At 45.5% G+C, this 57,671-nt stretch carries 51 protein-coding genes and 2 pseudogenes (2 of these 53 cut by a window edge); 26 read left to right on the plus strand and 27 right to left on the minus strand.

The window, feature by feature from the left end:
• The 12 genes from L9P36_RS15765 to L9P36_RS15820 form a co-directional block, all read right to left on the minus strand.
• Positions 1-144, minus strand: the 5' portion of a protein-coding gene (locus L9P36_RS15765) for a hypothetical protein (RefSeq protein ID WP_237468584.1). The gene continues 51 nt to the left of window position 1, outside the view; the window shows 144 of its 195 coding nt (coding positions 1-144); its start codon is at positions 142-144; its stop codon lies beyond the left edge, outside the window.
• A 164-nt stretch (positions 145-308) separates the two neighbouring features.
• Positions 309-863, minus strand: a complete 555-nt coding sequence (locus tag L9P36_RS15770) for a GNAT family N-acetyltransferase (RefSeq protein WP_237468585.1) — start codon at positions 861-863, stop codon at positions 309-311.
• A 50-nt stretch (positions 864-913) separates the two neighbouring features.
• Positions 914-1,414, minus strand: a complete 501-nt coding sequence (locus L9P36_RS15775; RefSeq protein WP_237468586.1) for a hypothetical protein — start codon at positions 1,412-1,414, stop codon at positions 914-916.
• A gap of 56 nt (positions 1,415-1,470) precedes the next feature.
• A complete protein-coding gene (locus L9P36_RS15780) occupies positions 1,471-2,412 on the minus strand; it encodes a LysR family transcriptional regulator (protein WP_237468587.1) in 942 nt (313 codons plus the stop codon).
• Positions 2,413-2,572: 160 nt separating this feature from the next.
• Positions 2,573-2,962 (minus strand): MliC family protein, encoded by a 390-nt coding sequence (locus tag L9P36_RS15785; protein ID WP_237468588.1) that lies wholly within the window; start codon positions 2,960-2,962, stop codon positions 2,573-2,575.
• 157 nt (positions 2,963-3,119) lie between these two features.
• Positions 3,120-4,703: a methyl-accepting chemotaxis protein gene (locus tag L9P36_RS15790; protein WP_237468589.1), complete on the minus strand. Its 1,584-nt coding sequence runs from the start codon at positions 4,701-4,703 to the stop codon at positions 3,120-3,122.
• Between the two features lie 433 nt (positions 4,704-5,136).
• Entirely contained in the window at positions 5,137-5,400 is a 264-nt protein-coding gene (locus L9P36_RS15795) for a hypothetical protein (protein WP_237468590.1), read from the minus strand.
• A gap of 35 nt (positions 5,401-5,435) precedes the next feature.
• Entirely contained in the window at positions 5,436-6,029 is a 594-nt protein-coding gene (locus L9P36_RS15800; RefSeq protein ID WP_237468591.1) for a nucleoside deaminase, read from the minus strand.
• Between the two features lie 224 nt (positions 6,030-6,253).
• Entirely contained in the window at positions 6,254-6,754 is a 501-nt protein-coding gene (locus tag L9P36_RS16415; protein ID WP_290368714.1) for a prepilin-type N-terminal cleavage/methylation domain-containing protein, read from the minus strand.
• Between the two features lie 258 nt (positions 6,755-7,012).
• Positions 7,013-7,486 (minus strand): hypothetical protein, encoded by a 474-nt coding sequence (locus L9P36_RS15810; RefSeq protein WP_237468592.1) that lies wholly within the window; start codon positions 7,484-7,486, stop codon positions 7,013-7,015.
• Positions 7,486-8,454 (minus strand): ABC transporter ATP-binding protein, encoded by a 969-nt coding sequence (locus L9P36_RS15815; protein WP_237468593.1) that lies wholly within the window; start codon positions 8,452-8,454, stop codon positions 7,486-7,488. The genes L9P36_RS15810 and L9P36_RS15815 overlap by 1 nt, the downstream gene beginning before the upstream one ends.
• On the minus strand, positions 8,451-9,290 hold the full coding sequence (locus L9P36_RS15820; protein WP_435532788.1) for an ABC transporter ATP-binding protein: 840 nt from the start codon (positions 9,288-9,290) through the stop codon (positions 8,451-8,453). Before L9P36_RS15820 ends, L9P36_RS15815 begins: the two co-directional genes overlap by 4 nt.
• Before the next feature lie 227 nt (positions 9,291-9,517).
• Here L9P36_RS15820 and L9P36_RS15825 point away from each other — a divergent pair, with 227 nt between their 5' ends.
• The gene (locus L9P36_RS15825; RefSeq protein WP_237468595.1) at positions 9,518-10,540 is read left to right on the plus strand and encodes a hypothetical protein; all 1,023 of its coding nucleotides are present in this window, start codon (positions 9,518-9,520) and stop codon (positions 10,538-10,540) included.
• A 52-nt stretch (positions 10,541-10,592) separates the two neighbouring features.
• Here L9P36_RS15825 and L9P36_RS15830 read toward each other — a convergent pair whose 3' ends face one another.
• The 5 genes from L9P36_RS15830 to L9P36_RS15850 form a co-directional block, all read right to left on the minus strand.
• The gene (locus L9P36_RS15830) at positions 10,593-11,480 is read right to left on the minus strand and encodes a DUF5718 family protein (RefSeq protein ID WP_237468596.1); all 888 of its coding nucleotides are present in this window, start codon (positions 11,478-11,480) and stop codon (positions 10,593-10,595) included.
• 288 nt (positions 11,481-11,768) lie between these two features.
• A complete protein-coding gene (locus tag L9P36_RS15835; RefSeq protein WP_237468597.1) occupies positions 11,769-12,743 on the minus strand; it encodes a TerC family protein in 975 nt (324 codons plus the stop codon).
• A gap of 324 nt (positions 12,744-13,067) precedes the next feature.
• Positions 13,068-14,324 carry a PTS ascorbate transporter subunit IIC gene (gene ulaA / locus L9P36_RS15840; protein ID WP_237468681.1) on the minus strand — a complete coding sequence of 419 codons (1,257 nt, stop codon included), beginning with the start codon at positions 14,322-14,324 and terminating at the stop codon, positions 13,068-13,070.
• A 15-nt stretch (positions 14,325-14,339) separates the two neighbouring features.
• Positions 14,340-14,627 (minus strand): PTS sugar transporter subunit IIB, encoded by a 288-nt coding sequence (locus L9P36_RS15845; protein WP_237468598.1) that lies wholly within the window; start codon positions 14,625-14,627, stop codon positions 14,340-14,342.
• A gap of 89 nt (positions 14,628-14,716) precedes the next feature.
• Positions 14,717-15,163 (minus strand): PTS sugar transporter subunit IIA, encoded by a 447-nt coding sequence (locus L9P36_RS15850; protein ID WP_237468599.1) that lies wholly within the window; start codon positions 15,161-15,163, stop codon positions 14,717-14,719.
• A 222-nt stretch (positions 15,164-15,385) separates the two neighbouring features.
• Here L9P36_RS15850 and L9P36_RS15855 point away from each other — a divergent pair, with 222 nt between their 5' ends.
• Positions 15,386-16,429, plus strand: a complete 1,044-nt coding sequence (locus tag L9P36_RS15855; protein ID WP_237468600.1) for a LacI family DNA-binding transcriptional regulator — start codon at positions 15,386-15,388, stop codon at positions 16,427-16,429.
• A gap of 189 nt (positions 16,430-16,618) precedes the next feature.
• Positions 16,619-16,972, plus strand: a complete 354-nt coding sequence (locus tag L9P36_RS15860; RefSeq protein ID WP_237468601.1) for a tRNA-binding protein — start codon at positions 16,619-16,621, stop codon at positions 16,970-16,972.
• Positions 16,973-17,119: 147 nt separating this feature from the next.
• Here L9P36_RS15860 and pncB read toward each other — a convergent pair.
• Positions 17,120-18,352 (minus strand): annotated as a pseudogene (pncB, locus tag L9P36_RS15865) (nicotinate phosphoribosyltransferase); the annotation flags it as partial.
• Here pncB and L9P36_RS15870 point away from each other — a divergent pair.
• Genes L9P36_RS15870 through L9P36_RS15880 form a run of 3 tightly spaced genes read left to right on the plus strand, consistent with a single transcriptional unit; the run spans position 18,351 to position 20,092 of the window.
• Positions 18,351-18,671 (plus strand): hypothetical protein, encoded by a 321-nt coding sequence (locus L9P36_RS15870; protein WP_237468602.1) that lies wholly within the window; start codon positions 18,351-18,353, stop codon positions 18,669-18,671. The pseudogene pncB and the gene L9P36_RS15870 overlap by 2 nt on opposite strands.
• Before the next feature lie 26 nt (positions 18,672-18,697).
• On the plus strand, positions 18,698-19,414 hold the full coding sequence (locus L9P36_RS15875; protein WP_237468682.1) for an NUDIX hydrolase: 717 nt from the start codon (positions 18,698-18,700) through the stop codon (positions 19,412-19,414).
• A 9-nt stretch (positions 19,415-19,423) separates the two neighbouring features.
• Positions 19,424-20,092 (plus strand): isochorismatase family protein, encoded by a 669-nt coding sequence (locus tag L9P36_RS15880; protein ID WP_237468603.1) that lies wholly within the window; start codon positions 19,424-19,426, stop codon positions 20,090-20,092.
• 91 nt (positions 20,093-20,183) lie between these two features.
• Here L9P36_RS15880 and L9P36_RS15885 read toward each other — a convergent pair whose 3' ends face one another.
• The 6 genes from L9P36_RS15885 to L9P36_RS15910 are packed head-to-tail and all read right to left on the minus strand — an operon-like array spanning position 20,184 to position 25,739.
• Positions 20,184-20,594: a SufE family protein gene (locus L9P36_RS15885; protein ID WP_237468604.1), complete on the minus strand. Its 411-nt coding sequence runs from the start codon at positions 20,592-20,594 to the stop codon at positions 20,184-20,186.
• Positions 20,591-21,832 (minus strand): aminotransferase class V-fold PLP-dependent enzyme, encoded by a 1,242-nt coding sequence (locus L9P36_RS15890; RefSeq protein WP_237468683.1) that lies wholly within the window; start codon positions 21,830-21,832, stop codon positions 20,591-20,593. Before L9P36_RS15890 ends, L9P36_RS15885 begins: the two co-directional genes overlap by 4 nt.
• Positions 21,833-21,875: 43 nt before the next feature.
• Positions 21,876-23,156 (minus strand): Fe-S cluster assembly protein SufD, encoded by a 1,281-nt coding sequence (sufD, locus tag L9P36_RS15895; RefSeq protein ID WP_237468605.1) that lies wholly within the window; start codon positions 23,154-23,156, stop codon positions 21,876-21,878.
• Positions 23,131-23,877, minus strand: coding sequence for a Fe-S cluster assembly ATPase SufC (sufC, locus tag L9P36_RS15900; RefSeq protein WP_237468606.1), 747 nt, complete (start codon positions 23,875-23,877; stop codon positions 23,131-23,133). Before sufC ends, sufD begins: the two co-directional genes overlap by 26 nt.
• An 18-nt stretch (positions 23,878-23,895) precedes the next feature.
• On the minus strand, positions 23,896-25,365 hold the full coding sequence (gene sufB, locus L9P36_RS15905) for a Fe-S cluster assembly protein SufB (RefSeq protein ID WP_237468607.1): 1,470 nt from the start codon (positions 25,363-25,365) through the stop codon (positions 23,896-23,898).
• A gap of 2 nt (positions 25,366-25,367) precedes the next feature.
• Complete coding sequence (locus L9P36_RS15910; protein ID WP_237468608.1) at positions 25,368-25,739, minus strand: iron-sulfur cluster assembly accessory protein; 372 nt, start codon at positions 25,737-25,739, stop codon at positions 25,368-25,370.
• A gap of 165 nt (positions 25,740-25,904) precedes the next feature.
• On the opposite strand from L9P36_RS15910, the gene nrdH reads away from it, so the two are divergent.
• The 16 genes and pseudogenes from nrdH (at position 25,905) to L9P36_RS16425 (ending at position 48,642) form a co-directional block, all read left to right on the plus strand.
• Positions 25,905-26,129 (plus strand): glutaredoxin-like protein NrdH, encoded by a 225-nt coding sequence (gene nrdH, locus L9P36_RS15915; protein ID WP_237468609.1) that lies wholly within the window; start codon positions 25,905-25,907, stop codon positions 26,127-26,129.
• Positions 26,126-26,536 (plus strand): class Ib ribonucleoside-diphosphate reductase assembly flavoprotein NrdI, encoded by a 411-nt coding sequence (gene nrdI / locus L9P36_RS15920; protein ID WP_237468610.1) that lies wholly within the window; start codon positions 26,126-26,128, stop codon positions 26,534-26,536. The genes nrdH and nrdI overlap by 4 nt, the downstream gene beginning before the upstream one ends.
• The gene (gene nrdE, locus L9P36_RS15925) at positions 26,529-28,646 is read left to right on the plus strand and encodes a class 1b ribonucleoside-diphosphate reductase subunit alpha (RefSeq protein ID WP_237468611.1); all 2,118 of its coding nucleotides are present in this window, start codon (positions 26,529-26,531) and stop codon (positions 28,644-28,646) included. The genes nrdI and nrdE overlap by 8 nt, the downstream gene beginning before the upstream one ends.
• 60 nt (positions 28,647-28,706) lie before the next feature.
• Positions 28,707-29,660 carry a class 1b ribonucleoside-diphosphate reductase subunit beta gene (nrdF, locus tag L9P36_RS15930; RefSeq protein ID WP_237468684.1) on the plus strand — a complete coding sequence of 318 codons (954 nt, stop codon included), beginning with the start codon at positions 28,707-28,709 and terminating at the stop codon, positions 29,658-29,660.
• Between the two features lie 317 nt (positions 29,661-29,977).
• A complete protein-coding gene (locus tag L9P36_RS15935; RefSeq protein WP_435532792.1) occupies positions 29,978-31,099 on the plus strand; it encodes a substrate-binding periplasmic protein in 1,122 nt (373 codons plus the stop codon).
• Positions 31,100-31,346: 247 nt separating this feature from the next.
• Positions 31,347-32,255: a WYL domain-containing protein gene (locus tag L9P36_RS15940; RefSeq protein ID WP_237468613.1), complete on the plus strand. Its 909-nt coding sequence runs from the start codon at positions 31,347-31,349 to the stop codon at positions 32,253-32,255.
• Positions 32,256-32,264: 9 nt separating this feature from the next.
• The gene (locus L9P36_RS15945; RefSeq protein WP_237468614.1) at positions 32,265-32,864 is read left to right on the plus strand and encodes a DUF1819 family protein; all 600 of its coding nucleotides are present in this window, start codon (positions 32,265-32,267) and stop codon (positions 32,862-32,864) included.
• Positions 32,864-33,427, plus strand: coding sequence for a DUF1788 domain-containing protein (locus L9P36_RS15950; RefSeq protein WP_047110487.1), 564 nt, complete (start codon positions 32,864-32,866; stop codon positions 33,425-33,427). The genes L9P36_RS15945 and L9P36_RS15950 overlap by 1 nt, the downstream gene beginning before the upstream one ends.
• A 100-nt stretch (positions 33,428-33,527) precedes the next feature.
• On the plus strand, positions 33,528-37,223 hold the full coding sequence (gene brxC / locus L9P36_RS15955; RefSeq protein ID WP_237468615.1) for a BREX system P-loop protein BrxC: 3,696 nt from the start codon (positions 33,528-33,530) through the stop codon (positions 37,221-37,223).
• A 62-nt stretch (positions 37,224-37,285) separates the two neighbouring features.
• Positions 37,286-40,966 (plus strand): BREX-1 system adenine-specific DNA-methyltransferase PglX, encoded by a 3,681-nt coding sequence (gene pglX / locus L9P36_RS15960; RefSeq protein WP_237468616.1) that lies wholly within the window; start codon positions 37,286-37,288, stop codon positions 40,964-40,966.
• A 172-nt stretch (positions 40,967-41,138) separates the two neighbouring features.
• Positions 41,139-41,720, plus strand: a pseudogene (locus L9P36_RS16445) (DUF262 domain-containing protein); the annotation flags it as partial.
• Positions 41,721-41,840: 120 nt separating this feature from the next.
• Positions 41,841-42,632, plus strand: a complete 792-nt coding sequence (locus tag L9P36_RS16450; protein ID WP_435532793.1) for an HNH endonuclease family protein — start codon at positions 41,841-41,843, stop codon at positions 42,630-42,632.
• A complete protein-coding gene (locus L9P36_RS15970; RefSeq protein ID WP_237468617.1) occupies positions 42,596-43,144 on the plus strand; it encodes a DUF5655 domain-containing protein in 549 nt (182 codons plus the stop codon). The genes L9P36_RS16450 and L9P36_RS15970 overlap by 37 nt, the downstream gene beginning before the upstream one ends.
• Before the next feature lie 149 nt (positions 43,145-43,293).
• Complete coding sequence (gene pglZ / locus L9P36_RS15975) at positions 43,294-46,011, plus strand: BREX-1 system phosphatase PglZ type A (protein ID WP_237468618.1); 2,718 nt, start codon at positions 43,294-43,296, stop codon at positions 46,009-46,011.
• 12 nt (positions 46,012-46,023) lie between these two features.
• Positions 46,024-48,090: a protease Lon-related BREX system protein BrxL gene (gene brxL, locus L9P36_RS15980; RefSeq protein ID WP_237468619.1), complete on the plus strand. Its 2,067-nt coding sequence runs from the start codon at positions 46,024-46,026 to the stop codon at positions 48,088-48,090.
• A gap of 384 nt (positions 48,091-48,474) precedes the next feature.
• Complete coding sequence (locus L9P36_RS16425) at positions 48,475-48,642, plus strand: transposase (protein WP_354004735.1); 168 nt, start codon at positions 48,475-48,477, stop codon at positions 48,640-48,642.
• Between the two features lie 533 nt (positions 48,643-49,175).
• On the opposite strand, the gene L9P36_RS15985 is transcribed toward L9P36_RS16425, so the two are convergent.
• A complete protein-coding gene (locus L9P36_RS15985) occupies positions 49,176-50,369 on the minus strand; it encodes an acetate/propionate family kinase (RefSeq protein WP_237468620.1) in 1,194 nt (397 codons plus the stop codon).
• A gap of 438 nt (positions 50,370-50,807) precedes the next feature.
• Between L9P36_RS15985 and L9P36_RS15990 the strand changes: the two genes are divergently transcribed.
• Together L9P36_RS15990 and L9P36_RS15995 are read left to right on the plus strand one after the other, a co-directional pair.
• Entirely contained in the window at positions 50,808-51,758 is a 951-nt protein-coding gene (locus L9P36_RS15990; protein WP_237468621.1) for a ChbG/HpnK family deacetylase, read from the plus strand.
• 215 nt (positions 51,759-51,973) lie between these two features.
• Entirely contained in the window at positions 51,974-53,938 is a 1,965-nt protein-coding gene (locus L9P36_RS15995; RefSeq protein ID WP_237468622.1) for a BCCT family transporter, read from the plus strand.
• Between the two features lie 142 nt (positions 53,939-54,080).
• On the opposite strand, the gene L9P36_RS16000 is transcribed toward L9P36_RS15995, so the two are convergent.
• Together L9P36_RS16000 and L9P36_RS16005 are read right to left on the minus strand one after the other, a co-directional pair.
• Positions 54,081-54,734 carry a hypothetical protein gene (locus tag L9P36_RS16000; protein WP_237468623.1) on the minus strand — a complete coding sequence of 218 codons (654 nt, stop codon included), beginning with the start codon at positions 54,732-54,734 and terminating at the stop codon, positions 54,081-54,083.
• Positions 54,735-54,813: 79 nt separating this feature from the next.
• Positions 54,814-55,473: an N-acyl amino acid synthase FeeM domain-containing protein gene (locus L9P36_RS16005; RefSeq protein WP_237468624.1), complete on the minus strand. Its 660-nt coding sequence runs from the start codon at positions 55,471-55,473 to the stop codon at positions 54,814-54,816.
• Positions 55,474-55,702: 229 nt separating this feature from the next.
• Between L9P36_RS16005 and L9P36_RS16010 the strand changes: the two genes are divergently transcribed.
• Both L9P36_RS16010 and L9P36_RS16015 read left to right on the plus strand, forming a co-directional pair.
• Positions 55,703-57,265 carry an FAD-binding oxidoreductase gene (locus L9P36_RS16010; RefSeq protein WP_237468625.1) on the plus strand — a complete coding sequence of 521 codons (1,563 nt, stop codon included), beginning with the start codon at positions 55,703-55,705 and terminating at the stop codon, positions 57,263-57,265.
• A gap of 164 nt (positions 57,266-57,429) precedes the next feature.
• A protein-coding gene (locus L9P36_RS16015; RefSeq protein WP_237468626.1) for a tetratricopeptide repeat protein crosses the window boundary here: on the plus strand, positions 57,430-57,671 show its start. Its footprint extends 775 nt past the window's final position; the window shows 242 of its 1,017 coding nt (coding positions 1-242); it begins with the start codon at positions 57,430-57,432; its stop codon lies beyond the right edge, outside the window.

Below are 57,671 nucleotides of genomic sequence, written 5' to 3' on the forward strand. Positions count from 1 at the left end.
GGCTTTTTTGATACGCGCCATCATCCATACCAAAATCAAGGCACCAGCCAATAAGGTCAAAAGGGCAGGATCAATATTCGCAAACCAGTCCGCAATATCTGTCCAAAGCGCATTTGCTTCCGATTCAAGCTTTTCTATTTCCATTCTCATTTCTCATGGGTAACGCTTAGCTTCATTACACCCTAAGCCATCACCTTATGACTATGATCAGGACGACAAACAAGCTAAGCAGTCACATTATTTTCCTGAGATTTGCAACAAAGCTAACAAAAGCGTGACGAATGAAAACTGCGCTGCACTATAAGCCCTTAGCCCATCACGATATTGGGCTTTTGCTCGATATGAAAACTCTCGGCTGTGTGCTGGTAATAGCAGCACAGGGGCTGACCCGGATCATTTTCGAGCATCGCTTCTCGGCAATAGCGCATCCCCAGTTTTTGCATCACGCGACCTGAAGCCACATTTTCCTTTAAATGGCACGCCGTGATATGGCCAATGCTCAAGCGCGTAAAGGCATAATAAAGCAATGCCTGCGCGGCTTCTGTGCAAAAACCTTCGCCCCAAAAAGGGCTGCCAATCCAATAGCCGAGCTCCGGCCATGTTTGTTGCAATCCCTCAAGGCCAATGGCACCAATGAGAATACCAGTTTGCAAATGCGTAATGGCATAGACGCAGGAGTTATTCGCATGCTGCTGCATAGAATCAAGCCAATTTTCCGCATCCGATGTTGCATAGGGGTGCGGAATATTACGCGTCATTTGGCTCACCTGTGGATCGTCTGCCAGGCGGACGATATCGAAAATATCGGTCTCAGCAAAAGGTCTTAAACACAGTCGCTGGGTGTGTATATGTGGGCGATTCATGGCGCGGACTCCTACCTTAGTTGTTGTTCTAATTATTTTTTATTGAAGTTCTATGAGTTATTTTCGTGCTTGTTTGGCTCGGTTTGTTCTATCGTTGTTTGCCCTGCTGTTGCTTGCTCGGTAGTCATTTGCGCTGACCTTTGTTCTATGGCGCTTTGCGCAGACACATCATCCGCCGCATCGCTCTGGTTCGTCACAGGTCCCCAGCCATTGCGTTTTTCACGGGTCCACTCACTTAGCATCAAAAAAGCAAAAAATACTGCCGCCACAGCAAACCAGTAGAAAAACATTTGAATGGCTGGCATCAAATCACCCCATTGGGTGATATCGATGGCGTGATACCAAAACAACCCAGTGGAGATCAAAGGTACCAGCATTAAGCTGATGTAGCTTGCTAACATGCCCAAAAAGCAGAGATATAACAGCCAAGCCCAGCCACGCTTGGCCGGATCATAGCCAATAAAGCCCATGCAAAATTGCAACGACAGAATCAACATGCCCAATTGAAATATCGACCAAAGCATTGCCGCGCCAACTGCAAGCCATTGCATAACAATCATCCATGAAATTAAATTTAATCTAAAATATCATCAACTTATGTGATATTTCAATCTAATCCCATCTCATTAATTCGTCGTGCAATCAAGCGGCTACATTCCTCTTTAAGCAAGGTACGTAGCCATTCTTGCGCAGGAGAGTGCTCGCTACGAGGATGCCAAATCATGGAATAATCAAAGGAGGTAAATTTGAACGGCAACGCTTTAACCACCAGATCGTAACGCTCCGCGACAAGATAGGCTAAATCTGCCGGCACCGTGATAATCAAAGGCAGCGTATCGACAATCGCCAAAGCCGCTTCTAAATGATAAGCACGCAACACCATTTTTCTTGGCGGCATATCCACCAGCGCTTGTTCAATCAATGCGCGCACCCCATCACTGATGGCGATCATCGCATGGGGGTAATGCAGGTAATCATCGAGGCTAATGTCACTGCCTGCCAATGGATGATGTTTAGAGAGCATGCAAAGCACCCCCACCCGCCCTAGCACCTCACTGCGCAGCGGCTCCACCGCGCCAATGGGGCGACAAATGGCTAAATCCGCACCATCGTAAATGAGCTGCTCGGTTAATCGGCCATATTGCAGCGGCAAAAAATCCAAACTGACCTGCGGCGCTTCTTGGTAAATTCGAGGCAGCGCAAAGGGCAAAATGGTTTGCATCGCATAATCTGTGGTCGCGATGGTAAAGGTTTGGTTGCAGCGTGTGGGATCAAATTCAGTGGGCGACAGTAACTGTCGCATCGCATCTAAGGGGGCAGAAAAAGATTGATTGAGCTCAAGCGCACGATCGGTTGGGATCAACCGCTGGCCTTGACGAGTAAAGAGCGGATCATCAAGTAAATCACGCAATCGCCCCAATACACGGCTCATGGCGGACTGACTTAAATTCAGACGCGTCGCAGCTTTACTGACGCTCTGTTCTTCCATCAGCACGCGCAGTGCAACCAATAAATTTAGATCGCGGCGGTAAATATCTTCTAATTCCATAATGGCCCCTTGCCTCTCGCCTGATCAGTGTACTTCACCCACCCGCTTGAAATCTCGATTTTACGCAGCACGCTTTATTGATTTCACAAAAAAGCGCCACATGGGCGCTTTTCTCATCTTGTTGGCTAATATCTTGTCATATCACCAGCATAGAAACCAATTAAAGAGCAGATTCAACCATCACACATTGGCGATATTGTGGCTGCCACTTGCCTTGATCGTTTAGGGTATCCACAAAGCCTTCTTTCCCCTTGCTCTGCCAGCTCAAAGAGATACCATCACTAAAACGCACACCCGAGCCAGACACAGCCTGAGGTAAGGTGTAGATTTGGCCATCAGGCAACATCACTTTGGCAAAGCTTAAGCTGCCATCAGACAAACCATAATATTTCACGGTGACCTGCGCATTGCCTTCACACTGATACACCACAGACTCGCCACCCGTGACGCTCAGCGGCGTATCGACAGTTGGCTCAAGTGGCTTCGCCGCGCAAGCCGACAAAGTTAGGGCGGCCGCAATACCGAGCATTGGAATCAATCGACGTTTCACAGTTATCTCTCTTTTTATCCTCGTATGCTTTGATTGTGCGCGCAATCGGCGTAATTGCAAACACCCATAGGCGATTGAAAGGATGCCACGCTGGCAAGTGCGCATGGCATCGATTCATTGACACTCACAATCAGGTGATACTACGAACAGTCTCAAACTATCCCACTTTAAAGAAGGCAAGCATCTGCTGCTGAGATTCTGACAAGCGCGATAAGTCATCGGAGGCTTGTGAGATTTGTCCCGAACTTTCCACGTTTTGATTCACTAAATTGGAAGTGCTTACTAAGTGATGAGAGATATCCGCACTGGTTGCCGCCTGCTCTTCGGAGGCTGACGCTACCATGGTATTTTGGTCAGAAATTTGCACCACGGCCTGCTGAATCACATCAAAAGAGGTTTTGAGCATCTGTTGGCACTGGGTATTTTGTTCAATCAGATTGATATTGCTTTGCATCGCGCTCTCAGCAACCTCAGATTGGTGCTGCAAATTCTGAATAATCTTGCCGATATCCACGGTCGCCGCTTGCGTTTTAGCCGCCAAGTTACGCACCTCATCAGCCACCACAGCAAATCCTCGGCCTTGTTCACCGGCGCGCGCCGCTTCAATGGCAGCATTGAGCGCTAGTAAGTTGGTTTGCTCTGAAACATCATTGATCAGCTGAATCACAGTACTGATCTCTTCGACATGACGACGCAGCGCTGTCATGATTGCGCCCGTTTCTTCAATCGAGTGCGTCATCTGGTCTGAAAGCTGATCCGATTGCGCCAACGTCTCATTGCCTTGCTGCACGTTTTCAATGGCATTTTGCGCCGCAGTTTCCGCTAAATCGGCGTTATGGCTAACCTCACTGGCCGTTGAGGCCATTTGCTGAGACGCAGCGGCAATTTGCTCAACGCGACTGAGCTCCTCTTGCGCATTTTGCATCGATTGAGTAGTGATCACGGCAAGCTCAATAGCCGCAGCAGAAACGCTACTGCTCATGGTGGTGAGCTCTCGCATGGTTTGACTGAGCTTTTCTGCCGATTGATTAAATTGCTGCGCCAATGTGCCAAGCTCATTACGACCTAAATCAGGCAAGCGCGTTTCTAAATCACCCTGAGACAAACAGGCAATCCCGTGCTGCACCTGTGAGAGCCCTTGAATCAAATGGCGAATAATCCAAAAAGCGATGCCAACCAGAAGCAGTGCCGTCAGCGCAGTTGCGATCAAGCCACCTTGCAAAGATTGACTCAGCGCTTGCTCACTTTGGCTAATACGCAGCGACGCCAACTCTTGCGCATGCGTCGCCAAGGCGGTAATGCTTTTAATCAGATGAACGCCATTATCAGAGTTCACCTGCATCCATTGTTCGCGCTGGGCAAGGGTGATTTTACCCTGATCGTATTGGTCAAAAATCTGCGGAGCAGCCTGAATGGTTTGGTAGTAGTTGTCACTTTGCTTTTGCACTTCACGAATCAGTTCAGGCTTTGGAAAATCAGCAAAGTCTTCTCTTAATTGCTGCTGCACGCCTTGATGCCAAGCTTTCAGCTTTTCAGCATAGGCTTGACGCTCGGATGTTGAATACACCGAGCGGAAATAATCCACACGAATTTGCCAAAGCTGATCATTCATCTGCGCACTTTGCATTGAATAATCATAATCTGCGCGCACTTTATAATTCAGGTCACCTTGCGTGACTTGTAAATAACTTAAAAGAATAACCACTAACGCCGTAAATCCAACAATAGAAATTGCAGCCATGCAAAATAATTGAGTTTTTACGGAGATGTTTCTGATTGTAATCATATGCCTCTCGCTCATTATTGTATTGTTATATTGATTAAGCTAATTGAGCGCGCATAAACATAATGGGAGACAAATCTCAGTTTCTATTTCACTGGTAACAAATTTGTAAATTGTGTGACCATGCATTATGAGCATCAATGCTGAACATACAATCGATGACAAGATGTTGCACATATTGCATTTTTCTTGTGACCCACACTGATTTCAATGCATAAAAAATCAGATACGCAATACAATTAATGCAAGGAAAATAGGTGCTAGAAGGAAGGGGCGCGGTTACATCAAAATAAACGAGAAATAAAAATGCGAGAAAACCGATATTTTTCTATATGAACTGCTCTAATTTATTTTTTAGTTGATATGTTTTTAGTCCGCTTATTTATTTCTTTTATGATGGCATCCATTTCATAATCATCAGATACAGGGAAAAGAAAAAAGACAGAATCAAGGTCACTTGCCACATGCCGTCATTATAAAACTGGGCTTGATTATCTGACCAAACACGTAAAGCCAGATTCGATAACTCACGAATTGCGCCAAAAACAATGACGGTACAAAGATAATATTTCATAAAGTCGAACAACAATCGCCCCAGCCATTTCAGTCTGTTCAGGCTTTTTGATTTTATCTGCGACCATCTCTCAACTGCCATGGATTATCCGCCTTGTTCTTGAATTTACAGTTTACCTAGTGATTTTCAGATTGAACGGCCGCTACACCACGCCAATCTTCTAAATCCAATTGCGGCGAAGCATGCCGATAGGTTTGATATTGCGCTATACCCAGCTTGTCTTCAAGAATATCTACGCGTACACCTTTCTCGCGCAGCATCGCTTCGTTGCCACTGGCATTGGTGATATCACCAACCACTACACGAGAAAATCCGCGCATATAAATGAGCGTGGCGCACACATCACAGGGACTCAAACTGGTATACAGGGTGGTTTGGCTAAAATCGATACGTCCCGCATCACGGATCGCAGCGGTTTCACCGTGGTTATAGGGGTGATTCTCTTGCACTAAGGTGTTATGCCCTTTGCCCACAATGCGTTTGCTGTGGTTATCAACTATCACAGCCCCAATGGGACAGCCGCCTTCCTCATGACTTTTTTTCGCAAGTAACACTGCAATACGCATAAAATCGGCATCGTTTAACGTCGCATATAAGCCTTTATCAATCAAACTGGAGAGGCTGGCCGTCGGCATATGTGCGATAGCATTGAGCAATGCGTCTGTAATCGGTGTTTGCGCTGAGCATAAGGCGGGAAATTCGTGGGACATAGTCGGGGCCATGATATTGATGATGAACTCAACATAGCTAGCCCCTATATTCACGGCAAGCCAGCATGCATCGATTTTCATCGATCGTCACAATTCATGCTGAAATCAGTGAAAGTGATAGACAATAAAAAACAGGACAACCGCTCAAGTATGAGCGCACTAAGTAAACAATCATTAAGCGACCAATCACTGAGCTTATCGCATTGTCCTATTGAGACGTGCCATTATGGCGTGATACGCACTTCGCCCGTGTTTGAGTTGTAATAAATTTGGTACTGCGGCAAAGTCACATAGGTATAGCGGCAATCATTTTGTCTTAAATATTCCGCGCGATAGCTTGCTTTTAAATCCTTTGCCACAGGCACATCCAGTGAGTCCAACACGGCGCGCCAAACATCTAAGCAATCATCTTGGCTATTGAGGGTTAAACTGACGCCGCGTGTATCCGCCGGATAGCCGTGTTCATTAACACTGAGATCGCCGCCTGCCAGCGGATCAGAGATGGGAATAAGGTTTTTCACCGCTTGACCATTACCGCGCATCTGCCAAATAAGGTGCACATGCTGAACCCCTGTTTTAAATGAAGCCGCTGTAGAATAAAACACCGAGGCTTTAGCTTCATCTTGCAAGCTGAGAAATTTAGCAGAGGCTGCGACCGCCAATATCGCTAAAATCACAATGACAACCACCAGCTCAACCAGCGTAAATCCGCGTTGCTTGCTCATGCGCTCTCCTTTTACCTCATTCATTACATCAAACATCCCTTATTCGATGCTATGCATCCTAACAAAACTAAGTGCATATAGGCACCCTTATCCTAACCGAACTCATCCTTACGTGGCTGATCACAAAGCATCGGTGTTCTCTATCATCTCGCCACAAAAAAGCCCAGCAGTGCTGGGCTTATCATTGGGGACTTGGGTCATCTTTGTTCAGCGATTATCGGTGATTGCTCAGCCTATGCTCAGCAGAGCCAATCAACATCAACACATCCACTTCGGCGCTTGATGTGTGTCCATCTTTAGGGTTACTGGATGATGCTGCTTCATAAAGCTGACATGCAAATCGAGCAGCTGCTCGCTTTGCTTTTGCCAATGCTGATCAGGTTGGCGCTGGCAATACTCCATCACTGCGACTATCAACATATCGAGTTTTTTGATGATCCAACGGCGCATATCCAAATCAAGATCAGTTTGACAAAGCAGACCTTGCAGCTTGCTATAGGCGAGTTGAAGATAACTAAACCCGCGCTCCACTTGACCATAAGCTTGATATTGCCGCATCAACGCCAAATTAGCCTCTAGCCAGTAGGCTAAGGACTCGCGGGCGCTGTCGTACTCAAAATCATCAAAGGCATCAACCGGCAGTTGGTTAACTAAATCCGCTAGTTGTTCAATAGCTTGCTTATCTAAGCCTCGCCATGCTTTCATCGCTTCTAGCCAAGTGTCTCGCTGCATTATGCTACTTCCATCTCCAGTTCAACGGCTTCACCATCCCAATGACGCACAAAGTGGTTTGCTTCACCCACTTGCGTATAGATCTGCTGCTTGATGGCGCTCAGGGCACGAATTTTATCGGCCTTCTCTGAGTATAGAGGCTCTGCATCCATCAGCTTGCTAAATGGTAAGTCAGGATCAGGCACTGCGGAGATCAGCAGCTTGGTGTAAGGATGCTGTGGATTGGTCAAAATCTCGCTGGTATCGCCCCACTCGACAATTTGACCGCGATACATCACTGCAGTTTCTTCGGCAATATAGTGCGCTGTCGCCAAATCATGGGTGATATATAAAAAGCCAATACCCATTTCTGACTTCATGCGCTGCATGAGATTCAATACCCCTAAGCGAATGGACACGTCGAGCATTGAGGTGGGTTCGTCAGCGAGAATGATTTTTGCGCCAACACCCAAGGCGCGCGCCAAATTCACCCGTTGACGCTGACCACCAGAAAGTTGGTGCGGATATTTGTTGAGATCGGAGGCTGGCAACTCAACCTTGGCCAGTAACTCAACCAATTTTTCCTCAATCTCGGCCTTATTATTGCCAATCTGATTGTGAATACGAAGCGGACGCGTCAGATGATGGCGAATGGTATGGGTCGGATTGAGCGAGCCAAAGGGGTCTTGAAACACCATTTGTACCTGACCTCGATATTCTCGCACATCTTTAGCGCGCTCAATTTCATCAATGTTTTTACCATGAAAGAGCACCTGACCTGTGGTCGCTGGATGCACCTTAGTGATCACCCGTGCAATGGTACTCTTACCACAACCCGACTCGCCCACAAGGGCTAGGGTACGCCCAGCATATAGATCGAAACTCACGTCATCTAATGCGCGAAATTTATCGACGCTACTAAAACCGCCACCAATGGTGAACTCTTTCACCACGTTTTGGACTGAAATTACGGGTGTTTCCTGACTCATGCTTGAACCTCCTCTTTCGCTTTATGGTGGCGAGCTTCATGAATATTCGGGAAGGATGCCCAAAGTTGCTGGGTGTATTCATGCTGTGGATTATTGCGAATGGCTTTTGAAGGACCTACTTCCACAATTTTGCCATGACGCATAATGGCAATGCGGTCACAAAGCTGAGTCATCAGTGCCAAATCATGGGTGATAAAGAGTACGGAGAAATCGAACTCTTTACGCAACTCAAAAATCTGCTGCAAAATTTCACGCTGCACCACCACATCCAGCGCGGTTGTGGGCTCATCCATAATGATCAAGTCTGGATTTAAGCTCAGTGCAATGGCGATCACCAAACGCTGACGCATCCCACCAGAAAATTGGTGTGGGTATTCATTTAAGCGGTCGCGCGGAATATTGACCAAATCGAGCAATTTTTCAGCGCGATCAACAGCGCGATCATCTTTCCAACCCAAATGGTGGCGCATCACATCACAAAATTGTTCTCGAATGGTCAATACCGGATTCAATGAGTTCATGGCGCTTTGGAACACCATGGCAATCTCTTTCCAACGAATGGCACGCATACCATCATCGGTCAGTTTTAATAGATCCCTGTCTTTAAACATAATTTGACCACCAGCAATCATTGCGGGCGGCTTATGCAAGCGGTTAATCGCAAAGGCGATGGTACTTTTACCGCAACCTGACTCACCGGCGAGACCAAATATTTCGCCTTTACCAATATCAAAGCTCACTGAATTGACCGCGCGAAAATCACCATCATCAATGATGTAATCGACACACAGGTCACGAATCTGAACCAAAGGATCAGAATGAAATGCATGTTCCATGCTTCTCTCCCATAAAAATATCTGAATGATTATGATTATCATTGGCGTTCTTTTGTAGCGAGAAAAAAGGAATTGGTGATCTTGGTCAAAATGTCAGCGCTAAATTCTCAGCAATAACGCATAAAAAGCACACTTTGACCTTCTGCGACATTTTCCATCAATAAAATCAACGGACTTCACTACACTGGAACAAGGGATTGGTGGACAGGAAGTCACAAATGAGAAGGATGGCAGCGCACTCGGTTCGCGAGTGGATAACCTTACTTTGCTCGCTCATCACGACTTACTTACTCATGGCTTCGCCACTTTTGGCCGATAATGCGATTGAACAAGCCGCTAAAAATCGCTATGAGCATCACCCGCCGCCACAGAAAATGACATTTGAGTCAGCCCCCAAGGAGCACTCGTCAAGCTTGCAACCGACCAGCGAAGGCAGCCAAATTTGGCAAGGGATCACCAGTTCTTTTGCCTTTGCGCCATTCAATGGCGAGCAAGACCATTGGCTTTCAGGATTTTCTGGCAATCTCGCGCTCAACTATCCATTAAGTGCGAGTTTGCTACCCACCCATCCCAATCAAGTAGCGCTCAGTGAGCGCGATACTAATGAAACCCTGACGCTCTCCATGAAATACCAATTTGCAGGCAACTGGTTTGTGGCGGGCACGCTTTATCACTATCTCAAAGGTGAGGCGCAGCAAGATTGGAATCCCGATTTTACCTATCTCTTTGGCTACGATGATTGGCGTCCCTACACCTTGAGTTTGGTCTATGCCAACTATGGTGGGAACCGCTTTCAAGCCACGGATGATTTGCCCGTCACCCGCTTTGATCAGGGCACTTGGTCCTTGGGCTGGAAATTTCCCATTGTTGAACCAGTGATCGATTGGTTAAAAGTCACCGATGAAAGCGCCATGGGCTGTCAAATCAACTACAACTACACCCGCAACTACTTTGACTTAGCCAGCCTCACAGAGAAACTCAATCATCAGACTGTGAGCCTTGGCTGTAAGTATGTGATCACTGGTAATTGGTATATGAACGCCACTGCGTTTTATTATTTGGACAAAACCCAACAGCAACCATGGAACCCAGATTTCACCTATGGTTTTGGTTATTTTGACTGGCGTCCAGGCACTTGGACGCTGCAATACAACAACTATTCTGGCAATCGCTGGAATGGCGAGCCAGCGGAGGACACTGGCGAATTTAAACATGGCAGCATCATGCTGGCGTACTCTTTTGCTTTTTAGCAGGCAATAAAAAAGCGCAATGAAGCGCTTTTTTTATTGCTTTAAATCAAGCTCAAAGAATGGCATCTTTTTCTTTGGTTTCTTGCGCTGCAACATCATGAAAGGCAGCCACTATGGGCTGAATCAACGCAGAAATCCCTTCCTCGGCAAACTCTAAACTCGCGGCCATTTGCGCAATCTCTTGCGCTTGATACAAGCGACCATCATAGACCACCACCACAGCGGTATCGCCAGGACGTAAAAAATGCTGCTCGCCATAGGGCGTATAGCGCGTTGCACCAATGCTGATGAGCGCTTGTGTTGGACGCTGGCTAGATGCAATCAGCGATGCCAAGTCATGCATCGGCCCTTGATCGGGCTGGGTATTCAGGCGCGTTACCATCCAATCCAGTAGCTTTTGATAGTTGTAGCTGTAATCGGCAACCGCCGAATCGATGCCATAGGCGTGACACTGTCCATCACGATGATGAAAACAAGCGATACGATAGTGATCGATATTGCCCGCTTTCGAGAATGAGTCTAGGGCAATAGTGGTATCCGATACCCCTTTTGAGCAGCGCCCCCAGTTCTTTTTATCGGCAATTTTATGAGCATTGGGACGGCGAATGGAGCAATCATTATAGGCAGCAAAGGCTTGCGGCTTAAGCGCACTGATAGCACCTTGGCTGTCATAGGTAATCTCGACATATAACCCAATTTCAGGCTCAATTTGTAGCTGATCGCTACTGTCTTGCGGATAGAGAATCCCGTTATGGGTGAGTGGGAAAGTCGCCAAGAACGAGTCATGTGGCGCTGGTAAATAAACTGGGAACATCGCTTTGGGCGCGTGGCTTTCCGCCACTTGTACCGATGCAAAATCAGCGGCTTCGCCGGCTTGCTCAAGGTGACCTGCAAAATTGCCGGCAACGCCGAAAACCATCATGGATTGAAGGGATTGCATTGTAATGTCCTTATTCGCTGGAATGCCCAACAAACTAGTACAGCGAATGGCGGATGGCAATATCTAGATCATACCACCAGTGCAGGTTGTCGATTTTTCATGCGCGTTTTTCATGCGAATATTTGTCTATCGCTATGCCATTAGCGCATTCATACAAATGCCAATACCAATACAAAGACGAATACAAACTGCTGAATCAGCAAAATTACGGTACAAAAAAAAGCGCAGCCTAAGCTGCGCTTTTCGATTCAATCATTGTAAACAAGCAAATGACTTGTGCTTATCAGGTTATGCTTGTTTCTCTTCTTGCACTTTAGCATTTTTCTCTTGCTTACGGGTCACCCAAAGCGAAGCACTGATGGCCACGGTAATGGTCACCACAATCACAGCCAAAGAGACCAGTGTAGGGATCGCATAGGCGGTGTGTGACATCAGCATCTTGATACCGATAAAGGTCAAGATAAACGCCAATGCTGGGCGCAAGTAACAGAAGCGATCCAACATCCCTTCAAGCACGAAGTACAAAGAGCGCAAGCCAAGCAATGCAAACACGTTTGCAGTCAATACCAAGTAAGGTTCGCGGGTCACTGCGAAAATTGCAGGAATAGAGTCCAGCGCAAACATCACGTCAGTAAAGGCGATCACCACCACCACAACAAGCAGCGGGGTTGCGAACAATTTATGATCGCGACGTACAACAAGCTTGTGACCGTCATAATCTGGTAGCACAGGCATAATCTTGCGTACCAAACGCTCAGGCAAGGATGGGCCATCATTGTGCTCATCTTCTTCCTCTTCACGCCACAATTTGTAGCCGGTGTAGATCAAGAAGCCACCAAACACGTACAAAATCCAGTGGAAAGTTTCGAGCAATTCAGCACCGACGCCAATCATAATGGCACGTAGAATCAAGGCACCCAAAATACCCCAAGTCAGTACGCGTGGACGCAACTCACTTGGCACTGCAAATTGGGTAAAGAGCAATGCAAAGACAAAGAGGTTATCAACACTCAAGGATTTTTCGAGCAAATAACCGGTTAAAAAGGCAGTGCCTGCTTCTTTGGCATGATAGGTGCTGTCTGGAGCCACTTGGTCCCAGTAAGCATAAATCACGAAGTTAAATGCAATTGCCAAAGCAAACCAGAAGACACTCCAGATCGCTGCTTTTTTAATGGTAATTTGACCGCCACGGGTCTGGAATAGATCAAGCCCTATCATGAGTAGGGTCATGACGGCTAAAGCTTCATAGCCGAAAAGAGACATAGGGTCACTCCGTCAAACAAAGGCGGAGGAAGGTGGAAACCATGCCTTGCTACCTCCGCATAGAACAACACCAACGCAGGTTAAGGCGCTGGTTTCTTTGCGTTGGTCTCGTCAAAGCATAGTGCTCTCTAATTACCGGAAGTGTGCGCACTTCGTGATGACGACAATTAGACCGATGGTGACTACTCCCCAATCGCGGCCATCATACGCTGGCACTTAAATCCTGACAAACATTATTTTCATTTCTATTAATTGATTGATAAGAAACAAAAAAGGCCTCTAAAGAGGCCTTGAATTAGTAAGGTAGGGAGAAACAAGTGAAAATTAGCGAACAATCAGACCAAGAAGGATACCAACTGCGCCGAAATCTGCGTCGCTAAAGGTGGTATTGGCAAAGCCAAGGTCACCCAAAACTGGCAGTAGGAACACAGGCAAGAAGGTAATCAGCAAGCCTTGAGCAAATGCACCCAAGATTGCACCACGGCGGCCACCAGTGGCATTACCAAACACACCTGCTGCTGCACCCACGAAGAAGTGTGGTACAACGCCTGGAATAATGATGGTTAGACCCATCAAATATTGCAGAACCATACCCACCAAACCAGCAGAGAAGCTTGCTAGGAAGCCAACCAATACTGCGTTTGGCGCATATGGGAATACAACTGGACAATCAAGCGCTGGTTTCGCGTTTGGAACAAGCTTGTCTGAAATCCCTTTAAATGCAGGCACGATTTCAGCAATAACCATACGCACACCTTGCAAAATCACGTACACACCACCAGCAAAGGTAATGGACTGCATCAATGCAAACATGAACCAGTGTTGGCCACCTGTTACTGTCAACAAGAACTCTTTGTTGGCAAACAGGCAAGTCACCATGAAGATAATACCCATGGTAAAGGAGATAGCCACTGGCGTATCACGCAAGAATAGAAGGCTCTTAGGCACATTCATCTCTTCAGTTGAATGCTCTTTGTTACCAAATTTGCTACCGATAAAACCAGCCAGCACATAAGACAGTGTTGAGAAGTGACCCAAGGCTACATCATCAGAGCCCGTCACTTTCTTCATATATGGGTGAACAATGGCAGGGAAGAACACCATCATGCTACCCACAACCAGCGAGCCAATTGCAATCAGCTTCACGCCGCTCATGCCCGCACTTGCCAAGATTGCAGCAACCATCATGGACATAAATAGGGTGTGGTGACCAGTGAGGAAGATAAATTTCCAAGGGGTCAAACGTGCAATCAAAATGTTCACAAGCATGGCAAAGAACATGATCATCGCCATCTCTTTACCAAAAGATTTCTGCGCGATTGACACAATGGCTTCGTTGTTTGGCACTACGCCAGTAATACCAAAAGCGTTTTGGAAGATCTCAGCAAATGAACCCAAAGAGTTCACCACCAAGCCCGCACCTGCGCCTAGGATGATAAAACCAAGAATGGTTTTTACCGTGCCTTTAATACATTCAGTGGCAGGCTTCTTTTGCGCCACCAAACCAATCAGTGCAATCAGGCCGACCAATACGGAAGGCTCTGACAACACGTCGTTCATTAGAAAGTTAAAAAATCCCATCATGATGGCGGCCCCTTATAGTGCACCAAGCTCTTGTAGTGCGACGGATAGACGCTCTTTCATCGCATTTTTATCAACCATATTGTCAAGGCTGACGATGCGTTGGCTGACACCCAGAGATTTCAACTGATCTGTAATATCGTTGGTACCGATGAAGATGTCACAATCTGTGCCTTTCGCTGAACCCAAATCGATATGATCCACCGAGGCATCCACTGCCAAATCTTTGATGATTGATTTGATGCTCATCTCCATCATCAAGCTTGTACCCAAACCGTGACCGCAAACTACCATGATTTTCATAATGCGTACCTTCTGTGTTCGTTTTCGTGTGTTGAAATATGTATTGGTATTGTGTTGTAGTTTTAATTCGTTGATTTCAAATGAAATCGCTACGGATATTGCGAGATAATTGCCATCACCTGTTCAACGGTTTTGGCTTGCATTAGCTGCGCAACATGTTCTTCATTCATAAACAGCTCAGCTAACTGAGCGATGGCGCCCACATGACTATTGCTATCGGTTGCCGCCAGAGTCACCAACAGATGCACCGGATCATTTTCATCGGCATCAAAGTTCACGCCCTCTTCAATCACGGTCAATGCCAGTGATAGACGGTTCACACCATTTTCAGGACGTGCATGCGGCATCGCCATCCCAGGGCCAATTACATAGTAAGGACCCATGGCTTCATGCGATGCATAAATGGCATCCACATAACTTGGTTCAATGCTGCCGTTGGCAATCAATGCTGCGCATGATTTTTGAATGGCATCACGCCAATCATCGGCACTTTTGTGAATAGAAATAACGTCTGGCGTTAATAGCGTGCTTAGCATGTTTCACGTCTCTGTCGTAGAAAGTGACGCAAATGTATCGCCCTTTGTTACAACAAAAAACGATCGAGCTCACATTTGATAGCGCTACCTGATAGCGCTATCATTAAATCGTGATAGCGCTATCATTTTTAGTCCTTCGCGCCAATTTAACGGCGCTGAGCACCCATAAATTCCGTACACTCAGAGCAACCCATGATCACATCACCTCGCACGAAGGACCCCATGAGCCACGAACCAACACGCAAACGAAAAGGCACAGGCAAAGTGACATTGGCTGACGTGGCCAAATATGCGGGCGTAGGATCAATGACGGTGTCGCGCGCGCTACGCACGCCCGATGCGGTATCAGAAAAACTCAGAGAAAAGATTGAAGAAGCGGTTCGCACCTTGGGTTATATCCCCAATAAAGCCGCTGGCGCTTTAGCATCAGGACAAAGCGATACAGTAATCGCCCTTCTGCCAAGTGGTATGGAATTTATCGCCGCCGCCTTTTTACCCAGCTTTCAGCGCTATTTGAACAAAGCCGGTTATCAGCTCATTTTGGGATATTTCGATGGCGAGCCCGGACAAGAGCACACCCTACTCAGCGCACTGATGGCGCACCATCCAGCAGCTGTCTTACTCTATGGCTGTCAGCAATCAATGCAAACCCACCAACTGCTGAGTAATGCCCAGGTGCCGGTACTTAAATTGGGCGAATACAATGTGGATACGCGCTATCCCACCATTGGCGTGGATCATTTCGCCATTGGCAAAGGTGCAACCACCCATTTGATTGAGCACGGTTATGATCAAATTGGCTTTATTGGCGCTGGTAGCCAACTGTCTATGTTGCAGCAGCAGCTTCAAGGCTGGCAATCTGCACTATTGAAGCACTATTACACACCAGATCACAGCCATACCACCCATGAGCGCCCCAGCGCTGAATTTGGTCGTGAAGGTTTAGCCAAGCTTTTACTCCGTCAGGCCAGTTTAAATGCGCTGGTTTGCAGCCACGCTGAGATTGCGCTAGGCGTTCTTTTTGAATGCCAACGCCGCGTCCTTAAAGTGCCAGAACAAATGGCGATTATCTGTTTAGAAGATGCCCCTATTTTGGCGCACACCTATCCACCGATTGCCAGTGCAATCATTGATTATCACGCCATGGGAAAATCAGCTGCCAAACTACTGTGTCAGCATCTCAATCAACAAACCGAGGCCATGACCAGCCACGAAATTCATTTTTCAATTAAAGGCAGGGCCAGCAGTCACGCGCGTGTCTTCTAATATCATCACCACTGACGCTTAAAAGGGTCATCTGTAAGCAATAACAAACGACCATGCCAATGTCGATACACCGCGCGTAAGCGACGCCGCATTCGCAATCGGCTATCATGTCGCCTATCAATCCACCGCGTAATAGCTGCCTTAACTAAGGCACGTACTATGTGCGCCATCGCCAATCAAGAGACATAGATGAAACACGCCCCAATTAAAGATCCCATTAGCTTTGATGATTTTGCCAAAATCGATATTCGAGTCGGTTTGATTGTTGAAGTCAGTGAGGTTGCCAAATCTGACAAGCTGATGAAACTCACCGTGGATTTTGGCGATCATCAGCGCACCATTTTGGCGGGGATCAAACAAGAGCGCGAGAACCCCAAAGAGATTGAGGGCAAACAAGCCCTATTTGTGGTCAATTTACCAGATCGCAAAATGGCCGGTGAGATTTCACAGGGCATGCTGTTTGATATCGGTTATGAAGACAAACTGCAACCTTGCCTTGCATGTCCAGAAACACCGATGCCAAACGGTGCCCGCGCTGGATAACTGCCAAAGCAGTTGGCATTCAGCGCAGAACAATACACAAATAAGCGCGCTGAAAATAAATAGCTGTTTCGCAGCACCCCAGTATCAAAAAAGCCAGCATTCGCTGGCTTTTCATTTCAATCTGAGTTCGCTGTTTGCTTACGCGGCAATACCAAAACGCTGTTTAATATTGGCTAAAAAGCTACCATCTTCACACATGGCTTTTTGTGGCTCATCGCTGATCTTAGCCACAGGTAGACCATTACATTCAGCCATTTTCACCACGATAGATAACGGCTTATAGGCTTCACCTTGAGCGTTATACCACTCACCCATATCGCTGGTAAGGAAGGTACCAATACCAAAGCTGACTTGAATACGACCGGCAAAGTGCTCACAGATTTCTAAGGCGCGCTCAAAATCTAAAGCATCAGTAAAGACCAATACTTTTTCAAGTGGGTCGACGCCCATCTGCTGGTAATGCGCAATCATCTGCTCCCCCCAAGTGATCGGACAGCCTGAGTCATGACGCACACCGTCGTAAGCTTTCGATAGGCGCTGATCAAAATCATGCAAGAAGGCGTCGATGCCAATGGTATCGGTCAGTGCAATGCCCAAAGCGCCACCAAAATATTGGTGCCACTGCTCCAGCGCAACACGCTGCGAGTCGCGAACATTGACAAAAGCTTGGTGCGCCATAAACCACTCATGGGCCACAGTACCGATGGGCGTCAGATTCATTTCACGAGCGAGATGGTAATTACTGGTGCCAAGCAATAAATCAGGAATTTGGTGATTGAGATAATCCAACACGTCACGGTGTACACTGGCGCTAAAACGGCGGCGGGTACCCATTTCAGAAAAACGGAAATTGGTGATCCCACGTTCAGCCAATTGGCCTTTTAACCAACTCACCTTATTGGCCAATACTTGGCGAAAATGTTCAACCGGTAGATCAGCCCAGCGGCGACGGTTGCGTACCTCAGAGATAATGCTCATCACCAAGGTTTCATAAAGGATGACATCTTTCCAGCTACCGCGAATAGACACTTTCAGCTGACGCTGACCTTTGCTGTTTTGACCGATCCCAATTTGCACTTGGCGCTGTGGATCCAATTTGAAATAGCGCAGGCTATTAAGAAATGAGCGAGAAAGATAGGGCGCAACCTTTTCGAGGTAGTGCAACTGATCATCTGAAAAATGATAGAAGGCCAACTTATCCACTTCTTGACGGACTTCAGTAAGCAAATCACTCAAGTCTTCATCCGCACGTACAATCAACTCATAGCGAACCATGGCGTCTGGATACAGACTGTGCGCCGCATTCATCATGTTGATTTTATATACATCCAGATCCATCAAGTTCTGAATGATGGTGTCGTCAAAAAGTGCTGTGTTCATGCATCTTCCTTCTAGTTATCTGGTCATTTTAATCGCCCCAGACATCAGGTTAGTAACATTTTGTTTGTTACTTGAGGCAAAACAATATCCAAGCACGACCAGTTTGTCAACTTTTGTTCCTTACCCTCACCCGCTGGCAGCCTTTTTTCTTTGTACAAATGCTGGTGGATGTTTCTTTCATCTTTCAACCCTTTATCCTCGATATCTCTTCATTGTTCATGCGAAAGTATCCATTAAACTTTCGCTCAATGGGATGAAATTAGTTACAAACAAGTTGTTTATAACCCTTGACCTTTTAGCCGATGCGGTTATGGTATAGGCAGGATTTTGAAGAAGAGTAAAACCATGATTGTCACCATCGACATGATTTGCCTTCGCCTCGGCAAGCAAGGACTGGAAGTGCTATTGATGAAGCGCTCCAACCCAGACCGCCCACAATGCGGTATGTGGGCGATCCCTGGCGGCTTCGTATTTGATCAAGATATGACTGCCTTTGGTGGTGATACTGCCGACCAAGATTTTGACGGTGCACGCCGCCGAATTTGCCGACAAAAAATACACACCTACCCCCATTACATCAGTGAGCCCATGGTTGATGGGAATCCCAAACGCGACCCCAAGGGTTGGAGTGTCACCATTGCTCACTATGCCCTGCTCAACCAAGCGAACGTTGAGCAAGTGCATGATGCTGGGGTCAGTGATGACAAACTCACTTGGTTTGCGCTCGCCAATATTCTGCGTGGAGAGCAGCCGCTGGCCTTTGACCACCAAGCCCTCATTGAACTGGCGTGGAAAAAACTGCGCGCTGCCGTGGAGTACACCTCTGTGGTGCTATTTGCGCTGGAAAAGGAATTTTTGATCGCCGATATCATCGATGCCTACGCGAAATTTGGTGTGGAGGTAAATCGTATGAGTATCAAACGCCGCCTGATTGATACCGGCGTGATCGTCAGTGCCAATAAGATGGCCTCCAGTAACAAAGGCAAAGGCGGCAAGCCCGCTCAGGTCTATACTCTGGGCGAAAAAACGGTAACCTATTTTCAAACCTGCCTGCGCGGCTAAGGAATGCTCATGACAGCGCTGAATATCATGCCCATCGCCATTGATCCCAACCACACGGCCAGTCTCGATATCGACCCCCAGCAGGGCTTTAGCGAACTGTGCCCACTTGAGCTGCCTGTGCAAGGCGCGTTAGAGATTGTGCCTGAGCTTTTAGCTAATCATCGCCATGGCAAAATTAAGCTGGTTTCACGGGATATGCACCCACCGGGCGCAGCTTGGGAAGCGCAATCATCGGAGCAAGTCCTCACCCCTGTGGGGCTGCCGGAAGTGGATGTGAAATGGCCCGTACACTGCGTTATCGGCACCCAAGGCGCGCAGCTACTGCCGGGATTACCTGCCGTGCTCGATTATGATTTTCAGATCAACAAAGGTTTGGATGGCAACGCGCACCCTTATGGCGCGCTTTATCATGATCAAGCGGATACGCGCTCTACGGGCGCCATTGAATACTTGCGTGCGCAGCAGATTGATACCGTAATCATCGGCGGTCTCGCCTTTGATTTTTGCGTGAAAAAATCCGTGGAGCAGCTCATCGCAGCCAATTTTCGCGTGATTTTAAACCTCGCTGCGACTCGCGCCGTCTTTCCTGAAAACAATGACGCCCTGATCACCGAGTTCAAAAACATCGGCGTTGTGGTCATTGAAAACCACCAAGCACTGATGTCACATCTGGCTTAATTCGAGCACATAACAGCCGCATACGCGCAATACAAAGCAATAAAACAAAAGCCCGCGAGGAGCTTTTTGTCTAGGTTCATAGCACCAATGATTAAGCTTGAGTCATCTTCGCCAGCTGCTGATGCAGCGCCTCAATCACCGCATATAAACCTTGCGTTCTGCTTGGACTTAGATGCTGCGCAAGACCCAATGAAGATAACCATTGCGCCATGGGCCATTGCATTGCTTGCGCTGGCGTTTGTCCGTCATAGGCAATGATCACAAGCGCGAGTAGACCTCTGACAATGGCTGCATCACTGGTCGCGCGCACAGCCACTTGCCCCTGCGCGTTTAGCTGACAATCAAGCCACACTTGGCTTTGACAGCCATCAATGCGTTTGTTTTGCGTACAATCCGTGGCATCCATAGTTGCAAATCGCTGACCCAGCTCTATCAGATATTGATATCGCTCTTGCCAGTCCATACAGCGAGAAAAATTAGTTGTGATCTTTTCTGGCGTCATTGACATACTCCCAGTAGCTGACACACCTGTTTAAGATGCGTGACAAAGCCTTGCAGATCCGCGCGATCGTTATAAAGCCCAACAGAAACGCGACACATGGCATGCTGATCGAATGTCTCAACCAATGGCTGAGCGCAGTGGTGACCCGTTCGAATAGCCACACCGAATTGATCGAGAAACATGCCCACATCGTAAGCGTGCTGACCTCGCACATTAAATGCCAATATGCTGCTCGCTTGCGGGCTATAGATCTCTATCTCCGGCATCTGTGCTAACTGCTGGCGAAGCTGCGCCATCCAGTAAGCTTCATAGGCTGCGATGCGCTGAAGACCAATGCCTTGAACATATTCAATGGCACTGCCAAGCCCCATGATCCCAGCGATATGAGGGGTACCCGCTTCAAAACACCACGGTGCTTGTGCATAGGTGGTACCCTGCGGCAAGGTCACTTGGCCAATCATCGCGCCGCCACCTTGCCATGGTCGCATGCGCGATTGCATCTCACTTTTGGCATAGAGCACACCAATGCCCGTTGGACCGTAAAGTTTATGGCCTGAAAATACATAGAAATCACAGCCAAGCTGCTCGACATTCACCGCTTGGTGAGCCACAGCTTGCGCGCCATCCACCAACACCACCGCCCCTTGTTGATGCGCTAAATCACAGGCCTCAGTCACAGGTGTATGAGCTCCCAATAGATTGGACACCTGAGTCATGGCAAGCAATATGGTTTTATCATTGAGCAGGGGTTTAAGATCGGAGATGGCCAGTTCGCCCATTGTATTGACCGGCCAAATTCGCAGGGTTAAATCCAGTTGCTGAGCAAGCATTTGCCAAGGCACCAAATTGGCGTGGTGTTCCATCTCGGTGATGATGATTTCATCTCCAGCTTTGGCTTGTTCAGGCAAAAAGCTGTGCGCTACTAAATTGATCGCTTCCGTCGCACCTTTGGTAAAGATGATCTCTCGCTCACTTTGCGCACCAATAAACTGTGCAACCTGAGCGCGTACTGCTTCCATGCGCTCAGTCGCTACGGCACTCAAATGGTGAATGCCGCGGTGCACCGCGGCATATTCGTGCTGATAGAAGTGCTGCATACGCTCAATCACAACCGCTGGGGTTTGCGCTGACGCTGCAGTATCAAGATAGATCAGCGGCTGATCATGCACCTGCTGAGCAAGGACAGGAAACTGCTGTCGCCATGGATTTTCATCAAACGCTTGTTCGATGGGGGTCATCTCAAGCGCCCCATCTTTGCTGCTATTCGCCACAGCACTCATTTCAAGCATCACCACCTCCCAGCAGCTCCGTGACGCGCGCCAGCACATGCTCACGGACCTTGTCATGGTTCATGCTGAGTACCACATCAGCAGCAAATGCATGGATCAGCATTTGCTCTGCCTGACGGCGCTCAATGCCACGTGCTTGCAGATAAAACAGCTGCTCTGGATCAATTTCCCCTGTGGTTGCGCCATGGCTACATTTCACATCATCGGCGTAAATCTCAAGCTTCGGCTGGCATAAAATACGCGCATCTTCGCTCAGCAAAAGATTGTGATTGTCCATTTGACCATTGGTCTTAAGCGCATCAGGGCTCACCCAAATCATGCCATCAAAAACACTTTGACTTTGACCTTGACCAATTAGCTTATGCAGCTGCTCGCTCTCACAATGCGCCGCTTGATGCTCAAGCAAGGTTCGCGTTTCAATACGCTGAGTGCCAATCGGCAAGGCCAATGTATTCATCGACGCATTGCCATTTTCACCTGCAAGGCGACTGCTGGTTTGGTGGCGAATCAGCTTGCCAGAAAGCAAAAATAGATGACTTTTCGCAGATGCCGATGCCGCGAGTTGAATATCATTGTGCGCAAAATGCTGCTGATTTTCGCCAGCTTCTACCAACTTAATATGATCGCAATGACTGCCCTTGGCTAAATCCATGGTCAAACGCGACACACTCGCGCCACCACTGCCATTAAGGGACAAATGATGCTCAATCACCGTGGCCTTTGCCCCCGCATGCAAACATACATGGTGTCGATAGGCACACATTTCACCGCAATTGCCTGAGTTGATATGAATAAGGTAAATCGGCTTATCCAATGTTTTCTCGGATGGCAGCTGAATATAAGCGCCCGCCGTCGCGACGGCGTCCACCAATAGACTCAGTGCATCCTCTGAAATGGCATCACGCAAGCTCTGCCCTTGCAGATCATCCAGCTCATTTAGCACGGTTACCTTGGCATGTGAAATCCAATCCGATAAACGCACTTGATACTGGCCATCGAAAAAGACCAATCGATAACCATCAACGGGTAAGTTCAACTGCGCAAATAAATCATGGTTTAAGGTTTGCGACACGCATGGATGAATAGGCGAGACAAGCAGATCGCTTAGCGAGGTGTGTTGCCATTGCGGCGCTCGTCGCTCGGGCAGCCCCTGCTCAAATAACTTTTGCGCTGCCGCTTGCTGCCATACGTATGATGCAGACTGAGCCACCAGCTGTTCGAGCGATGCTAGCGGCTGCATTTGCGCTTTATTGCTGCTCAGTGATCCAGCCATAGCCTTTCTCCTCTAGAGTTTTCGCCAGAGTATGATCGCCAGATTTGACAATTTTCCCCTGTGATAACACATGGATAAAATCAGGTTTTACATAATCTAAAATGCGCTGGTAATGGGTCACCAAAATAAAGGAACGCTTGCCATCTCGCAGTGCATTAATCCCTTCGGAAACAGCTTTTAAGGCGTCAATATCTAGCCCTGAGTCCGTTTCATCCAAAATGCACAGACGTGGGCTTAACACCGCCATTTGTAAGATGTCGTTGCGCTTTTTCTCACCGCCAGAAAAACCTTCATTCACGGCGCGCTGCATCAAATCTTCTGGCATTTTCAGCAGTGCCATTTTTTCAGCAAGCAGGTCGTCAAAATCAAATCGGTCAATGGGCGCTTGCCCTTGGTAATCGCGAATCCCATTGAGCGCAGTGTGTAAAAACAATTTATTACTGACACCTGGAATTTCGACAGGATATTGAAAGGCTAAAAAGACCCCCTCGCCAGCACGCTCTTGCGCATCAAGGTCAGTTAAATCCTGCTCATAGAAACGAATCTCGCCCTGTTCGATCTGATATTCCTCGCGACCTGCGAGCGTGGCAGAAAGGGTACTTTTACCTGAGCCGTTGGGACCCATAATGGCATGGACTTCGCCTGGTTTTACCGTCAGGTTAATCCCTTTTAAAATGGCATTGTCTTCAACAGAGACATGTAAATCGATAATCTCTAGCATTGTTTTACCTCGCAATGGCTAGCCCACGCTGTGCTCTAAGCTGATGGACAGAAGTTTTTGTGCTTCAACTGCAAATTCCAGTGGAAGCTCGGAAAAGACGTCTTTGCAAAATCCATTGACAATCATAGAGATAGCATCGTCCTCGCTGATGCCACGTTGCACACAATAGAAGAGTTGTTCTTCACCGATTCGCGAGGTCGTGGCCTCATGCTCGACCTGCGCGCTTGCGTTTCGAACATCAATGGTTGGGAATGTGTGCGCGCCGCATTCACTGCCGATGAGCATGGAGTCACATTGCGTGAAATTACGGGCGCCAATGGCTTGTGGAAGCACCTTGACCATACCGCGATAACTGTTTTCGCTGCGGCCAGCGGAGATCCCTTTAGAAATGATGGTTGAACGGGTATTTTTGCCGATATGAATCATCTTGGTACCCGTGTCGGCTTGCTGTGTGCCACTGGTCAATGCGACAGAGAAAAACTCACCAATTGAGTGATCCCCTTTAAGAATGACGCTGGGATATTTCCATGTAATGGCTGAGCCCGTTTCAGACTGCGTCCATGACATCTTGCTATGGTCACCCTCACACAGCGCACGCTTAGTCACAAAGTTCAAAATCCCGCCTTGCTGGTCGTTATCGCCGGGATACCAGTTTTGCACCGTGGAGTATTTCACTTCCGCTTGTTCATGAAGGATCACCTCTACAACCGCAGCATGAAGTTGATAGCTATCGCGAATCGGCGCAGAGCAACCTTCGATATAGCTGACGTATGCGCCCTTATCAGCAATCAAGATGGTGCGTTCAAACTGACCCGTTTTCGCTTGGTTAATACGGAAATAGGTGGAGAGTTCACGTGGACAGCGCACGCCTGGCGGCACGTAAACAAAGGTGCCATCAGAGGCAACCGCCGCATTTAATGCCGCAAAGAAATTATCTTCAGGAGGAACAACGCGCCCTAAATACTGCTGCACAAGCTCTGGGTAATCTTGAATAGCTTCGCTAAAGGAGCAAAAGATAATACCTAGCGTTTTTAACTCATCGCGGTAAGTCGTGGTCACTGACACCGAGTCAAAAATGGCGTCAACAGCAATCTCTTGCCCTTCACGCACCGGGACGCCTAAGGCCTCAAAGGCGGCTTCCACCTCTTCGGTGAGAAAATCATTACTGCCATCTTGCTCACCCGATGAAGGCACATCGCAAGCGGCGCAGCTTGGCGCTGAATAATAGCTAAATTTTTGATAATCAAGGCTGGGATAATCGGCTTTGAGCCAATGTGGCTCACTCATTTGGGTCCATATTCGATAAGCCTTTAAACGAAACTCGAGCATCCATTCGGGCTCATTTCGTTTCGCGCTAATGGCGCGAACCACAGCTTCATTAATGCCCACCGCAAGGGTGTCATTTTCAACTTCGGTATAAAACCCTTCCTTGTAATGGCTTTGCGTCACCAGTGCTTCGACTTCTGGCTGAACTTCAACTGCACACATGGCTAAACTCCAAAACTTTCACCACAGCCACACGCATTTTTGACCTGTGGATTGTGGTAGATGAAGGTCTGGTTAAGACCTTGGCGAACAAAATCAACTTCTGTCCCGTCAACAAAGGGCATTGCGGCTAATGCCACGTAAAACGTGCAGCCCTGGGATTCATATTTCAAATCAACCGGTTCAGGTTTTTCGATAAGTTGCACCACATAGGCATAGCCCGTACAACCAGAAACCCGCACTGAAAGGTGAAAATGAAGCGCATTTTGCGCGGTTAATTTTGATATCTGTTTCGCTGCAGCAGGTGTCAGGGTCAGCCCCTGCCATTGCATCTCAGAAAGAGACGCGGATTGCTGCAAAGATTGGTCTTTACTCATCATCCATCCCCTTTATTTATGTTAACGAATGATAATTATTATCAACTCAATATCAACCACGCATGCTATGTGGGATAGGGTATTGAATCAACATATTGCTCTGATAGCTTGATCCGATACTACATCTTGTGCTTTATTGTAAATGATTATCATTTGGAGGTTATAATGGAAGTTACGCTTTATTCGACCCAGCAATGCATGCAATGTGAAGCCACTAAGAAGGCCTTTGATCGCCATGGGATCGCCTATGAACTCATTGACTTAAACCAAAACCCACACGCCAAAGCGCAAGTTGCAGCTCTGGGTTATCGCCAACTTCCCGTGGTGATTGCAGGCCCCGATCATTGGTCAGGTTTTCGACCCGATATGATTCGACGACTGGTCGCATGATCCTCTACTACTCCAGTGCCTCAGGAAATACGCAGCGTTTTATCGACAAACTGACACACCCTGCAATTCGCATCCCCATTGATGCACCACTTGAGGCGCAGCAAGTCAATCAGCCCTTTATTTTGATCTGCCCAACCTATGCCGATGGGGATGGGCAAGGTGCGGTCCCCAAAGCGGTCATCGAAACCCTCAATCAAGCCCAGATTCGTCGCTATTTAGTGGGGGTCATTGGCAGTGGCAATCGTAACTTTGGCCAGCACTTTGCCCGTGCAGGGCAGATCATTGCAGCAAAATGCCAAGTGCCGCTGCTCTATCGATTTGAGCTCTCAGGCACCGCTCAAGATCAGCAACGCGTTGACCATGGGATCAGCGCTTTTCTTCAACAATATGGACATCACCATGAGTGAATCATTGGATTATCATGCCCTCAACGCCATGCTGAATTTGGTCGACCAACAGGGCCAAATGCAGCTGGATGCGGATCGCCAAGCCGTTCGCCAATTTTTCCTGCAGCACGTCAATCAAAACACCGTGTTTTTCCATCATCTCGCTGAGAAATTGGACTATTTAGTCCGTGAAGACTATTACGATGAGGCCACGCTTCTTGCCTATGATCAGGATTTTCTAAGGCAGATTTGGCATCAAGCCTATGAGTACAAATTCCGCTTTCGAACCTTTCTTGGTGCCTATAAGTTCTACACCAGCTATGCGCTAAAAACCCGTGATGGCAAACGCTACCTCGAGCGCTTTGAAGACCGCGTAGTGATGACCGCTTTGTATTTGGCGCGAGGGGATCAGCAATCAGCGCTTAATTTTATGGATGAAATACTCAGTGGCCGCTTTCAGCCTGCAACGCCGACCTTTATAAACGCCGGTAAAAAGCACCGAGGCGAGCTGATCTCCTGCTTTTTGCTGCGCATCGAAGACAATATGGAAAGTATCGGCCGGGCAATTAATGCATCGCTGCAACTGTCTCGCCGGGGTGGCGGCGTTGCACTTTGTTTAACCAATCTACGCGAAGCAGGAGCGCCGATTAAAAAAATTGAGAATCAATCTTCCGGCGTGATTCCGGTGATGAAACTGCTTGAAGATAGCTTTTCATACGCCAATCAACTGGGCGCAAGACAAGGGGCTGGAGCTGTGTATTTGCATGCGCACCATCCAGATATCCTGCGTTTTTTAGATACCAAACGTGAAAATGCCGATGAAAAAATTCGCATCAAGACGCTGAGCCTGGGCGTGGTGATCCCAGATATCACCTTTACCCTCGCCAAAGAAAACAAAGCGATGTATCTATTTTCGCCCTACGATATCGAGCGCATTTATGGCCAGCCGATGTCGGAGCTTGATATCACCACGCACTACCATGAGATGGTCAATGACAGCCGCATTGCCAAAACCAAAATCAATGCCCGTGCGTTTTTCCAGACCCTCGCGGAAATTCAATTTGAATCTGGCTATCCCTATTTGATGTTTGAAGACACAGTAAACCGCAGCAATCCCATTGCTGGGCGCATTTCCATGTCAAACCTGTGCTCTGAAATCTTGCAAGTGAACGAAGCATCTACTTACAAGGAAAACCAAGACTATCAACACATTGGGCAAGATATTTCCTGTAATTTAGGATCCCTCAATATTGCGAAAGTGATGGATGGTGGCGACATCCGACAAAGCGTCGATGTGGCGGTGCGGGCGCTAACGGCAGTATCACAAATGAGCGAAATGCATTGCGTGCCATCGGTGAAATTAGGCAATGATCGCAGCCATGCCATTGGTTTGGGACAAATGAATTTACACGGCTATTTAGCCCGTGAGCATATTCACTATGACAGCAAAGAAGCACTCGATTTTACCAATAGCTACTTTGCGGCAGTGCTCTTTTACTGCTTGACCAGCTCCAATCAAATTGCCCAAGCGCACAACAGCCGATTTGCTGGCTTTGAAGATTCGCAATATGCATCGGGGCAATTTTTTGAGCGCTATTGCAGTCAATCTTTTTTACCTTGCACAGAAAAAGTCACAACGCTGTTTCAGCGCGCTGGCATAACCCTGCCCAACCAGCAAGATTGGCTCGCGCTCAAAGAAAAAGTGATGCGCCACGGGCTATATCATCGCAACCTTCAGGCGATTCCGCCCACTGGCTCCATCAGCTATATCAATGATGCCACCGCCTCTATTCATCCAATTACCGCAAAAATTGAGATTCGAAAAGAGGGAAAAATCGGCCGCGTTTATTATCCAGCGCCCTATCTCAACCAAGATAACCAAGCCTATTTTCGCGACGCTTATGAGATTGGCCCCTACGCCATTATCGATCTCTATGCCGCTGCGACCCAGCATGTGGATCAAGGCCTCTCATTAACCTTGTTTTTTACCGATGAGGTCAGCACCCGCGATATTAACAAAGCGCAAATTTACGCATGGAAAAAAGGGATCAAAACCCTCTATTACATTCGATTACGCCAACAAGCGCTGGCAGGTACCCAAGTTGAAGGGTGCGTCTCTTGCTCACTTTAAGGAATAGAAATGTCTCAACACTATCTTGATAGTGGGCACCAAGACGGTGCCCATGGTTCTATGGCGATTGAAGCCATTAACTGGAATCGGCTGCAGGATGAAAAGGATTTAGAAATTTGGAACCGTTTAACCAGTAATTTTTGGCTGCCAGAAAAAGTACCGCTCTCCAACGATATTCCAGCATGGCAGCAGCTTTCAAATGAAGAGCAGCAGCTAACCATTCGCGTATTTACGGGGTTAACCCTGCTCGATACCATTCAAAATACGGTTGGCGCCCCCAAACTGATGCAAGATGCACAAACACCTCATGAAGAAGCGGTTTTAAGCAATATCGCCTTTATGGAAGCGGTGCATGCGCGTAGTTACTCGTCTGTGTTTTCAACGCTTTGCAGCACACAGCAAATTGATGAAGCTTTTCGTTGGTGCAAAGAAAACGATCTGCTGCAGCAAAAAGCGCAACTGATCTTAAATGACTACCTCAGCGAGGCGCATCCACTGAAAAAGAAAATCGCCAGCGTCTATCTTGAAGGTTTTCTATTTTACTCTGGCTTTTATCTACCCATGTATTGGTCAAGTCGCGGAAAATTAACCAACACTGCAGATTTAATTCGCCTTATTATTCGCGATGAAGCCGTGCATGGTTATTACATCGGCTATAAATTTCAACGTGCGAACCAACAGCTTTCAACGCAGCAACAGCAAAACCTCAAAGAGCAAGCTTACGCCCTACTTTTTGAATTGTATGAACTGGAGTGTCTTTATACCGAGACGCTTTATGATGGCGTTGGACTGACTGAAGATGTAAAACGCTTTTTGCATTACAACGCCAATAAGACATTGATGAATTTAGGCTTTGAGCCATTATTTCCTGATGAGCTATGCCAAGTCAGTCCCGAAATCATGGCGGCACTGTCACCGAGCGCCGATGAAAATCATGATTTTTTCTCGGGCTCTGGCTCCTCATATGTCATCGGCAAAGCCATCGCAACGGAAGATGAAGATTGGAATTTCTAATTCCCAGAAAATTTTTACCTCAATGTAGACCAACTCCTAGTGAAAGCCGATCAACGTCGGCTTTTCTTACATTTCAATTAATTAAAATCAGTTCGAATATTTGATTCATATGTTTCTCAGCTTCGAACATTGACCGATCCAAATGCCTGCTAGGATCAGATAAAAAGATAACGCAAACACGAAAAACCAACGCTAATCTCATGGTTTAAGGAGCCGTCATGGTCAGTGGCTCACTGAGCGCACTTAACCACACAAATTACAAATCACAAATGATAACGAGCAGCGCGCTCGTAAATCCGTGTGCCAAGCACAATGCACTGCAGTTAATATTTCACAATTGGATGCTCGGATTTATTCTGCTGCTGATCATACCTTGGCAATCAGTTCAGGCTAGCCAAAACGGCGAGAATCTAACTGCAAAGCTAGCCTTAAACACGCCTTTAAAAGTCGGCATTTACCACTGCCCGCCCTTTATTATTGGCGCAACGGATTCTGCGCTAAGTGGCCTTAGTTTAGAACTGTGGGATAATATTGCCGCCAATATGGAGGCAGAGTATGAGCTCATTGACTATCCGCTGGGAGAGCTACTTCAAGCGATTCAAACAAAGCAGATTGATATTGGCGTCTCTTGTATCTCCATTACCCCTGAACGCGAAATTTTCGCCGATTTTTCCCACTCCTTTTATGAAACTCATCTCGCCATTGCGGTGAAAAAACAGGGCTATGCCGGCACCTTTTGGTCCATCTTATCGCACGGCACACTGTGGCTAGTCATTGGTGGTGTGTTTGCAGCGGCCGCGCTTGTGGGCACCTTTTTCTATTTGCTTGAACATCGCGAAAATGCGCGACTTTATACCTCTAAAAATGGCATTGCCCGCGGCTTTGAAGTGTTTATTGTGGGCCTTTTGTTTATTACCCGCGGCCCCTTTAATTTCTTTGAATTTAAATCCATTGTGGCACGTGTGTGCTCTGTGCTCATGTCGGTGATCACCATGCTTTTTGTGGCCAGCATCACCGCACTTTTGGCTAGTAAACTGACCCTTGAGCAAAGTAACGCACAAATTAAAGGAATTGGCGATCTCGCCACCATTGCCGTCGGCGCGAAAACCTCAACCACGGCCTCGCAATTTCTCACCAACTATGGCATTCGCCACCAAACCTTTGATTCCATGGAAGCGCTGCTATTTGCTCTTGAACAAGGCGAGATTAAAGCCGCTGTTGCCGATGATGTGGTCTTAAAATACATGATAGGTAGCCGCGAAAACCAAGGACTCTACACCCATTTGCAAGTGCTTCCTTACCAGCTAGAGAAGCAAAATTACGGCTTTATTATGTTGGAAAATCATCCCAGTAAAGAAGAGATCAACCGCGCCCTACTGCACATTCGCGAATCCAGCGACTGGCACAAAACGCTGATTGATTATTTTGCGGAGAAGTGACTGATAAAAAGAATTAAGACCCGCTCACTCAATCTCAATCAACAGATAAATCACAACATTCACGCTGAAGTGTATGGTAATCCGCTAAAACACCGAATAGCACGGTTTTGACCAATACATATAAACAAATCAATATACGCCAGCCTCAGATTTCTCTATACAAACTAACATCCTATTAAGTGCAAAAAATTGATGCTCGACCCATAATGGGTCATACTTCGCTCAAATAAAAAATAGTAATGATTTCATGGATAATCTCAACTACGCACAAAAGCAGAGACTCGCCTACATTGACTTTAAGTTAATGTTTATTGGTCACTTTATGCGCTCAGAAGTCGTCGAGCACTTTAAGATGGGGCTATCTAACGCGACTCGCGACATCAACCTCTATAAAGAATTAGCGCCCAGCAACCTCGTCTACGACAACGCTGAGAAGCGCTATTTTCAGACCCATACGTTCAGCCCGTTGTTTAACCACAATCCAACAGAAACGCTCAGTAAATTGGCAAATAAACTGGCAGGTGAAGACAGCGTGATCAATGGCTTAGGCATCCCGTTCGAAACGCCTAGTCAACTCAATGTTCCCAACATCAACATTATCTCTGTTCTGACGCAAGCAGCACTGAACTGTAAAGCCGTAAACATTACCTACGTATCTATAAGCAGTGGTGAGAGCAATCGAACCATCATCCCACACTCGCTTATTGATAATGGGCTACGTTGGCATATCCGTGCTTACGACTGCCATAGCAATCAATTTCGTGACTTCGTGATATCGCGAATTACCAAAGCAGCATTGTTAGACCAAGAGATTGGTAACGAACAAACCATGCTCGCAGACAAGCAATGGATGCGATTTGTTCCTTTAGAGCTAGTACCTCACCCTAAAAACATCGTGCACCCTAAAGCTATTGAACTCGACTATTCGATGAGTAGCGGGATGTTAAAGCTTGAAGTTAGGGCCGCGCTTACAGGGTATCTGTTACGTCGCTGGAATGTAGATTGTTCGAAAAATGCCACGCAACGAAGTGCTGAGCATCAATTATGGCTTGCAAACAGACCAACATTATATGGTGTCGATAATCTCCACCTCGCATCTGGTTATGATGACGAAACCACCCCGACTTCCAAAAATGAAGCAATCCAACTCAATTAGGACACGAACATGACTGAATACAAAAAATATCTTGGCGATCTGATCGGTGGCAGCCTAATGATAAAAGAGAGTCAGTTGATTGCGGATTTGCTACTTACTCAACCAAGTAAAGAACAGTGGGATGATGCGATCGTTAATCAAAACATCTTGCAAAAACGCTCCCCTGCTTCAGCCAAACGTAATGCTGCAACCATCAAAAAACGCATTGGCTCCCTAAGTAACGAGTTTCTGTCTGCCTTAGCAAATGCCAACTATGAGGCAGCAGCTCAATTGATGATGGCGGCAACACTTATTAATTCGCCTCTCTTAGCGGATTTCATGCGAACTGTCGTTATGGATGCGAAACGTATGTATAGAGAAAGCATCGACAACAAAGACTGGGAATACTTTTGGGAAGATAAATGCCGCCTCTATCCAGAGTTTGCTGAAATGTCTGAATCATCGACTTACAAAATTGCACAAGTCGCATTTAAAGTCATGACTGACGGCGGTTTTCTGGAAAGTACAAAATCTAAGGTTTTAACCAATATCTACATAGAGCCTGACGTTCGTTCACTCCTCATAGAAATGGACCAAGAAGACATCATCCAAGCGATGGAGGCTTACTGATGCAGCAATTACAACAACGACTCGATTCCATCCAAGAACGTTTAGAGAGCGAAGGCTTTCTTCAAAATAAAGAACTTGGCGGTGAGATCGGTTTCTACATTTTCGATTACAAACCAGAGCATGAAATCGCCGTGCGAGAACATATCGCCATACTCGAAAAGAAACTGAGCAATCGTGGGTATACGTTTGCGAGCATTAACTTATTCGAAATGATCGTGAAGCTTTTAGAGTCGCGCCGCCTCCTTGATAAAGCATTTAAAATGCAGTTTGAAAAAGGTGATGATGCCCTTTTCAAAGCGCTAAAAGGTCCTTTAGAACAAAACCGAGTCGCAGAATTTATCGTCAATGAAGCAAACATCGACAATTGTGATTTTATTCTACTTCACGGTTTAGGCAGTGTATGGCCTATCGTTCGCGGGCACGGACTACTCAATGCTTTGCACGCTAAAGTTGGTCAAGTGCCTACCGTCATGTTCTACCCAGGAGAATACGATGGTGCTGCGCTAAAACCATTCGGGCGCGTCGAATCCAATAACTATTATCGCGCTTTTAAGCTCGCATAATTCAATTAAATAATGTGCAGCTGGTTACAAAGTACCGCTTAAATTCTCAGAGTAACCATCACACAAACAAATTAAAATAAAGTTTAGCTAGGAAACCATCATGCAGTTACAGCAGCTATTTACTAAAGACATTACCCGCCCTATCAATGGCGTGGTAAAAGCCGATCAAGTTGAAAACGATACCGTCTTTGTCGAATTAGACGAATACGTAATCACTGCCGAGCTTAAGGGTCATATTGAGCAGTTCTTCAAATATTACATGCCGTCCGTCGATGATCCTAAAAAAGCATCAATGACAGGTAAGTCTGGCATTTGGGTTTCAGGCTTCTTCGGCTCTGGTAAATCGCACTTCATTAAAATTATGTCCTACTTGCTAAAGAACGTAGAGACAAACCATGATGGCAAAAGCAAACGTGCAATCGACTTCTTCGAAGAAAAACTTGAAGATGACCAAATGCTACTTGGTGATATGCGTCGTGCAATCAACAAGGAAAACAACGTCATTCTATTTAACATCGATAGCCGCGCCGATACCGATGATAAAGAAGATGCCATCCTGAAAGTATTCCTCAAAGTATTTAACGAGAAAATGGGATACTCAGGCGATCACGCTCATATAGCCGATCTTGAACGAGATCTGGATGCTCGTGGCAAACTACAAGAATTCCACCAAGTATTTGAAGAGTTGTCAGGATCATCATGGCTAGAAGAACGTGACTCTTATGACTTTTACCGCGATGACCTTGCCGCAGCTTTCGCCCAAGTGACAGGACAGTCAGAAGAAGCTGGTCGCCAGGCTATTGAACGTCTAGAGAACAACTTTAGCTTAGACATTCAAAACTTCTGTAAGTGGGTAAAACAGTACCTTGACGGCAGCCCAGAGCGTCGTATTCACTTCTTCGTGGATGAAATTGGTCAGTACATTGGTCAAAACACGCAAATGATGCTAAAGCTACAAACCATCACAGAAAACCTTGGCACCATTTGTGAAGGTCGCGCATGGGTTGTGGTTACATCTCAAGAAGATATGGATGCTGTACTGGGTAAAATGCAAGAAGGCTCTCGTAAGAACGACTTTTCGCGAATCCAACAACGTTTCGACCGTATCTCTCTTTCAAGTTCAAACGTTAACGAAGTGATTGAAAAACGTCTGCTCGACAAAACAGAACCAGCCAAAGCCGCGCTGGCGCAATTGTACAATGAGAAAGGCGATATCATTCGTAACCACCTAAGTTTTGAGCGCACAAACAAAGCAGAATTCTCTAACTTCACTGGCACAGAGAACTTCATTTCAAGTTACCCGTTTGCACCGTACCAATACAACATTGTTCAAAAGGTATTTTCTGGCATCAGTCAAGCAGGTGCGGCAGGTACACACCTTGCTAAAGGTGAACGTTCACTTATTGAAGCGTTCCAAACCGCAACAAATCAATTTGTGTCCGATGATATTGGTCGTTTAATCCCGCTATACAGCTTTTACCCATCGATTAAGAAGTTCCTTGATACCGCAGTAGTACGCGACATTAACCAAGCTGCTGAAAAAAGCTCGATCAATGCTTTTTCTGTTCAAGTTCTCCAAACGCTATTTATGATCCGCTACGTTGATGAGATGAAATCCACCATCGACAACATTATTACCCTATGTATTAATGAGGTAGATCAGGATGTACGTGAACTTCGTTTAGCCATCAACGACAGCCTAGATGCCCTTGAAAATAACAACCTGATTGCTCGTCAAGGGGATGAGTACATCTTCCTGACCAATGAAGAAAAAGAAATCGAAAAGGAAATCCAAAATACGGAGATCGAATCCTCTGACGAAACAGCAGAGTTAAGCAAAATCCTTTTTGAAGAGATCTTAAAAACAAACAATAACTACCGTTACCCAGAAAACAAACAGGACTTCCCTGTTTCACGTTTCTGTAATGGTCAACCCTTTGATCGCACGACAGATAACGACCTGTTGTTTAAAGTGATCTCACCTATCGATTCTAGCTACGATGAAATGAACGATGCGGTTTGTGGCAACGAGTCATCCGACTCCATTCTACTAAAACTTAAAGACCAAACTCGCCTGTTTGGTGAGCTACGTACATACATCCGTACTGCGAAATACACCAAGCGCAACGCGGGTCGCGATGCTGAAATGGAAGTTTTGATTCGAGCAAAAGCGGCGGAAAACAGTGCTCGTCGCAAACAAATCGTTTCAGAACTAGAAGAACTAATCAAGCAATCAGATTTCTACGTTCTAGGCCAAAACTACACCACTAAAGGTGCAACCCCAAGTGCCATTATTGATAACGCCTACTGCCATGTTATTGAGAATACCTTCAACAGACTAAAATACGTCAAACCGTATAACGGTGATATTCGCCAGCAAATTCAGCAAACTCTAATTGTTGACGACCTAAGCCAGATGAACATCGATTTAACTGACGTTGAAGCCAACCCTCGTGCCATTGCTGAAATTGAACAGCATATCGCAATCAGTGATGAATATGGTCGCCCTATTACTGCGGGAGACATGGTGAAGAAGTTCTCTCGTCGTCCTTATGGCTGGAATGATAACGAAATCATTCTAATGATTGCCCGTTTAGCTGTCGCAAACAAGTTGACACTACAAGCGAACCAACAAGATGTGGCTCTACGCAGTGCTTTTGAGCATCTCGATAAAACGGCTAAACGTGCAAATCTACGCATTCGCCGAGTTCAACAACAATCGGAAGCTAACCTAAAGAAAGCGGCTGGCCTTTATAAAAGCATTTTCGAGAAAAATGCACCAACAACAGAAAAAGAGTTGTTTGAACAAGGAAGCGTTCTTTTGAAAGGCAAGCTAGCAAAACTCAAGGATTTCAAAGCAAAATCAACCACAGGTTATTTCCCGGGCACAAACGAAATCGAAGATGGCATTATGCTGCTCTCTGCCCTGCTTGAAAAACAAGGCAGCTACAAGTTCATTGATGAGCTACTTCGCAAAGGTAACGACTTAGAAGACTTTGTCGAAGATTTTGAAGACCTCGAAACGTTTTACGAAAAGCAGTTCTCAACTTGGCAAACACTCGCGAACGCGTTGAATGTCGAGTTCGCGAAAAACCGCTACCTACTAGAAACTTCTGAGCAAGCAAAATCTGCACTAGATAAGCTAGAAGCGATTTACAAGGATAAGCGCCCTTACGGCAAAATTCGCAATGTCCAAGGCTTAATTGAACAAGCACAAGCAGTAAATAACGAGCTTCTTGCCAATAGCCGACGTGTTGCCGCAAGCAAACTACAAACGGCAATTGAAGATGTTCAACAACATATTGCAGACGCTAAAGCACCTGACACCATCAGTAATAATGCGCTTCGACCGCTTCAACTGTCTCTCCAACGTTTGGACAAGCTGACAAGCATTGCAGAAGTTAATGAAGAAGTGCGTAATTCAGATGAGTTAGTCGAACAAGCTGAGCAGATCATTAATGCTTACATTGACCAACAAGCGAAAGCAGCAGAGCAAGCTAAACGTAAAGAAACTATAACAACAGCTGCTAATGGTAACGGCACACTTGATTTACCACCAAGTGATGCCAATAGCTATGGTTCGACCGCAACAACAGGCACGCTAGAAGTGGCGGAGCCTTCTGTAGCAAAACCAAAAGCTAAGAAAGTTGTTACTTTTGATACTGGTTTAATCTTCAAAGAACTTGGCGATAGCAGCTACCTTGAAACAGAAGATGAGCTAGAAGCCTACCTTTCGGCGCTAAAAACGCAGTTATCTGGCTTAATTGCGTCTAATCATAAAGTACGTATCAAGTAACTCAATTACAGTATGTCCACGCTTCTTTGAGCATGGACTGTCAATATAAGAACGAGATTATAATGAACACCAATAAATTAAAAGCTTACGCTCCTAAAGCCCGTTTGGCTTTTATGGAGGCCGTAACAAAACGTGCTGCATTCCTTGGCTTATACGCAGATCGCATTGCCGAAATGACCATTGATGGCGATAGTGCCGTGATTGAAGGTCGTGTATTTACTCGTCAGCAAGGTCAACAACGTGCCCAACTCGTTAAACGTATCGAAGCGCTAGGCACGAACAACGGTAAGTTCGTATTAAAAGATGGTTTTAACCAATTCATTAACGAAACTGCTTTTACTTGGTTCAACCGTTTAACCGCTATCCGCTACATGGAAGTCAACGAGTATCTCGATCATGGCTACCGAGTATTGAGCAAAAGCGAAGGGGCAAAATTTGGTGAAGGCTTTGAGATTTTAGGCTCAGCGGCAGACGTAGCCGACGACCTCGGCTTAAACAAAGAAAGCATCATTGATATGGTGCTCGATGGCAACAAAGAAGAAGAGTTGTACCGTGCTCTTCTTCTTGGTCAGTGCCACCAGCTTAGCGAAGCGATGCCTTTCATGTTTGAAGCACTTGATGACGCAACTGAGCTACTACTGCCAGATAACCTGACAAAAACCGATTCAATCTTAAAGGATTTGGTTAACGATATTCCAGAAGATAACTGGCAAGAGATTGAAGTTATTGGCTGGCTATACCAGTTCTACATCTCTGAACACAAAGATGCGGTTATTGGTAAAGTGGTTAAGCGTGAAGACATTCCTGCGGCCACTCAGCTATTTACCCCTAACTGGATTGTTAAGTACCTAGTGCAAAACTCGCTTGGTCGTCAGTGGCTTGCTACCTACCCTAACTCTGAATTAAAAGAGAAGATGGCGTATTACATCACCCCTGCTGAGCAAAGTGATGATGTTATTGAGCAACTAAAAGCAATTACGCCAACCAGTATTGATCCAGAAGCAATCAAAGTGCTTGACCCTGCTTGTGGTTCTGGCCACATCTTGGTGGAAGTGTATGAAGTGCTGCGTGAAATTTACCTAGAGCGCGGCTATCGCCAACGTGAAATCCCAGAGCTAATTCTTACCAAAAACATCTATGGCTTGGATATCGATGATCGCGCCGCGCAAATGGCAGCCTTTGCAGTGATGATGAAAGCGCGTAAGGATGATAAGCGTATTTTCTCTCGTGATATCAAGTTAAATATCCACTCGATTCAATCGACTGAAAACCTGAACATTAACCAACTTTGGGCTGATTTGGATCTTGATGGTAACCAAAAAGCAGGTTCTATGAGCGACCTGTTTGCAGAGCCACAAATCGACATCAGTGAACTATCCGCAGAGAACGAGGTTTACCTTGATTTATTGCGCTACCTGAAAGAACAGTTTATTGATGCTAAAAACTTAGGGTCATTGATTGAAATCGACAGTTTCCAACTCAAACTACTACTTCAATTGCAAGAACAATTGACAAAAAATTCTAAAAGCCACGATGCAACTGCAAAGATAGCAGCAGAAACACTTTTACCTATAACTGAACAATCAATCATACTGGCGACAAAATATGATGTTACAGTAGCTAATCCCCCATACATGGGTTTCAGCCATCATGTTACTGAATTAAAAAAGTTTTTGTCCTTAAACTATAAAGGATATGAGAAGGATCTATTTTCTGCGTTTACTGTTAAGTGTATTCAAATGACAAAAGCTTTTGGCGAAATAGCTTTAATGACACCAAATGTATGGATGTATATTTCATCACATCAAAATTTAAGAGAGTTTATTATTAATGACAATTTACTAAGGAGTCTTATTGAGCTTCCACTTGGAGGTTTCAAAGGCGCAACGGTTCAAATATGTGCATTCTCTATTAATAAGTCAGTCTTAAAACAACAAAGCCAGTTTATACGACTGGTCGATATTAAAGGAGGTGATAAAGAATTATCATACTCAGCGAAAGAAGCTATTTCCAAAAATGATAGATCAGTTATTTTTAATACTAACACTTCAAAATTTTCTTATATAACAGGTACGCCTGTTGCTTACTGGGCTTCAGACAAGCTTCTCGATGTCTTTAAGAATACAAAACGTGAAATTAGAGATTTTGCCGAATCTGAGGGCAAAAATGTTACAACAGATAATGCAAGGTTTGTACGATTTTGGTGGGAAGTTAGTAATAATTCAATTGGTAAACATAAAAAGTGGTTCTCATTTTCCAAAGGAGGAGCGTATAGAAAGTGGTATGGTAATGATTATGAAGTTGTAGATTGGTCTGAGAAGGCACTTACTCATTATAAAAAATCCCAGGCTGGTCGTCTGATCCGTGAAGAATTCTGGTATTTAAAAGGGATTACATGGAGCAAAGTAACTTCTAGCAAGCCTAGCTTTAGGGTTATTGAAGAAGACCAAACCTACCAAGAAGTAGCTATTTTATTTTCAGAAAAAAACGAAAGTAAATTAATACCTTTACTTGCACTTTTGAATTCAAACATAAGTAGTCAGATATTAAAACTAATTGCACCAACTCTAAATTATCAACAAGACGATGTATGCAAAATACCTTGGCGCAATGTAACTGATGAAGAAAAATTAGTAGAAAACACTAAAGAGTTACTTAACAACCATAAAAAAGATTTCAACTCATCAGAAGATAGCAGAAATTTCTCATCTAACAAATTAATATTAGGCACCAAGGGGCGACTAAGAGAAATCAATTCTAGTCACAACGAGCATATCAAAAATCTCATAATGTCAACAAAAAGACTAGAAGTTGAGAATAACCTCTTATTAATTGATGCATATGATTTACATGATATCATTGATAGTGACGTTGGATTAGGTGATATAACATTAAGTTGCAATCCAAATTACGTTTACAAATCAGATAATAAGAAAAAAAATCAGGGACTAATGCAAAGCACTTTGATCCAAAATAGCCTCTCGTATGCTATTGGATGTATTATGGGGCGCTACTCCCTAGATCGCGAAGGCTTAGTCTACGCTCACTCAGGCAACGAAGGCTTCAAAGAACTTGTAGCAGAAGGCGCATACAAAACTTTCCCTGCTGATGACGATGGTATCGTGCCGTTGGCTGACGAAGAATGGTTGTTTGACGATGATGCGACTACCCGCTTCCGTGAATTTGTGAAAACGGTTTGGGGTGAAGAGCACTTGAGCGAGAACTTAGACTTTGTGGCTGAGAGCTTATGCCTTTATGCCATTAAGCCGAAGAAAGGTGAAAGCTCGATGGATACCATCCGTCGCTACTTCTCTACTCAGTTCTTTAAAGATCATTTAAAAACGTACAAAAAGCGCCCTATTTACTGGTTATTTAGCTCAGGTAAAGAGAAAGCGTTTGAGTGTTTGGTTTACTTGCACCGTTATAACGAAAGTACCCTATCGCGTATGCGTACCGAATACGTTACACCGCTTATGGGTAAGCTAGAAAGTCGCAAGAACATTCTTGAAGATTCAAAAGCAACGGCTACAGGCGCAGAACTTCGTTCGATTGATAAGGAACTGAAAACCATCGACAAGAAACAAGCAGAGCTTGTTAAGTTCGATGAAGAATTGAAGCACCTAGCTGAAATGAAGATCAGCATCGACCTCGATGATGGCGTTAAGATGAACTATGGCAAGTTCGGCAACCTACTTGCAGACGTGAAAGCTATTCACGGTAAAGCACCTGAGAAAATTAAGTAATTGATTCATGAGCAGCCTTTAGGCTGCTCTTTTTCTACATTAATAACAAAAATGACAATATCTGAAAATCCAGTTGGTAACCATGAAAGCAACAGAAAACAGATTATTTAAATTCTTACAAAAATCGGCCCAATTTATCATTCCAATTTACCAGCGCTAGTATAGCTGGACTCAAGAGCAATGTGAGCAACTATGGAAAGATATCGTCCGTGCGGGTACGACTGACTTAGAAGCCCATTTCATTGGCTCAGTAGTCTACGTGGAACGCGGCTTATACAGCCATAGCGATGTCCCTCAACTACTCGTTATTGATGGGCAACAGAGACTAACCTCTACAACCCTATTAATTGCTGCGTTAGTTTCAGAACTAAATGTTCGTAGCGCAGAAAACACATCCGTTATTGAAGGTACGAATGCTAAAAAACTGGCAACGTATTACCTTTGTAATGATGCTGAAGAAGGCGACCTTTATTACAAGCTTCTACTGACTAAAGCTGATGACAAAGAGCTAAGGGCCATCATCGATGGTGAAGTCACGCACGACGATGATGCAACATCTCGTGTTATTCAAAATTACCAATTCTTCAAAGAAAAGCTAGCCCGCCTTAGTAACGGTCAAGTATCAGAAATTTACCTTGGTCTACAAAAATTACTTATCGTCGATATCGCGTTAGATCGCGAGAGAGACAATCCCCAACTTATATTTGAAAGCCTCAACTCCACAGGCTTAGATTTGAGCCAAGCGGATCTCATCCGTAATTTCGTACTCATGGGCCTTGAGCCAAAACAACAAAACGCCCTTTATGAACGATACTGGTTCCCGATGGAAAGCGACTTTGGAAACGGTGAGTACAGTTGGCTGTTTAATCAGTTCATGCGTGATTATTTGACGCTGAAAACGAACAAGCCACCAAGAATCAACGATGTTTATGAAGCATTCAAGAAGTATGTCAGTAGCTCACAGCTTGATATAGAAGATGTCGTAGCCGATGTGCGCAAACATGCCCAGTTCTATATCGCTTTTTCGTTAGAGCAGGAAAAAGAGCAAAAATTGCTTGAAGCCTTTCAAGACTTAAATGCGTATAAAGTCGATGTGTCTTATCCTTTGATACTAGAGCTGTATCATGATTACGATAGTCAGATTTTAACCCTCGATGAGTTCATTGAGTGTGTGCGCCTGATTGAGAGCTATGTGTTCCGACGTTATGTATGCGACATTCCAACTAACTCACTTAACAAAACCTTTGCGAGTTTCGCTCGCTCCATTCGTAAATCAAGTTATCTGGAAAGCTTTAAGGCTGAACTTATCAGTTTAACTTCTTATCGTCGCTTCCCGTCAGATTCTGAATTAAATCGCTGCCTACAGCACAAAGATATGTATAACGTTCGCAGCAGAGCCTACTGGCTACGACGCTTAGAAAACCACGATAAGAAAGAGCGCATAAGCGTTGAAAATTACACGATTGAGCACGTATTACCTCAGAACAAAAATCTGTCGTCTCAGTGGCAACAGGCGTTAGGTGATGATTGGCAATCAATTCAAGAAGAGTACGTCCATACTATTGGTAATCTCACATTAACAGGTTACAACTCTGAACTCAGTGATCGATTCTTTACTGAAAGCGAGATATGGAAGGCGGTTTCGCTAGTAGTCCACTCACTCTAAACCAAAGCTTAAGAAACCATAAAACTTGGAACATAGATTCAATTCAAGCTCGCTCTAAATTACTCGCGGATAAAATGCAGACGGTATGGCGTTACCCAAGCTTAAGTGCTGAAATTTTAGAGAAATACCAAGCCCAGCCAACAAAGAAAGCGGCTTATACGATTTCAGATCATCCGTATATTTCAGTTGGGTCTTCAAAAGAACTATTTCAAGTGTTTAGCCAGAAAGTCATGTCGCTCGACGAAAACGTGAAACAAGAATTTTTGAAGCTTTATGTCGCTTTCAAACTGGACACCAATTTTGTCGATGTTATCCCTCAAGCTTCTGGTCTAAGGCTATCTCTCAACTGTAAGTTCACTGAAATTCATGATCCAAAGAAGCTATGCCGCGACGTGACGAGTCTTGGTCGTTGGGGTAATGGTGACGTTGAATACAAAATCACTGAATTATCAGATATCCCCTACGCCATTCAGTTGATCCAGCAAGTTATTGACATGCAAGTTGAAGGTTAGTCAATGAGATACACTGGTAGTTCACTTATTCAATGCTGTGGTCGAAATTACTGACCACAGCTTATGAACATCCACCTGACTATGCGCATTGAAAGTGATAAAATTTGGCAAGATTTATCGCTTAAACAAAGCCCTATCGGGACAACTAAATGAACATAGAACAAATATCTCAGGGCCTCCTAAAGAAATTTGAACAAAGCCGCCTCGTTTTCTGGCAAGACGTTGACAAGGAGTTTACCGACGAACTCCCTACTCTTCAGTTAGACACGCGTTATGGTCTAGCCACAATCATTGAGATTGATACGCTTTCACACCTAGAAGTAAAACACCGTGTTGAATTGTTAGAGCCAGAACAAGCGTTTTTGCTCTACAGCCAACAGAAAGCGAATGATCCTATTCGTGATTGGCTATATGACATTCGCCTATATGCGCAAGAATTCTATGCCGACAGTAGTTCGATGATCCTCAACGATATTGGCATGAACATGGAATTTCGTCCTGTTATCTCCAAGTTTAAAAGCTTCTTTGCGAACAAGCTGCGCGTTACACGACTTAAGAAATTACTTCCTAAGTCCGCTACAGAGCGTGAACTTGAGCTAGCGCTTATCGCGGCAAGCCTAAAACTAGAAACGCCAACATTTGCCAACATTCTCCAAGTATTGCTAGCGCAACTCGCTAACGATTTTGAGTCAGGATCACTACTCGCTGAGTTAGATAAATACAATTTAACTCCCTCTTTCTGGACGATTGTTTATGAAGAGTTCGGTTATATTGTTGAAACTAACAAGGACGAGAAACGTCACCCGTCGTTGCAAGATCTCGCGACCAAGCTTTTGTTCACAGAATGCTTCCAAGCACTGGTCAATAGTGGTTGTTCATCCAATGACAGTGTGTTGGAGAGTTTTAGCCCTCACCTACTACCGATGCTCACTTCTGAACAAGTTGAGGCAGGTTACAGTATTGACCGTATCGGTATGAACTCCGCACGCCGTGCTCATGTTGTCAGCTTTATCGTACAGCTTCGTGAAAGCCGTACCTATCAAGATAGCTACAACACCATTGCTGCCCAGATTGAAGCGGACTTCGAAATCCGCAATAAGCTGTCTCAAATCACTCAGCCAGAAAAACTGATGTATGTGGAAACATTTGAGTTTGCCGATAAACAGCTAGCTATTCTTCTTGCTAAAAACATTAACACCATCGAGCAGCAAGCACTCAACACCATTACCTCACACCGGTTGACCACCCATTGGTGCCACGTAAAACAAGTATTTGTCGACACTAAGTACGCTTGTGTGTATCAAGCACTTAAAGCGGCTAAGCAATTTTATTCTCTCAAAGCCAAATTTATTGATGGTTTTGAATTCGACTCAGCAAGAGCAATGTATCGGGCATACGAGGAACAGTTGTTCCTGTTTGATTCTGCATATCGAGTATTTTGTGAAAACGCTAATCAGGTTTCTCACCACGGATCCGATATCTTGAAAAAAACACAACTTGTGGCAGATATCGAAGCGCTTTATGTGGACTGGTATCTACATGACCTCGCTATTGCATGGGGTAAGCATGTCGATAATGAAAACCTACTCGATAAGTGGAAGTTTGACGGCATCATTAACCAATATAATTTCTACAACCACGAAGTCGAGCGTATCTTCCAGTCAAAACAAGTAAAACGTGTTTTTGTCATCATCAGTGACGCTCTTCGTTACGAAGTCGCTCATGACATCCATGAACAAATTAACAAAGAGAAACGTTTTAAATCGACGATTAAATCACAGTTAGGCGTTGTACCAAGCTATACGCAACTTGGCATGGCATCTTTACTGCCTCATCAAGAATTGACGGCGCACATTAGTAAAGACGTAACCTTTAAAGCTGACGGCTTGAGTACCCATGGACTTGAAAAACGTAACGCCATTCTTGAGAAGTACCGTGGCATTGCGGTGAAATCATCAGATGTATTGAACTGGACAAATGAGGAAGGTCGAAAGGCGATTGCAGATACTCGCATCGTGTATATTTACCATGATCAAATTGATGCTATTGGTGATAAAGCAGCAACTGAAAACCAAACATTTGAAGCGTGTGCTGATGGCATTAAGCAAATTAAGTTGTTGGTAGAACGTATTATCAACAAGCTCAATGGCAATCGTATTCTGGTCACCGCTGATCATGGATTTTTATTTAAATCAAGCGATGTCGTCGACTCCGATAAAACGGCGTTATCCGTTAAGCCTCAAGGCACTGTCGAAGGCAAAAAACGTTACTTGATTGGGCAACAATTGCCTAGAGATGATTTTTACTGGACAGGAAACATGACGGTTACTGCTAATTTATCGTCAAACAGTGACCAAGCCGAGTTCATGATCCCTCGAGGCTCCAACCGATTCAACTTTGTTGGCGGTGCGAAGTTCATTCACGGTGGCATAATGCCACAAGAGATTTGTGTACCTGTTCTTCGCATCGAACACCTAAAAACGGCGAAACAAAAAACTACAGCGAAACAGAAAGTGGGTGTTGTGCCCCTAAGTAACCCGATTCGCCTTGTGACGCTGACCGAAAAAATTGAATTCCTACAAACTAATGCGGTAGGCAATGATTTCAAAGAGCGTAGCCTAAGCATTTGGATTGAAGATCCTGACGGCAAAATTGTGTCTAACAAAGCCCAAGTGCTGTTTGATTCAGAGTCCAGTAATTCTGATGACAGAAAACGCAATGCTATTCTTTCTCTCAATGGCACAGGTTTTGAACGCACAACCAGCTACAAATTGGTTATGTTGGATACTGAGAATAATGATCGCTTTGCAAGTTATTCCGTCACGATTGACTTAGCGATTCAAGACGACTTCGACGACCTTTTTTAACGGACACCAATGATGATTAACGATAATATTGCTCAGGAAATTAGAGAGATACGAGACGTCGATCTCGACGATCTCATGACATCCGAATTTAAAGGTCGCGTTGTCCGTAAAGACTTAACTAAACAATTAAAAGAAGGCGCGAACGTTCCTGTTTATGTTCTGGAATACTTGCTCGGTATGTATTGCTCTGCAACTGATGATGACCTGATTCAAGCTGGTATGGAGCGAGTTAAGAAAATTCTCACTGACAATTACGTAAGACCTGACGAAGCTGAAAAAGTAAAATCGATGATCCGAGAGCGTGGCACGCACAAGGTTATTGACAAGATTTCGGTTAAGCTCAATCAGAAGAAAGACGTTTATGAAGCCAGCTTGTCGAACCTCGGTATCAAAGATGCCGTAATACCTGCCAGTATGGTCAAAGAGAATGAGAAACTGCTTACTGGTGGTATCTGGTGTATTGTGACGTTAAGTTACTTTTTTGAAGAGGGGCAAAAAACCTCACCATTTTCTGTTCTTTCGCTGAAAGCTATCCAAATGCCATCCATGAACATGGATGAGGTATTTAATGCTCGTCGCAACTTTACCATGGATCAATGGCTCGATTTGCTGCTTCGCTCCATAGGTATGGAGCCAGCTAACTTAGAGCAACGTGCCAAGTGGCATATACTCGCTCGGATGATCCCATTTGTAGAAAACAACTACAACGTATGTGAACTTGGCCCTCGTGGTTCAGGTAAATCGCACGTATATAAAGAATGTTCTCCAAACTCCCTTCTGGTTTCTGGTGGTCAAACAACAGTAGCCAACCTTTTCTACAATATGTCGAGCCGTCAGGTTGGCCTTGTTGGCATGTGGGATATCGTGGCTTTTGACGAAGTTGCTGGGATACGTTTTAAAGACAAAGATGGCGTGCAAATCATGAAAGACTACATGGCATCAGGCTCTTTCAGTCGTGGACGAGACTCTATTGAAGCTAAAGCTTCTATGGTTTTCGTGGGTAACATTGACCAGAGCGTTGAGACATTGGTAAAAACCAGTCACCTACTTGCGCCTTTCCCTGCGGAGATGATTGACTCTGCATTCTTTGATCGTTTCCATGCCTACATTCCTGGCTGGGAAATACCTAAAATGCGCCCAGAATTCTTCACTAATCGCTTTGGTCTGATCACCGATTATCTTGCTGAATACATGCGTGAAATGCGCAAACATGCGTTTGCAGATGCTATTGATAAGTTCTTCAAACTGGGAAATAACTTAAACCAACGTGATGTCATAGCCGTTCGTCGCACCACGTCAGGATTACTTAAGCTTTTAGTCCCACACGGCGAGTATTCTAAAGAAGATGTTAGAACCTGTTTGACTTATGCTCTTGAAGTTCGTCGCCGTGTTAAGGAACAGTTGAAAAAAATTGGTGGTATGGAGTTCTTTGACGTTAACTTTTCCTATATCGATAACGAAAGCCTAGAAGAGCTCTTTGTCAACGTTCCTGAGCAAGGTGGATCCCAGATCATTCCACCAGGAATGCCAAATGCGGGTGTTGTTCATTTCGTTAGCCGTGGTACTGCTGGAAAGCTAGGTGTCTTCCGCATTGAAACCCAGAAGACAGCGGGCAATGGCAAGTTAACGACTTCTGGCTTAGGCTCAGATACTGAAGCAAAAGAACAGGTGAAAGTGGGATTTGAGTATTTCAAAGGTAACTTGTCGCGCATTGCTGCAAACAACCAGTATTCTGATCACGAGTTCCATTTACATTTTGTCGATTTGCAAATGTCAGGTAACTCGCATAGTTCGAGTCTCGCGTCTCTGATTGCGAACTGCTCTACTCTGCTTGGGAAATCGATGCAAGAGTCGATGGTGGTACTTGGCTCAATGACATTAGGTGGTGTCATTAATCCAGTGCAAGATCTTGCAGGTTCTATGCAAGTCGCTCTAGAAGCTGGTGCAACTAAGATTCTGATCCCTATGGCATCGGCTAGTGATATACCAACGGTGCCTGCTGAGACATTTACCAAGTTCCAAGTTAGTTTCTATCAAGATCCTATCGACGCTGTGTATAAGGCGCTAGGAGTTAACTAACAATACTTTGTGAAGAAACAGAACAACTCAAGTATGGCTCAGTTCGTAATGTATTAACTGAGCCTTGAGCTTCTTAATTGCTTTTTTTTGCTTGTCTTTAGTTTCTTGATTGCGTATTTCGGGCAAACACGTATGCGCAATCACCCGAAATATGCATCATAACTTTTGCTTTGTCGAGCTCTCTTAGCATTGACGAACATGACCTCAACCTGAACACAAGCTCTATACACTACAGCACTACTACATCCTACTCATCGACCATGATTTAGGATTCTAATCTTAATGCAGTCTATGTTTTTTACTGCATCTTTTGATGCTTCCCCTGCTTTCGCTAGAACTCAAAGCAACCCCAAAAAATAATAACGGCCAAAGTAGAATTTTTTCATAAAGACTCGATATGGAAAAACACGATACACGGACAGTCAGGTCATGTGTATTCTCAAGCGAGCGGAAACTGGCACGTCAGCACCTGAACTTTGTCGTAAGCAAGGGATGCACAGTGCCACTTTTTACAAATGGCGAACAAAACACGGCGGTATGAATACACCCTGACGGCCCATATGAAAGAGTTCAAAAAGGAAAACCAACGGCTCAAAATGATGTATGTTGAAGCGAATTTAAATCTGAAATTATTCAGGAACAGATAGCAAAAAAGTTAAGAAACTCTGTGAGCAGTGAAAATTCACTCGACAGTCTGTGGCTAATCGCTACATCAACATCCGACTAGTATGCCGTACTTTTTCGGCCAGTGAACACTGTAATCTATACCAACCAAAGTTACACTATGAAAACACGGAAATAGTTGATTAGCTAATCAGGCTTACGTCATCTAAAAACGATTGGAGCTTGGCCTTTGTTTTAATTTTTTTCGCTATGTAAAAAATAAACTATTCAACCACAAACGTGTATATCGTATCTACTTTGAGTTGGTGCTGAACTTACGTAGCCGTCTGAGACGACGTTTAAAACGCTTACGTATTTCTATCATCACAGCTGTCTTTTAGGCTAATGCATTTATTAAAACTACACAAAAAAGCGAGCCCATGAGCTCGCTTTTTAGATTTGAACGGATGAATTACTTCAAATTACATCAAGTTCACGCAGTCTTGTGCAATCACCAACTCTTCGTTGGTTGGGATCACAAGTGCCACAGCGCCAAGCATTTCCGATTTGGCGATTTGACCAGCTGCGCCGAAGCGTGCATCTTCGTTGCCTTTTTCGTCTTCTACAAAACCGAGTAGCTTAAGGTTTTTCAGAATTTCGCGACGAATAGGTAGTGAGTTTTCACCGATACCACCCGTGAAGATCACCGCATCTAGGCTATCCAGTGCCACTAGGTATGAAGCGATATATTTGGCAACACGGTAGGTGAACACGTCAAATGCTAATTTCGCACCTTCGTGACCTTGCTCCATGGCTTCCAATACGCCACGTGCATCGCTGCTCACGCCAGATACGCCCAAGAAGCCAGATTTCTTGTTCAAGGTGTTGAAGATCTCGTCTTGTGACCAGCCTTTTTTCATCAAAAATTCAATGATGCCTGGATCCAAGTCACCACAACGGGTACCCATCATCAAACCTGCCAATGGGGTAAAGCCCATGGAGGTATCAACGCTTTGACCATTATGAATCGCACAAACCGATGCACCGTTACCCAAATGCACAGAGATGAAATTGCTTTCATCAACAGGTTTGTTCAGCATTTTTGCAGCTTCACGGCTGACATAGTAATGGCTGGTACCGTGGAAACCGTAGCGACGAATGCCATATTTCTCATAAAGCTCAGTGGCAATTGCGCCAGTGAATGCTTTTGGTGGCATGGTTTGGTGGAATGCGGTATCAAACACTGCAAATTGTGGCAATGCAGGGAAAGCGGCCATAGCTGCGTGAATACCCATCAAGTTTGCAGGGTTGTGCAGCGGTGCCAGATCTTGAATCTCATTGATGCCATTGATCACGTCTTGGTCGATGCGAACAGATTTAGCAAAGCGCTCGCCACCGTGAACCACGCGGTGACCCACTGCAACAAGGCGATCTTCAACTTGCATTTCATTCACAATGCCAACGATCACATCGATCGCTTTTTGATGATGGTCATCTAGACCCGGCAGTTGTGTTTCATGTTTTTCGCCGTTGAGTTTCCAGCTAATGCGTGCATCAGCCAGACCAAAACATTCGCCAAGTCCTGTTAACGAAGCAGCGCCAGTTTCGGCATCAATCAAAGCAAATTTCAGTGAAGAGCTGCCTGAGTTAAGGACAAGAACTAGTTTATTGCTCATGTGATATCTCGATTTGGTGTAGGAAGAAGACAAAGTCTTAATAACCCTGATTCTACTCTGTTTTTTAAGCTAAAAGAATGACGACAAGATCACGAATCTTTTTTAAAAAAATAAAATAATTTTTCATAGATACTAAGAAAAGTTGAATTTCTTGCTGTAGCCCTTGTGATACAAGGGATTGACGCGATTACTTTCATTTGTTGTTTGAATATTAATAAGATTTATCAATCTGTTAATTGAATTGAAAAGCCTTTGATTTCATAGCATTAAGCAAATATGTAAATGTTAAATTGATTTAGATCACAAGTTCATTGAAAAAATTATTACATGGTTTCGTCACGCTTTGATTTGAAAAAAAACGCAACATCAAAAAGAGCAAGCAATCTCATTTGCGGTCATTAAACTAGAGCTTTTCAGCCAGTCTCAAATGGAATTGTCATGAACCCAGCTCTACAAGCGCTTGGCTACGGGCCAGAGGATCGCGTGGTGGTTTTTCACTGCGATGATATCGGTGTTTATCAAGCGACTTTGCCTGCATATGAACATCTGCTCGATGCCAATATCATCACCTCAGCATCGGCGATGGTGCCCTGTCCTTGGTTTGAGGCGACGGCGCAGTTTTATCAAAAACATCCGGATATTGATCTCGGCATTCATTTAACACTCACGTCAGAGTGGCCAAGCTACCCTTGGCGTCCACTGCTCCCCCATGCTCGCAGTACAGGGCTGGTCACAGAGCGCGGCTTTATGCCGCCGCAACCTGAGCCAATTTGGCATCAAGCCGATATGCAAGCAGTCCATGCTGAGATACGAGCGCAAATTCATCATGCATTGGCTTCAGGCATAAACCCAAGCCACTTTGACTCCCACATGCTTGCGATGATAGGTGCCAGCACCCTACCTGTCATGCATCAATTGGCACTCGAGCATCAATGTGCCGTCATGGCAATGAGCCCACATTGCATGAATACAAGCCCTTGGGCGCGCGCTTATTACAACCTGAGCAACTGCGAAGCATGCACGCCACTTACAGAGCGCTATCCGGATGTGCTCGATACCGCCATTGCCATGCAAAACGATGGATTCGCGCTCTTTGATAGCTTCTTAGCAATGTCCTACACCGAGCCTAATAACCGTGTTGAGCAGGCGCAAAAATTACTCGCCGAACTGCCGCCTGGCTTACACTTTTTTATGCTACATCCAGCTATGGATACCCCAGAGCTTCGCGCGGTTTGCCCTGGTGTTGATTGGCAAGTCCGCGTTGCCGACTACCAAGCCTTTATCGATCCGCGCCTAGCCAAAGCGATCCGCGATTTAGGTATTCATTCCATCAGCTTTCAACCGCTACAAGCCTTGCTCATGGCGCATCAGTCGACGCTCAGCCTTTAACCTTATCGCCTTAAGAAAACCCCAGCATGCTGGGGCTTTTTATTTTCAACCGTCACTGCAACCATCGATTAATCGCAAAAACGATAGCCACCATAACCCGCACAATCTAACGTCTTGATTATGCGAAGCGCGCCCAGCGACGGCACATAAACCCTAAATCAAATCTAGACTTGAAGCATGTTCCTTAGCGAAGCGCTTTCGAGCCAAGATGAATCATGACCTTTGAAAGCAATATCAATAAGCCAGTTTTTTTCTCTTCCATTCTTCTCATCGTCGCCATTATGGCTGTCGCGCTCATTGCGCCAGATTTTACCCAGCAATTTTTTGATGATGTACAGCACTGGCTGGTTGCCAAAGCCAGCTGGCTTTACATTTTAACCGTGGCGATCATCTTGGTGTTTGCGGTCACTGTGATGATTAGCCGCTTGGGTGATATCAAACTTGGTCCTGATCACGCGACGCCGGATTACAGCAATACCTCTTGGTTTGCCATGCTGTTTTCGGCGGGGATGGGCATTGGCTTGATGTTTTATGGCGTGGCCGAGCCGGTGATGCATTTTCTTTCCCCACCCGTGGGTGAAGGCGGCACCACCACAGCGGCCAAAGATGCCATGCGCATTACCTTTTTCCACTGGGGGCTACATGCCTGGGCGATTTATGCCATCGTCGCACTTGCGCTCGCCTATTTTTCCTATCGACACAAATTGCCCTTACTACCCCGCTCAGCACTTTATCCGCTGATTGGCGATCGCATTTATGGGCCGCTGGGCCATGCGGTTGATACCTTTGCGGTGATCGGAACACTATTTGGCGTGGCCACTTCCATGGGGGTTGGCGTTGCACAGGTCAGCGCTGGTTTAAACTATGTGTTTCAAACGCCAGACACCTTACCGATGCAAATTGGTCTGATTGTTTTTATCACCTTTTTAGCCACGCTTTCTCTGGTCATGGGACTCGATGCAGGGATTAAACGCATCTCCAATCTCAATATGATTTTAGCGGTGGCATTGGCACTATTTGTGCTCTTTATGGGTCCAACTGTACTGATTTTACAGACCTTTGTGCAAAATACTGGGAGCTATTTAAGCGAGCTGGTGAGTACCACCTTTAATCTTTATGCTTACGATCCCAAAGAAAAATGGATTGGTGGTTGGACGCTACTTTACTGGGGATGGTGGATCTCATGGTCACCCTTTGTTGGCATGTTTATCGCGCGGGTATCACGTGGGCGCACCATTCGCGAATTTATCGTCGGCGTGCTGTTTATTCCGGCTGGCTTTACCTTTTTTTGGATGACCGTCTTTGGTAACACCGCAATCCACGAAATTATGAGCGGTTTAAGCCCTAATTTGGGCGATGTGGTCAACAATAACGTCGCCGTAGCACTCTTTGTTTTTTTAGAACAATTGCCACTAAGCGGCGTGATGTCGGTACTGGCACTGGCGCTTGTCGTCACCTTTTTTGTTAGCTCGTCAGACTCCGGCTCTTTTGTAATCGATACGCTGACCTCTGGCGGCGATAAAGCATCACCCACTTGGCAGCGCGTTTTTTGGGCCAGCCTTGAAGGGGTGATCGCTGCCGTGCTTCTTTCAGCAGGCGGCCTCAATGCGCTGCAAACCATGACCATCGCCAGCGCCTTTCCCTTTATGCTGATTATCTTAGCGTTTTGCTATTGTCTCTTTAGCGCCCTTCGTAACGATTATATGCTGCAAAATAGCGTGCAAAACCATAACACCACAGTGCAGTTTTCACAGGCCAGTGTCAGTTGGCAATCCCGCGTGCACTCTTTATTGCACCATCCACGAATCACTGAAGCCTCACAATTTATCTCACGCACGGCCTCGCCAGCACTGCAAACCTTGTGCGAGCAGTTTGTTCAAGAGGGACTGCAAAGCCGCGTAGAGATTGATAAAGACAAGGTGCGGCTGATTATCGAAAAAGATGATGCTGAAGACTTTTTCTATGGTGTGCGATTACGCCATTTTGCTGTGCCGAGCTACGCCGATGAGCGCCATGATGATTATTACCGCGCGGAAGTTTATTTGCTGCAAGGCGGGCAACAATATGATGTATTGGGCTATAGCCAAGAGCAGATTATTGCCGATGCCATCACCCAATATGAACGCCACCTACACTTTATCTACTTGGCAACCTCTGAAATTTTGGATGACTCTAACTAGCCATGCGCTACGACTGAAGATAGCGAGTTAAACAATGCATCATGCCGCCATCGCGACTGCTTACCAACAAAAAAGCGACCTAAGGTCGCTTTTTTATTTCACGCTCAATAGCTAATACTATGATGCGGGCACACTGTGATGGTTACTGACTTTGAAACATCTCCGCTTGGCGAGTAACCAATACATTTTTCATCGCATATTGCAGCATCGACTCAAATGCAACCATCAGCGCCTTGACATTCGGCTCGCCATTTAAGGCAATTTGCTCCACTTGAAAACTTTGCCGCGTCACACTAAACCAGCTGGTTGCACGCGCGTAAACCAAGGTTGGATTGCGATCTTCACTTACGCGCGCTTCCACTTCGCGCCACTCTGCTGCGCCCAGTAAGAGCTCGAGAGTCCACACTTTTGGGTCGGATTGATCCACGGATAACATAAAATAAAGGCCCACATCCGTGGTGCGAGAGTCATCATAGTGAAGCCGAGGAGAGCTTTGGATTAATTCATCCACCAGCTGATTAAATTGCGCCTCATCTGCCTTTGGCACCGCAAAGTTGGTGAGTAAAAGATCGCCATTTTTCGCATTGCGGTAAGTGCGAATTTTGGTCAGATTGGTCATGGGATAAAACAGCGTGACGGGTAAGTGGGTTTGCACCACTTTTTGCTGAATCTCATCGCTTGCTGGTACATCTAATAAGCCCGTTTGCTCAGAGAAAAACGGGCGTTTTTCTGGCTCAGTCGAGGCGCAGCCCGCCATCAAACAAACTGAAAACAGCGCGATAAGAAATCCCTTCATGATTAACCTATTCAATTGATAACTGATTGATAAATTTTCGATAAATTATCATATCAATGCAGGCGCAACCACTTTTTCACTAGGCTGAAATTGGCATGGGACTAAATTGCTGCTGCGATAACACAGGGCTGAGATCGGGCATTAATGAAAAGAGCTGCGCTTTATTCATCCCAGTTTGTTCCAGATACGGAACCATCATCAGCGGCGCTGTCATTAAGCACAAATCAATCGCGCAATGTGGGCGCGACGCAAATCCAGTGGCGCTTTGCATTCCCATGCGCTCATAAAAACGTTTATGTTTTTTACCCGAGGCGCACACCATTAAAATCGATTCAAAATAGGGCAAAAATGCAAACGCATTGGCATAAAGCGCCAAAGGTGCAATGGAAGCCACGCCGCGAGTATCTGGTAGTACGGCTAAACGCCCCATCTCCATAATCACCGGGTGTTGCTGACTTAAATCCTTAAACTCTTCAACAAAACCGCGCTCACAAGGTACGGTTGGCCAATTGAGTTCGCCACATTTAATACTCACCCTTGCTGTGGCCATGGGTTTTCCTGCCTCCTTGAGCAAGAAGGTGAAATGGTTATCCGCTTCATCAAACTCGTCTTGGTACAAACCTGTTGCAGTGATCGGCTCATAGTCAACATCGGTATAGGCTTGATAACGAATGTTATAGGCGGTGATTTTCTCTTCATGAGACAAACATAGATGATTGGTAAATTTCGAAAAGTCCATAATCCCTCCTCAGCATGAGCGGGATTATATTAAGCAAATATTGCAAACTCATTGAATAGTTATTCACAATAGATTCGAGAACTCACTCACCGATAAAATCAGCGCAACAGACTCGTTACATCAAATCTAAATAATTCTCTCATTTTCACTTTAACTCACACCAATCCAATTTATTCTTCACACAAACAATGGCTAACTGTCACGATTGAAAGAAATTGGGGATAAGTTCATGACATCAGTGGAAGTAATCAGCGCCATTTTTAGTGCCGATAAATGGAGCCAAAAATCAGAACAATTGGATGAATACGCACTCGCACTCAATGGCAGCACCTGTCGTCCCGCCGCCATTGTTTGGCCTGATAGCGAAAATGATCTCAAGAACTTAATTCAAGCGGCCAATACCCATCACTTTTCATTGCATATTGTTGCCCAAGGAAAAAACTGGGGATACGGCACGGCGCAAGCGCCAACCGCCGATCAGGTGGTGGTGAACCTCAAACAGATGGACCGCGTGCTTGAAGTCAATGAAACCGATGCCTATGTGCGCATTCAGCCAGGCGTCACTCAATCCCAGCTTTATCAAGCCATAGTTGATAGCGGTGCAGACTTACAACTAGATATTACCGCTGCTGGCAAACATACCAGCATTGTCGGCAATGTCTTGGAGCGTGGTTTTGGCCATACCGATTACAGTGACCGCTTTGGCCATGTGTTGGCCTTGCGCGTCCTACTGCCATCCGGCGAGATTATCGAAACGGGCATGGGGGCCTACCAACACAGCGTCGCCAAACACATTTATCCCTATGGCGTTGGTCCAGTCCTGCAAGGTTTGTTCTCACAATCCAATCTTGGCATTGTGCTTGAGATGACCTTGGCGCTTCAGCCTAAACCTGAATACGACCTCAATGTCTTAATCCTTTGTAAAAACTTTGCAGATGCCCCCAAAGTGGTTTGCGAAATCGCACGATTAAAACGACTGGGCATTGTCACCAGTGGCGTACATACCGCGTCAATGGCACGCGCCATGGGTGCACAAGCACAAAAAATGGCGGGTGCTTGGGTGATCACCAGCTCGCTTTCAGGCCCCAAAACCATTGCCAAAGCACGTTATCGTGAGATGAAAAAAGCGCTGAAAAAAGTGGTACCTTCACTGCGATTTGTAGCGCTCACTGAGCGTCGTTGGAACCTGATTCAATGGGTCAACAAGCACTTAAAATCAGAACTTTTAGGTGGACTTAAGATTGTCTGGGATCTGAAAAAAGGGGTGCCGACAGACGAGGCAATTAAGACATTACTTGATGAAAAATCGGCGCATTCACATATGAAAACAGCTGAATTCCCAGCTTATTTTCGTTGGATTTGTGCTGTCACTAGCAGCCAACCCAAAGACATTAAGCGCATGCTTGGTATTTGCCAACCACTATTTGCCGAGTTTGGCTATGAAGAGCGCTATACCATGACCAATGTCACCGAACGCGCCGTCGTACTCATCGCCAATATTCGCTATGACAAAACGCCAGAATCGCTTGCTCGCGCCAAAGCGTTTTATCAAACACTGGACCAAGCACTGCTCGATGAAGGTTTTTGCCCTTACCGCAGCGGCAGTGGTCTATTTGATGCCGCAACGCCTTACTTGGAGCCAAATCATTTGGCGCTACTGCAAAAGCTCAAGGCCGCCCTTGATCCAAATATGATCCTTTCACCTGGAAAATATTGGTGTGGCGGCGCAGCATCGTCAACCGAATCTAGCACCAAACCAACCCATAAGAATGAAGTTAATTCATTGATTTAATTTACATAAAAGATAATAAATGTTAGATAGTAGAGCAAGACGCTGATCTTGCTCTATTGTCTTTCTTGTCAAAGAGACATGCTTGTTCATAGCATTCATCGCAAGGATCAGCCATGATTGGTAAAGCAGCTCTTTACTGGCTTATCTCTGTAATGGAATCTCGCATGAAAAAAACTCTTCTCGGCGCACTACTTTCAACCGCTCTTTTGGTGGGATGTGCGACCACAGCCGAACGTCAATTCACGCTACAAAATGAAACCCACTTTAGCGATGCGCAAGTCACTCAAATTGAGCAGGTGAGCAATCAGGACAGTGCTGGACTTTATCAAGTGGGTCGCCTACTGATTTCGCAGGCAGAGCAACCCGAAAATATTGACCAAGGCGTTGTCGATTTAAAATCAGCAGC

The sequence above is a fragment of the Vibrio stylophorae genome (genome assembly GCF_921293875.1).
Classification (GTDB): domain Bacteria; phylum Pseudomonadota; class Gammaproteobacteria; order Enterobacterales; family Vibrionaceae; genus Vibrio_A; species Vibrio_A stylophorae.

Coding starts and splice junctions, on each gene's coding strand:
- L9P36_RS15770 (WP_237468585.1), bottom strand. CDS start 863: ATGAATCGCCCACATATACACACCCAGCGACTGTGTTTAAGACCTTTT.
- L9P36_RS15775 (WP_237468586.1), bottom strand. CDS start 1,414: ATGCAATGGCTTGCAGTTGGCGCGGCAATGCTTTGGTCGATATTTCAA.
- L9P36_RS15780 (WP_237468587.1), bottom strand. CDS start 2,412: ATGGAATTAGAAGATATTTACCGCCGCGATCTAAATTTATTGGTTGCA.
- L9P36_RS15790 (WP_237468589.1), bottom strand. CDS start 4,703: ATGGCTGCAATTTCTATTGTTGGATTTACGGCGTTAGTGGTTATTCTT.
- L9P36_RS15795 (WP_237468590.1), bottom strand. CDS start 5,400: ATGGCAGTTGAGAGATGGTCGCAGATAAAATCAAAAAGCCTGAACAGA.
- L9P36_RS15800 (WP_237468591.1), bottom strand. CDS start 6,029: ATGTCCCACGAATTTCCCGCCTTATGCTCAGCGCAAACACCGATTACA.
- L9P36_RS16415 (WP_290368714.1), bottom strand. CDS start 6,754: ATGAGCAAGCAACGCGGATTTACGCTGGTTGAGCTGGTGGTTGTCATT.
- L9P36_RS15810 (WP_237468592.1), bottom strand. CDS start 7,486: ATGCAGCGAGACACTTGGCTAGAAGCGATGAAAGCATGGCGAGGCTTA.
- L9P36_RS15815 (WP_237468593.1), bottom strand. CDS start 8,454: ATGAGTCAGGAAACACCCGTAATTTCAGTCCAAAACGTGGTGAAAGAG.
- L9P36_RS15820 (WP_435532788.1), bottom strand. CDS start 9,290: ATGGAACATGCATTTCATTCTGATCCTTTGGTTCAGATTCGTGACCTG.
- L9P36_RS15825 (WP_237468595.1), top strand. CDS start 9,518: ATGGCAGCGCACTCGGTTCGCGAGTGGATAACCTTACTTTGCTCGCTC.
- L9P36_RS15830 (WP_237468596.1), bottom strand. CDS start 11,480: ATGCAATCCCTTCAATCCATGATGGTTTTCGGCGTTGCCGGCAATTTT.
- L9P36_RS15835 (WP_237468597.1), bottom strand. CDS start 12,743: ATGTCTCTTTTCGGCTATGAAGCTTTAGCCGTCATGACCCTACTCATG.
- ulaA (WP_237468681.1), bottom strand. CDS start 14,324: ATGGGATTTTTTAACTTTCTAATGAACGACGTGTTGTCAGAGCCTTCC.
- L9P36_RS15845 (WP_237468598.1), bottom strand. CDS start 14,627: ATGAAAATCATGGTAGTTTGCGGTCACGGTTTGGGTACAAGCTTGATG.
- L9P36_RS15850 (WP_237468599.1), bottom strand. CDS start 15,163: ATGCTAAGCACGCTATTAACGCCAGACGTTATTTCTATTCACAAAAGT.
- L9P36_RS15855 (WP_237468600.1), top strand. CDS start 15,386: ATGAGCCACGAACCAACACGCAAACGAAAAGGCACAGGCAAAGTGACA.
- L9P36_RS15860 (WP_237468601.1), top strand. CDS start 16,619: ATGAAACACGCCCCAATTAAAGATCCCATTAGCTTTGATGATTTTGCC.
- L9P36_RS15870 (WP_237468602.1), top strand. CDS start 18,351: ATGCATCTTCCTTCTAGTTATCTGGTCATTTTAATCGCCCCAGACATC.
- L9P36_RS15875 (WP_237468682.1), top strand. CDS start 18,698: ATGATTGTCACCATCGACATGATTTGCCTTCGCCTCGGCAAGCAAGGA.
- L9P36_RS15880 (WP_237468603.1), top strand. CDS start 19,424: ATGACAGCGCTGAATATCATGCCCATCGCCATTGATCCCAACCACACG.
- L9P36_RS15885 (WP_237468604.1), bottom strand. CDS start 20,594: ATGACGCCAGAAAAGATCACAACTAATTTTTCTCGCTGTATGGACTGG.
- L9P36_RS15890 (WP_237468683.1), bottom strand. CDS start 21,832: ATGACCCCCATCGAACAAGCGTTTGATGAAAATCCATGGCGACAGCAG.
- sufD (WP_237468605.1), bottom strand. CDS start 23,156: ATGGCTGGATCACTGAGCAGCAATAAAGCGCAAATGCAGCCGCTAGCA.
- sufC (WP_237468606.1), bottom strand. CDS start 23,877: ATGCTAGAGATTATCGATTTACATGTCTCTGTTGAAGACAATGCCATT.
- sufB (WP_237468607.1), bottom strand. CDS start 25,365: ATGTGTGCAGTTGAAGTTCAGCCAGAAGTCGAAGCACTGGTGACGCAA.
- L9P36_RS15910 (WP_237468608.1), bottom strand. CDS start 25,739: ATGAGTAAAGACCAATCTTTGCAGCAATCCGCGTCTCTTTCTGAGATG.
- nrdH (WP_237468609.1), top strand. CDS start 25,905: ATGGAAGTTACGCTTTATTCGACCCAGCAATGCATGCAATGTGAAGCC.
- nrdI (WP_237468610.1), top strand. CDS start 26,126: ATGATCCTCTACTACTCCAGTGCCTCAGGAAATACGCAGCGTTTTATC.
- nrdE (WP_237468611.1), top strand. CDS start 26,529: ATGAGTGAATCATTGGATTATCATGCCCTCAACGCCATGCTGAATTTG.
- nrdF (WP_237468684.1), top strand. CDS start 28,707: ATGGCGATTGAAGCCATTAACTGGAATCGGCTGCAGGATGAAAAGGAT.
- L9P36_RS15940 (WP_237468613.1), top strand. CDS start 31,347: ATGGATAATCTCAACTACGCACAAAAGCAGAGACTCGCCTACATTGAC.
- L9P36_RS15945 (WP_237468614.1), top strand. CDS start 32,265: ATGACTGAATACAAAAAATATCTTGGCGATCTGATCGGTGGCAGCCTA.
- L9P36_RS15950 (WP_047110487.1), top strand. CDS start 32,864: ATGCAGCAATTACAACAACGACTCGATTCCATCCAAGAACGTTTAGAG.
- brxC (WP_237468615.1), top strand. CDS start 33,528: ATGCAGTTACAGCAGCTATTTACTAAAGACATTACCCGCCCTATCAAT.
- pglX (WP_237468616.1), top strand. CDS start 37,286: ATGAACACCAATAAATTAAAAGCTTACGCTCCTAAAGCCCGTTTGGCT.
- L9P36_RS16450 (WP_435532793.1), top strand. CDS start 41,841: ATGCGTGATTATTTGACGCTGAAAACGAACAAGCCACCAAGAATCAAC.
- L9P36_RS15970 (WP_237468617.1), top strand. CDS start 42,596: ATGGAAGGCGGTTTCGCTAGTAGTCCACTCACTCTAAACCAAAGCTTA.
- pglZ (WP_237468618.1), top strand. CDS start 43,294: ATGAACATAGAACAAATATCTCAGGGCCTCCTAAAGAAATTTGAACAA.
- brxL (WP_237468619.1), top strand. CDS start 46,024: ATGATTAACGATAATATTGCTCAGGAAATTAGAGAGATACGAGACGTC.
- L9P36_RS15985 (WP_237468620.1), bottom strand. CDS start 50,369: ATGAGCAATAAACTAGTTCTTGTCCTTAACTCAGGCAGCTCTTCACTG.
- L9P36_RS15990 (WP_237468621.1), top strand. CDS start 50,808: ATGAACCCAGCTCTACAAGCGCTTGGCTACGGGCCAGAGGATCGCGTG.
- L9P36_RS15995 (WP_237468622.1), top strand. CDS start 51,974: ATGACCTTTGAAAGCAATATCAATAAGCCAGTTTTTTTCTCTTCCATT.
- L9P36_RS16000 (WP_237468623.1), bottom strand. CDS start 54,734: ATGAAGGGATTTCTTATCGCGCTGTTTTCAGTTTGTTTGATGGCGGGC.
- L9P36_RS16005 (WP_237468624.1), bottom strand. CDS start 55,473: ATGGACTTTTCGAAATTTACCAATCATCTATGTTTGTCTCATGAAGAG.
- L9P36_RS16010 (WP_237468625.1), top strand. CDS start 55,703: ATGACATCAGTGGAAGTAATCAGCGCCATTTTTAGTGCCGATAAATGG.